The 42,856-nt window shown below is 60.2% G+C and carries 28 protein-coding genes and 2 pseudogenes; 13 read left to right on the plus strand and 17 right to left on the minus strand.

Annotated elements, in window-relative coordinates:
- Nucleotides 1-318 (plus strand): annotated as a pseudogene (locus WMO46_RS14310) (MFS transporter); the annotation flags it as partial.
- A gap of 59 nt (nucleotides 319-377) precedes the next feature.
- Here WMO46_RS14310 and WMO46_RS14315 read toward each other — a convergent pair.
- The 3 genes from WMO46_RS14315 to WMO46_RS14325 all read right to left on the minus strand — a co-directional run bounded on the left by WMO46_RS14315 (nucleotide 378) and on the right by WMO46_RS14325 (nucleotide 5,311).
- Nucleotides 378-2,594 carry a sodium-translocating pyrophosphatase gene (locus tag WMO46_RS14315; RefSeq protein WP_195497193.1) on the minus strand — a complete coding sequence of 739 codons (2,217 nt, stop codon included), beginning with the start codon at nucleotides 2,592-2,594 and terminating at the stop codon, nucleotides 378-380.
- A gap of 111 nt (nucleotides 2,595-2,705) precedes the next feature.
- Nucleotides 2,706-3,620: an endonuclease/exonuclease/phosphatase family protein gene (locus WMO46_RS14320; protein WP_019150481.1), complete on the minus strand. Its 915-nt coding sequence runs from the start codon at nucleotides 3,618-3,620 to the stop codon at nucleotides 2,706-2,708.
- Nucleotides 3,617-5,311 carry a DUF6377 domain-containing protein gene (locus WMO46_RS14325; protein ID WP_165357786.1) on the minus strand — a complete coding sequence of 565 codons (1,695 nt, stop codon included), beginning with the start codon at nucleotides 5,309-5,311 and terminating at the stop codon, nucleotides 3,617-3,619. Before WMO46_RS14325 ends, WMO46_RS14320 begins: the two co-directional genes overlap by 4 nt.
- A gap of 310 nt (nucleotides 5,312-5,621) precedes the next feature.
- Here WMO46_RS14325 and WMO46_RS14330 point away from each other — a divergent pair, with 310 nt between their 5' ends.
- The 8 genes from WMO46_RS14330 (at nucleotide 5,622) to WMO46_RS14365 (ending at nucleotide 20,825) form a co-directional block, all read left to right on the plus strand.
- On the plus strand, nucleotides 5,622-6,737 hold the full coding sequence (locus WMO46_RS14330; RefSeq protein ID WP_349094555.1) for a hypothetical protein: 1,116 nt from the start codon (nucleotides 5,622-5,624) through the stop codon (nucleotides 6,735-6,737).
- 21 nt (nucleotides 6,738-6,758) lie between these two features.
- Nucleotides 6,759-8,873 (plus strand): DUF5689 domain-containing protein, encoded by a 2,115-nt coding sequence (locus WMO46_RS14335; protein WP_278817342.1) that lies wholly within the window; start codon nucleotides 6,759-6,761, stop codon nucleotides 8,871-8,873.
- A gap of 13 nt (nucleotides 8,874-8,886) precedes the next feature.
- Nucleotides 8,887-9,840, plus strand: a complete 954-nt coding sequence (locus WMO46_RS14340; protein WP_278966709.1) for an endonuclease/exonuclease/phosphatase family protein — start codon at nucleotides 8,887-8,889, stop codon at nucleotides 9,838-9,840.
- A gap of 13 nt (nucleotides 9,841-9,853) precedes the next feature.
- A complete protein-coding gene (locus tag WMO46_RS14345) occupies nucleotides 9,854-12,958 on the plus strand; it encodes a SusC/RagA family TonB-linked outer membrane protein (RefSeq protein ID WP_349094556.1) in 3,105 nt (1,034 codons plus the stop codon).
- 14 nt (nucleotides 12,959-12,972) lie between these two features.
- Nucleotides 12,973-14,490 (plus strand): RagB/SusD family nutrient uptake outer membrane protein, encoded by a 1,518-nt coding sequence (locus WMO46_RS14350; RefSeq protein ID WP_019150487.1) that lies wholly within the window; start codon nucleotides 12,973-12,975, stop codon nucleotides 14,488-14,490.
- Nucleotides 14,491-14,518: 28 nt separating this feature from the next.
- Nucleotides 14,519-16,945: a BACON domain-containing protein gene (locus tag WMO46_RS14355; RefSeq protein WP_349094557.1), complete on the plus strand. Its 2,427-nt coding sequence runs from the start codon at nucleotides 14,519-14,521 to the stop codon at nucleotides 16,943-16,945.
- 11 nt (nucleotides 16,946-16,956) lie between these two features.
- A complete protein-coding gene (locus tag WMO46_RS14360) occupies nucleotides 16,957-19,167 on the plus strand; it encodes a hypothetical protein (RefSeq protein WP_026076464.1) in 2,211 nt (736 codons plus the stop codon).
- A gap of 71 nt (nucleotides 19,168-19,238) precedes the next feature.
- A complete protein-coding gene (locus tag WMO46_RS14365) occupies nucleotides 19,239-20,825 on the plus strand; it encodes a beta-N-acetylhexosaminidase (RefSeq protein WP_349094558.1) in 1,587 nt (528 codons plus the stop codon).
- 63 nt (nucleotides 20,826-20,888) lie between these two features.
- On the opposite strand, the gene WMO46_RS14370 is transcribed toward WMO46_RS14365, so the two are convergent.
- The 13 genes from WMO46_RS14370 to WMO46_RS14430 form a co-directional block, all read right to left on the minus strand.
- On the minus strand, nucleotides 20,889-22,985 hold the full coding sequence (locus tag WMO46_RS14370) for a beta-glucosidase family protein (protein ID WP_349094559.1): 2,097 nt from the start codon (nucleotides 22,983-22,985) through the stop codon (nucleotides 20,889-20,891).
- 73 nt (nucleotides 22,986-23,058) lie between these two features.
- Nucleotides 23,059-25,281: a DUF5689 domain-containing protein gene (locus tag WMO46_RS14375; RefSeq protein WP_349094560.1), complete on the minus strand. Its 2,223-nt coding sequence runs from the start codon at nucleotides 25,279-25,281 to the stop codon at nucleotides 23,059-23,061.
- Nucleotides 25,282-25,287: 6 nt separating this feature from the next.
- Nucleotides 25,288-26,163 (minus strand): endonuclease/exonuclease/phosphatase family protein, encoded by an 876-nt coding sequence (locus tag WMO46_RS14380; protein ID WP_349094561.1) that lies wholly within the window; start codon nucleotides 26,161-26,163, stop codon nucleotides 25,288-25,290.
- A 24-nt stretch (nucleotides 26,164-26,187) separates the two neighbouring features.
- Nucleotides 26,188-27,942: a RagB/SusD family nutrient uptake outer membrane protein gene (locus tag WMO46_RS14385; protein ID WP_349094562.1), complete on the minus strand. Its 1,755-nt coding sequence runs from the start codon at nucleotides 27,940-27,942 to the stop codon at nucleotides 26,188-26,190.
- A gap of 13 nt (nucleotides 27,943-27,955) precedes the next feature.
- Nucleotides 27,956-31,459 (minus strand): SusC/RagA family TonB-linked outer membrane protein, encoded by a 3,504-nt coding sequence (locus WMO46_RS14390; RefSeq protein ID WP_349094563.1) that lies wholly within the window; start codon nucleotides 31,457-31,459, stop codon nucleotides 27,956-27,958.
- Between the two features lie 221 nt (nucleotides 31,460-31,680).
- A complete protein-coding gene (locus WMO46_RS14395; protein ID WP_349094564.1) occupies nucleotides 31,681-32,664 on the minus strand; it encodes a FecR family protein in 984 nt (327 codons plus the stop codon).
- Nucleotides 32,665-32,733: 69 nt separating this feature from the next.
- Nucleotides 32,734-33,285, minus strand: a complete 552-nt coding sequence (locus tag WMO46_RS14400) for an RNA polymerase sigma-70 factor (RefSeq protein ID WP_026076466.1) — start codon at nucleotides 33,283-33,285, stop codon at nucleotides 32,734-32,736.
- A gap of 148 nt (nucleotides 33,286-33,433) precedes the next feature.
- The gene (gene nqrF, locus WMO46_RS14405; RefSeq protein ID WP_026076467.1) at nucleotides 33,434-34,696 is read right to left on the minus strand and encodes an NADH:ubiquinone reductase (Na(+)-transporting) subunit F; all 1,263 of its coding nucleotides are present in this window, start codon (nucleotides 34,694-34,696) and stop codon (nucleotides 33,434-33,436) included.
- A 23-nt stretch (nucleotides 34,697-34,719) separates the two neighbouring features.
- Complete coding sequence (nqrE, locus tag WMO46_RS14410; RefSeq protein WP_026076468.1) at nucleotides 34,720-35,328, minus strand: NADH:ubiquinone reductase (Na(+)-transporting) subunit E; 609 nt, start codon at nucleotides 35,326-35,328, stop codon at nucleotides 34,720-34,722.
- Nucleotides 35,329-35,339: 11 nt separating this feature from the next.
- On the minus strand, nucleotides 35,340-35,987 hold the full coding sequence (locus tag WMO46_RS14415) for an NADH:ubiquinone reductase (Na(+)-transporting) subunit D (RefSeq protein WP_019150500.1): 648 nt from the start codon (nucleotides 35,985-35,987) through the stop codon (nucleotides 35,340-35,342).
- A gap of 1 nt (nucleotide 35,988) precedes the next feature.
- The gene (nqrC, locus tag WMO46_RS14420) at nucleotides 35,989-36,840 is read right to left on the minus strand and encodes an NADH:ubiquinone reductase (Na(+)-transporting) subunit C (RefSeq protein ID WP_195497180.1); all 852 of its coding nucleotides are present in this window, start codon (nucleotides 36,838-36,840) and stop codon (nucleotides 35,989-35,991) included.
- Between the two features lie 12 nt (nucleotides 36,841-36,852).
- The gene (nqrB, locus tag WMO46_RS14425) at nucleotides 36,853-37,962 is read right to left on the minus strand and encodes an NADH:ubiquinone reductase (Na(+)-transporting) subunit B (protein ID WP_349094568.1); all 1,110 of its coding nucleotides are present in this window, start codon (nucleotides 37,960-37,962) and stop codon (nucleotides 36,853-36,855) included.
- A gap of 20 nt (nucleotides 37,963-37,982) precedes the next feature.
- Nucleotides 37,983-39,338 (minus strand): Na(+)-translocating NADH-quinone reductase subunit A, encoded by a 1,356-nt coding sequence (locus WMO46_RS14430; protein ID WP_129652024.1) that lies wholly within the window; start codon nucleotides 39,336-39,338, stop codon nucleotides 37,983-37,985.
- A gap of 318 nt (nucleotides 39,339-39,656) precedes the next feature.
- Here WMO46_RS14430 and WMO46_RS14435 point away from each other — a divergent pair, with 318 nt between their 5' ends.
- The 4 genes from WMO46_RS14435 (at nucleotide 39,657) to WMO46_RS14450 (ending at nucleotide 42,506) form a co-directional block, all read left to right on the plus strand.
- A complete protein-coding gene (locus WMO46_RS14435) occupies nucleotides 39,657-40,247 on the plus strand; it encodes a TatD family hydrolase (protein WP_349094565.1) in 591 nt (196 codons plus the stop codon).
- On the plus strand, nucleotides 40,240-40,965 hold the full coding sequence (locus WMO46_RS14440) for a tRNA threonylcarbamoyladenosine dehydratase (RefSeq protein ID WP_349094566.1): 726 nt from the start codon (nucleotides 40,240-40,242) through the stop codon (nucleotides 40,963-40,965). Before WMO46_RS14435 ends, WMO46_RS14440 begins: the two co-directional genes overlap by 8 nt.
- 85 nt (nucleotides 40,966-41,050) lie before the next feature.
- Nucleotides 41,051-41,989 (plus strand): NAD(P)-dependent oxidoreductase, encoded by a 939-nt coding sequence (locus tag WMO46_RS14445; RefSeq protein WP_349094567.1) that lies wholly within the window; start codon nucleotides 41,051-41,053, stop codon nucleotides 41,987-41,989.
- A 1-nt stretch (nucleotide 41,990) separates the two neighbouring features.
- A complete protein-coding gene (locus tag WMO46_RS14450; RefSeq protein WP_019150507.1) occupies nucleotides 41,991-42,506 on the plus strand; it encodes a prolyl-tRNA synthetase associated domain-containing protein in 516 nt (171 codons plus the stop codon).
- Nucleotides 42,507-42,525: 19 nt separating this feature from the next.
- Here the strand turns inward: WMO46_RS14450 and WMO46_RS14455 are convergent.
- Nucleotides 42,526-42,856 (minus strand): annotated as a pseudogene (locus WMO46_RS14455) (hypothetical protein); the annotation flags it as partial.

The following is a 42,856-nucleotide window of genomic DNA, read 5'->3' on the forward strand; positions in this document are numbered from 1 at the left end:
TGGGTGAATGTCCTCTCGATGGTCCTGTTCGGAATAGCCATCGGAGTGCTGATCTGTTTCCTCGGAGGACTCATGGCTGTGGACATCGTGCCGAGAAAGGCGACGGGGGCCGCGCTGGGAGTGGTGGGGATAGCATCCTACTGTGCTGCGGGAATTCAGGATGTCGCGTCGGGATGGCTCATAGATGCGAACATTACCGTAACGGCAGATGGCGCCAAACACTACGACTTCGAACCTGTGGCCGTATTCTGGATTACAGCGTCAATAATATCATTCATACTACCGCTGATGAACCGAAAGAAACCGACCGAAGCATAACGAAAATACCGGGAGCGCAGTTGTGAAACTGCGCTCCCGGTATTTTTTATGCCGAACCGTCAGAACAAGTGATAAGCGACCGTCAGCCCCGCCATCACGATCGAAACCATCGACATCAGCTTGATGAGGATATTGAGCGACGGCCCCGACGTATCCTTGAAAGGATCGCCCACGGTGTCGCCTACGACCGTAGCCTTGTGGCTGTCGGAACCCTTGCCACCGTAGTGGCCCTCCTCGACCATCTTCTTGGCGTTGTCCCAGGCGCCGCCGGCGTTGGCCATGAAGACCGCCAGCACGAATCCCGAACTCAAACCGCCCACGAGCAGTCCCATGACGCCCGCCACGCCGAAGATCAGACCGACGGCGACCGGAACGACGATGGCCAGCAGGCTCGGGAACAACATCTCGCGCTGCGCTCCGCGGGTCGAAATCTCGACGCAGCGGGCGTAGTCGGGAGTTCCCTCGCCCGTGAGGATGCCCTTGATCTCCCGGAACTGGCGGCGCACCTCCTCCACCATACTCTGAGCCGCACGGCCTACGGCGTTCATCGTCAGGCCGCAGAAGAGGAACGACATCATCGCGCCGATAAACACGCCGACCAGCACCGTGGGATTCATCAGCGAAACGCGGTAGTACTCCATGAAATCGAGGATCGAGGCGTCCTGAATGAAGCGCATCGACCCGTCGGACATTTCGAGCATCGTCACGCCGTTGTGCATCAGTCCGATGCGAATCTCCTCGACATACGAGGCCAGCAGCGCGAGGGCCGTCAGGGCCGCCGAACCAATGGCGAAGCCTTTGCCCGTGGCGGCCGTGGTGTTACCCAAAGCATCGAGGGCGTCGGTGCGCCTGCGGACCTCGGGGCCGAGACCGCTCATCTCGGCGTTGCCGCCCGCATTGTCGGCGATGGGGCCGTAGGCGTCGGTGGCGAGGGTGATACCCAGTGTCGAAAGCATGCCCACGGCGGCGATACCGATGCCGTAAAGCCCCAGCGACATATTCTGCGGAGCCATCATGTTCTGCACGTCGAAGCCGATGGCGCAGAGATAGGCCAGAACGATCGCTACACCGATGGTTATGACGGGAACGGCCGTGGAGATCATGCCCGAACCGATCCCGGCGATGATGACCGTGGCAGGTCCCGTCTGGGCACTTCCGGCGATCTTCTGCGTCGGTTTGTAGGAGTGCGAAGTGAAATACTCCGTGGCCTGCCCGATGATGATGCCTGCCACGAGGCCCGTGATGACCGAGAAGGACAACCCCACCCAGTTCCCAATGCCCAGCAGGTAGAGGATGCCGAATGTGGCGAGGGCGATCAGCAGCGAACTGAAATTCACCCCCACGCCCAGCGAGTGCAGCAGTTCGCGCATCGTGGCCCCCTCCTTCGTGCGCACGAGGAAGATGCCGATGATCGAGAGCAGGATGCCCACCGCGGCGATCAGCATCGGGGCCAGCACGGCTTTCATCTGCAAGGCTTCGGAGCCGGCCGACGCAAAGGCCGCAGCGCCCAGCGCCGCCGTGGCCAGCACCGAGCCGCAATAGCTCTCGTAAAGGTCGGCGCCCATGCCGGCCACGTCGCCCACATTGTCGCCCACGTTGTCGGCGATGGTCGCGGGGTTGCGCGGATCATCCTCGGGGATGCCCGCCTCGACCTTGCCCACCAGATCGGCGCCCACATCGGCCGCCTTGGTGTAGATGCCACCGCCGACACGTGCGAACAGGGCCTGCGTCGAGGCGCCCATGCCGAAAGTCAGCATCGTCGTCGTGATGACCACGAGTTTCTGCGGCCCTGCGGCATCGACAAACCAGGTCAGAATCACGTACCAGAACGAGATGTCCAGCAGTCCGAGGCCCACGACCACCAAACCCATCACCGCGCCGCTGCGGAAAGCGACTTTCAGACCGCGGTCCAGCGACTGCCGCGCGGCATTGGCCGTGCGAGCCGAAGCGTAGGTGGCGGTTTTCATACCGAAGTAGCCGGCCAGTCCCGAGAAGAATCCGCCCGTGATGAAGGCGAAGGGCACCCAGCCGTTCTGCACCCCGGCTCCGTAGGCCAGGTAAGCGAAGAAGAGCGCCAGCACGACGAAGACGATGCCGACGACCTTGTACTGCTGACGCAGATAGGCCATGGCGCCCTTGCGCACGTGCCCGGCGATTTCACGCATGCGCTCCGTACCCTCGTCCTCGCGCTTCATCAGGCTGTAAAACAGCCAGGCGAAGGCCAGGGCGACGACGGATGCGGCAGGTACGATCCAGAAAATCGAAGGAATGTTCATATCGCAAAGTAGTTTGATTGGTTGGTTCCGTTTCAGTCGCAGTCAGAAACAAATATATAAAAATATCCCGACCGTAACAACGCCCGGGATACAAAAGTGCCGGAACAGGCATCATTTCGTCTTTTTCGGGGTACGGAACTCCACGACGATCGGACGGTGGTCCGAAGCCTTGTCGGTAAAAGCGTCGTGAACGGTTTCGACCCGTTTCACGCCGTCCCAGATCCCGTCCGTGCAATAGATAAAATCAATGCGGGCCTTTCCGCCCGTGGTCGAGGGCACGAACTCCCCGGAAAACCAATCGCCGACGATGTCGTGGGAATAGGCGCTGCGCACGAGATCGTGCACATCATAGTTGCGCGTGCCGTGAAACGGTTTGTCGAGCGGCGAATGCGAATTGAAATCGCCCATCATCAGCCAGTGTTTCTCACCGGCGAATTTCGGATTGAGGATCGTGGCATCGAGAATCCGGCGCATCTCCTCCACGCGGAAAGCCTCGCCGCCGTTGTCCTTGCGGGTCTTGTCGCCCATCGAATAGCGCTGCGGCCAAAGGTGCAGCACGACATAATTGACGCCGTTGATCTTCACGTGCAGGGCGCCGTGGGAAAGCCCCTCGCCGATGCGCTGCACCACCTCGATCGGGTATTTCGAGGTGAAGGCCACGGGATAGTTGTCCTGATAGGGGCCTATCGCGGTATAGGGATGCCCCCAGCGTTCGGCCAGCAGGTGCAGGCTGTCGGGCAGGTAGCGCGGCATCTGCTCCTTGCTGACGGTCTTTTTATGCTCGTTCCAATGCGTCGCGCCTTCGCAGATGGCGAAAACATCGGGGTCCTGCGTCCGGACCCACGCGACGAAGCGGTCGTAACGGTTATACTGGTCGTACCACATGCCGTCGGCGATGTTGTAGTCCATCAGGCGCACCGTCTGCGCCTTTTTCTTTCCGGGCCGGGCGCCCTGCACGGCCGGGGCGGCCGCAAAAACGCCCGCCAGCAACAGCAGGGCTGCGAATCTCAGATTGCGTGTCATCATATTGCAGGATTTTGAGTTGAATGGTCGGAATTTCCGTTGATGCCGATCAGCAGCACCCGTTGTTCCAGATCGCCGACCTCCGGACGCACGTGGCGCTGGACGAAGGAGCGGTAATTATAGACCGTGCGGATCGAACAATGCAGCAAGGCGGCGATGGTCGCCGTGTCGGCAATGCCCAGACGGATCAGCGCATAGATACGCAGAACGGTGGTGAGCTCCCCGTCGCGGCGCCCCTCCGTGCAGGCTTCGGCGTCCAGCAAAGCGTTCATCTCGTCGATGAAGGAGGGGAAAAGCCCCAGAAAGGTCTTGTCGAAAAGAGCGTAGAACTCCTTCAGTTCGTCGTTGCGGATATTGCTGCGGGCATACTCGCGGCGAAGCTCCGCGATCCGGTCGTCGCGCAACATTTTATTGACATGCTGATAGGTGGCCGAGAGCTTGTTGATGTATTCCGAGATGGTTTGCAGGAATCCGCCGATATAGACCTCCTTGATCCGGTTGGCATCGGCGATGCGGATGTTCTGGCAGCTCAGCCGGCCGTTCGTTTCGCGCAGGCTCCGGGCCAGTTCGTTCAGCTTGTCGTTCGACTCGCGGAGAGTCTGCTGCACGGCGAAAAGCCGCCGGTTCTGGGACAGCACGTACAGCCCCGCGGCAGCGGCGGATACGAAGAACAGCAGCACGACGCATATCAGCACGATATACATCGTGTGCAACCGGGCGTTGCGCTCGCTGTACGCCGACTCTATCTGCGGAAGGATGGCCATGTCACGCCATGAACGGCTCGGAGAGTTGAAAAAGCGCGTATCGTTGATCGCCACACGGATATAGTTCATGGCCCGCTCGACATCCCCCCGATCGAGAAGTTTTTCGGAAACGGCGCACAACGAGCCGTGATCGCGCACCGCCGACTGAATATCGGCCAGGGCCGAACACACGAACCACGCCAATTCACGATCGGGACGGCCCGCCCTTCGTTCGAGCTGCGCCTTGTGGTTGGCCGCCTTCGCGTACTCGTGCGAATCGGACGGCAGGGAGATCAGCAGACTGTCGCACAGAGCCGTCGCCTCGGGCCAGTCTTCCCGAAGAATCGCATCCATATAACCGTAGTAAAGCCGCGTGAAGGTGTCCTCGCCGATCTCCGCCGCACGCCGTGCGTAATAATGTTCGCGCAGGCGGAAGACATCGCGCCGCACCCCGGGCTCGGTCAGGTAGCAGAGTTCCCGGTTCTTGCGGTGCTGGGCCACATAATACGACTGCAAGGCCCGGCGGCTGACGCTCACCGTATCGGAAATGGCGTTCAGTATCTCCTCGGCCTCGTAAAAACGGCCTCCCAGACTGTAACACAGCGCGATCGAGGAACGGGCGCGCATGGTCAGATCGTTATCGCCGATCCGTTCGGCCAGTTCAAGGCCCCGCCGGAAGTAGAGCAGCGAGGAGTCGCTCTGATAGGAACTGTAAATGTCGGCGAGCTGTTCGGTCAGGTCGAAACACGTGCGCAGCGGAAGTTCTTCGCGGCTCAGTTCGTTTTTGAGCGAGTCGATACGGGCTTCGCGCCGGGCGGCATACTCCCCGCTATGGGCGATCGCCCGGTCGAGCCAGCGGAACAACTCCTGCAATCCGGCTTCGTCGTTACCGAAAACCGGAAACGCCGATAAGGCGGAGAGCAAGATTGCAGCGAATGGGATTATTTTCATTTCAGGTTTCGGTTTAGCACAAAACTAATACTTAAATAATATAAAAACAAATTACAAATCCGTACCATATGTTACAAAAGCATTAAAAAGCAAAACAATACAGTTTCCCGATTTACATAATGCACCGCGGTGCAAAACAGCAATCGTCTGACATCGAATACATTAACATTTACAATCATTTACAATTTCCGATCGGGGGCTTTCCGCGAATTTAGAAAGGCGTATCTTTGTAATGAAAAATTTCCGACATCTGCCCTAAAATTACAAAAAAAATTCAGAATCGATTCAGAACAATTAACCTTAAAACACTATGAGAACAATTCTACCCCGGAAAATCCCCAAAAGGAGCGTCACATCGCCGATCGCGGTCCTGCTGCTGACCGCCGCGATCCCGCTGGGCACCGCCTGCGACGATGACAAGGACTACTCCCGCAGGGAATACATCGAATGGTCGAACACTCCGGAATTCGACAGGAAACCCGACATCCTCCATTTTTCCGTCAACGGTTCGCCGGAGAACGGCTGCAATGCAATCTACGTCAGGACGAACGTACCCTTCACCGCGACCGTGGAGTTCGAAGAGGACGAAGACAACGGGGAAGCGGCGGCCCCCGCCTGGCTCGAACTGGTGAAGATCGAACACGACTACCTGCCGGGCATCTCCCGCCTGCTCTGCAAGGCGGCCCCGCATCCCGGCACCTATAAGGAAAGAAAAGGCTGCATCTCGCTGCACACCGAGGTCGAATACCTGAACGATTTCATTCCGATCGTACAGGGATTCCCGGCCCGCGTCGAAGGCGATTTCGACTGGCTGAAATACGGCTCGGCCAACCCGCTGGAAACCCGCGGCGAAACGGCGATCTCCGGCTGGACCGCCGAACAGAAAGACAAAGGCTGGGAATCGACCCCCGCCGAAGAGGAGGGCACGGCCCACTGTTACGGCAAAAACGGCTACGTCAGGCTGGGCGACGACCTCGGACACGGGGCTAACCTGCTGTCGCCCTACAAGCCGGAAATCCGGTCGGACACGGCGGTTCTGGTCCGGTTCAACGCCATAGCCTATGCGGCGGCCGACGGCACGAAAGACGCCAACGAACTGACCGTAACGGTCAAGGGCGGCGGGCAGTTCCTCGACGGTGCGACTTCGAAAAAACTCGTTCTGAATCATTTCGATCCCTCGGACGAAGAGCTGCCGGAGAGCATGTGGGAGAATTCCCGGCAGAAGTTCATCGTCGTCTCGCACCCCAAAAACACGTTCACGAGCAACACCCGCATCGAACTCATGGCCGGCGACTACGTCATGGAGTCGGGCAACACCCGCATCTTTATCGACGATTTCTACATTTTCAGGCTCCGGTGGTACGACTACGACGACCTTTTCGGGGGCCTGCCCTGGGAGCAGCAAAAGAACGAATCGGGGAAATAAAACCTAACCGCAACAGATACCATGAAAAACTTTTTTACCAAGCGTTTCAGTCCGATATGCGCCCTCGCGGTCTCCGTACTACTGCTCGGAGGGGGGGGGTGCAGCGACGATGATACCGAGCCGGTCGTAGGCTCGAAAGGCGGCAGCAGGACACTCTACGTCGCCAGCGACGCCGGCTCGCGCACCGTCCGGGTCAAAGCCAACAGCGCGTGGCAGGTGCGGCTTACGCCCGACACCCGACTCTGGGTCTCGATCGACGGAGCCGACAGCGGCGAAATGGACGGGGCGTTCACCGTCAGCTACAAAACCAACAACACGCTTCCGCGCAAAGGAACCGTCCTGATCGCCTCCGGCACGCAGCAGGCGATCGACACGGTGTACCTGATGCAGTACGGCACAGCCCCGCTCCTGCAATTCTCGGACGGGGACAGGCAGTTCTCGTCGGTGGGAACCATCGACTCCATTGCGATAGACACCAACATTCCCATTTCCAAATTCTCGAAAATCGCCCGTCAGGTCACATACGGAGAATCGGACACGGAGTGGATCGACAGCATCCGATACGCCGGGGATTACAAAAGTCTCCTGTTCAGAATCGCCGACAACACGGCGTTCGAGAGCCGTGAAGCCCGGATTCAGTTGCAGTTCGAGGACGACTGGGGCGGACAGCACCTGGCCTGCTGCACGATCCGGCAGGGCATTCCGGGCGGCACGAGCGACACCCGCGAGGTGACGTTCGCCGACCTGCGCAGTCTGATCGCGGAGGCCGAAGGCGAGATCACGATCGACGGCGACATCGCCGTGAGCGGCACGGTCGTAAGCGACCACACCTCGCCCAACATGGCCGGAAGTCCGATGCCGAAGGCCGCGACCAAACCCGACATGACCCTCAACGACCGCACGGCCTATCTGCAAAACGCCGACGCCTCGCTGGGTATCGCCCTCGTCACGACCGATGCCGGCCAAAACAACCTGAGCCGCTACGACAAACTCAAACTCTGGTGCAAAGGGCTGACGCTGACCAAGCGGAGCGACCCCGAGCGATACACGCTCCAAGGCGTGACGCAGGACCACATCATCACCAAATCGGCGGGAACAGCCGAAGAGGTGCCCGTCAAACGCCGTTTCATCGACCAGCTGACCGACGCCGACATCTACACCTTCGTGACGCTCAAACGCTGTCAGATGGCCGTCCGCACCCAGCGCTTCATGCCCGTGCACATCAACTACGTCAACAACTACAACATGTACTACCCTTCGGTCGTACTCGACCGTCACGGCGACATGATCCACCTGATGACCAACCACGGATGCGACTACCGGTTCCAGGAGATGCCCGACGGCGAAGGGACGATCTCCGGCATCATCGTGCACGAACCCTGCACCTTCTTCGTCAAGGACGGCGACATCGGCCGTTATCAGATCCGCAACGTAACGCGGCAGGACATCGCACTGGAGGAGTCGGACGCCAATGCCTTTTCGGCTATCGCGGTGGAGTGGTGCCCCGACGGCAAGGACGCCCGCACCTATGCGTACCCCCAGTACCCGCATCCGGCGAACGAGGAGGGCAAAGCCCATTGCTGGCCCGCCTCGACCGGTTCCGGACTCTCGTTCCTGAGCCATTACGGGTGGCTGGCGATCGGTTCCGCCTACCGCGCGAACTCGGCGAAGGAGGGAGAAACGCTCAACAGCGCCTCATGGGGCCATAAATTGCTGTGGGACACGGCGAACGGAACGGGATATTCGCTGTTGTTCGAATTCTCGACCCAGAACATCGAGTCGTCGCAGTGCTCCTTCGCCTTCACCTGCCGTTACCATTCGGCACAGGGCGGACTGCGCTACTGGACGGCGGAGTACTCGACCGACGGCGACACTTGGAAGCGACTCGACGATTTCACGGTGCCCGACGCCGGCAACTGGAGCAACATGCAGTTGGAACAGCTATCCGGCGACAAGAGCATCTGTCTGAACGTGCCCGCGGAGATACTGGGCCGGAGCGTGGCATGGATACGCCTGCGCCCCGTCAGCGACAAAATCGGCACCGCGACGACCTACGACAGCGCAACCATCGCGGCGAACGGCCAGGTGGCAAACGCCTTCACCGTCTCCTATGCCGCACTCCGTTACAACAAATAAACCCGCGAACGATATGAAAACATACGACATGACACACCACCTGCGCCGGCTGGTGTTCGGAGGTCTGCTGCTGGCTGCTGCCGCCCTGCTGCCGGGCTGCGAGGACGATCCCGCCGTTCCGGACGAGGAGATCTCAACCGACCCCGGAACGAGCGCAGAACCCGAAACCCTGCGGTTCATCAGCTACAATATTCTCGAAGGCATGAAGCTCGACAAACAACAGAATTTCGACAACTTCGCAGCCTGGGTGAGGGAGAAGGACCCCGACTTCATGGCCCTCTGCGAGTGCAACAACTTCACCGAGGAGTCGCTCACGGCCCTCGCCAACCGCTACGGGCATACCTATGCCATACTCTGCAAGGAGACGGGCTACCCGGTGGGACTGACCTCGAAATACCCCATCGAGCTGCGCAGCCGCATGCTCGAAGAGGTACCTCTCTGGCACGGGGCGCTGCACCTGCGCATCAAGGACATCAACGTCGTGGTGCTGCACCTCTATCCGTTCGGAACCTATCCCAACGGCCAGGGCGCGGCAGGCTCGGGCGACGCATACCGCGACACGGAGATCAACTGCATCCTCGACAACACCATCCGCCGCTATCCGGCGGAACCGTTGTGGCTGATGTCGGGCGACTTCAACTCCTACTCGCCCAAGGATGCCGACGCGATGCCCGCGAACACCTATTACGAAACCCATTCGACGGTGCTCCGAAGCGGATACGCCGATGCCCTGCGCGACCGCCACAGCCAGTTCTTCCGCTCCGTACCCACGGTTTACGGCGGATGGCCGGACGGCAACGGGCGGCGCATCGACTACATCTATGCCTCGCAGGCCGTGATGCGCGAAATAACCTGCTCGGAGATCATCTACGACGAGTTCACCGACATGCACTCGGATCACTATCCGGTCATGATCGAGTTCCGCCACTATCCCTCCGGGGAACAGACACCACAGGAGTCGCATTAAACAAACAATCCGCATGAAACAATATATCATCATTCTGATCCTGCTGGTTTCGGGAGCACTGACGGCGACACCCACCCTCGCGCAGAAAGCCGGGACCAAACACACCGTAACGGGCAAGGTTACGGACCAGAGCGGCGAACCGCTGATCGGCGCCACCGTGTTGGTGACGGGCACGACGATCGGCGCCAGCACCAACGCCGCAGGCGAATATACGATCCAGGTTCCCGAAGGGGCTTCGCTGACGTTCCAGTACATCGGCTACGAACCCAAAACCGAAAAGGTCGGTTCGCGCACGAAGATCGACGTGAAACTCGAACAAAGCAAGCAGACCATCGACGAAGTGGTCGTGATCGGCTACGGTGCGGTGAAGAAGACCGACCTGACAGGCTCGGTGGCCAACGTCAAGATGAGCGACATCAAGGACGTTCCGGTGGTATCGGTCGATCAGGCGTTGCAGGGCCGTATCGCAGGCGCCGACATCATGGCCACGACCGGAGAACCCGGAGCCACGACCTCGATCCGCATCCGCGGAACGCGTTCGATTTCGGCATCGAACGAGCCGCTGATCATCGTTGACGGCATCATCGACGCCATCCACGACCTGAACGACATCAACTCGGCGGACATCGAGTCGATCTCGGTGCTCAAAGACGCTTCATCGACGGCCATCTACGGCGCACGCGGCTCGAACGGCGTCATCGTCATCACGACCAAGAAGGGCCGCGGCATCGACGGACGCCCCAGCATCACCTTCAAAACCGACCTGGGATTCTCGCAGCTCCCGCGCCGGCTCGACATCATGGACGCCACGGAGTTCGCCCGCTACCGCAACGACTACGCCTACCACTTCGCAGGCGCCGACAGCGGCGAGAAGCTCGAACCCGACTCGCCGATGTCGAAATATCCCTACCCCGATCCCGAAGCCAAAGGCCGGGGCACGAACTGGATCGACGAGATCACACGCACGGCGCTCTATCAGAACTACGACCTCTCCCTCTCGGGAGCCAGCCGAAAGGGCTCCTACTACGCCTCGATCGGCTACAACGAAACACAGGGCATCATCGACAACAGCGGGCTGAAACGCTATTCGGCACGCTTCAAGATCGACCACGAGTTCGCCAAATGGTTCAAGGCCGGACTGAATCTGAGCTACACCTACCGCGACCAGGACGAGAACCTGGCCACGATCGGCGGAACCAACTGGTGGAACGCGGCCGTCTTCCTCAGCCCGTTCCTCAACCCCTCGTCGAGCATGAACGACCTGTGGTACTCGGGCCAGAAATTCAACAACCCGCGCATCATGCTCGACCACTGCCTCAAGAACGCACGGCGCATATCGCTCACCAACAACGGATTCGTGGAATTCACCCCCGTCGAGGGGCTGAAGCTGCGCAGCCAGTTCACCTACTACTCCTACCAGCGCCACGGGCGTTACTACGAACCGGGCTACCTGCCCGCCAAGAAGGAGAACGAAGGCGGCTACGCTTCGCGCGACGAATACGACGACACGAGTTTCCTGAACGAAAACACGGTCTACTACGAAATCCGTCCCCGGAGCGGCCACAACTTCGATGTCCTGGCCGGCTACACCGCGCAGGTCAAATACGACAACAACCTGAGCATCACGGGCCGCGGCTATACGCTCGACGAACTGACCTGGAACAACATGGCCGCCGTTCCCGACAAGCAGAACACCTCGATCAGCACCAGCCACAACGACTGGACCAAGATGTCGGTGCTCGGACGCCTGAACTACAACTACAAGGAGCGCTACTACGTCACGTTCACGGCCCGCTACGACGGCGCCTCGAACTTCGCGGCCAACAAGAAATGGGGTTTCTTCCCCTCGGCGGCCGTACGGTGGAACATCGCCAACGAAAAGTTCCTGCAAAAGGCCGCATGGATCGACGAACTGGCCCTGCGCGCCAGCCTCGGACGCACCGGAAACGACGCCATCTCGGCCTACCGTTCGCTGGCCGCCGTGGGCAACTCGACGAGCGGCTATCTGCTGGGCGGCACGCAGCAGCTGGCTGTCTACCCGTCGCGCCTCGCATCGCCCGACCTGACGTGGGAGACCTCCGACCAATACACGCTCGGCGCCGACGTATCGCTCTTCGGGGGACGGCTCAACGTGACGGCCGACGCCTATCTGATCAAGACCCGCGACCTGCTGCTGACCGTGCAGGTGGCCTCGCAGACGGGTTACACCAACTATTTCGCCAACGCCGGACGCACCACCAACAAAGGCTGGGAACTTACGTTCGAAAGCCGCAACGTCGTCCGTCCGAAATTCCAGTGGTCAACGTCGCTGACACTCTCACGCAACAAGCAGATGGTGGACGACATCGCCTCGGAAGATTTCGTAACGGCCTACTCGTCGCCCTCGTCGTCGGGAACGACCTACATGATGTACGGTTACAGGAAGGGCTACACGCTCAACGCCCTCTGGGGATTCCGTTACGGCGGCGTATGGCACAACGAAGCGGAGGTGGAGCGCAACAAGATCACCAAAGCCTACGCTTCGGCCAGTGGGACCACGTTCAAACCCGGATACGCCCGGTATCAGGACATCAACCACGACGGCGTGCTGAACAACGACGACCTGGTCTACCTCGGATCGGCCGACCCGGACCTCTACGGCGGCATTCAGAACACGTTCAACATCCATAACTTCACGCTGGGCGTCTATTTCAACTACTCGATCGGCGGCAAGATCTACAACGTCGCGGAGCTCTGGATGGGCAACGGATCGCCCTACACCAACCAGTACCGCTACATGCAGAACGCCTGGCATCCGGTGCGCAACCCGGATTCGAATATCCCGATGGCCGGCAGCTACGACGCGCTTCCCAGCGACCGCATGGTGCACGACGCCTCGTACCTGCGACTGAAAAACATCTCAGCGAGCTACACCTTCGATCTGCGCAAGGCGACCAAAAACCGGCTGAAAGACATCCGGATAAGCGTCAGCGGCGAAAACCTCTATCTGTGGAAAAAGTACAACGGATTCGACCCCGATGTCTCAACGTCGAGCTCTAACTCGGCCCTGCGCCGAGTCGATATCGGAGCCTATCCCAAACCCCGGACCATCATTTTCAGCCTCCAGATCAGATACTAATACCGTCAAAGAAGATGAGAACACACCGTTTCCTGAAAAAATACCTGCTGGCTGCGACGGCAACCGCCGCCCTGCTGTTCAGCGCGTGCGACCTGGACGAACACCCCACGTCGTTCGTAGGTCCCAAGGACTACTACAAGACCCGGGCGCAGTGTCTGGCGGGACTGAACGCCTGCTACATCCCGATCAACAGCATCTACGACTACTGCTTCCTGATCATGACCGAAGGCGTCACCGACCTGATGTACATCACCTCGGGAACCAAGGACGCCCAGCTCGACATATCGCCCGCAAAACCGCTCAACGGCGCGAAGATATGGACCCAGTGCTATAAGGGCGTGATGTACTGCAATTCGACCATCGCCGCCATCGAGCGCTCGCCCCTGAGCGACATCGAGGAGGCGTCGGAAGCCGACAGGCAGCCGCTGCTGGCGGAAGGCATGGTGCTCCGCTCGTTCTACTACTGGCTGCTGACCTGCGTATTCGGCGACGTTCCCTTCTACACCAAAGAGGTAGCGGACAACAGCGTGATGATGGAGATCGCCCGCCTGGGCCGCATGCCGGCGAAGGATACCCGCGACTACCTGATCGACGAATTGAAGCGCTACGTGCCCTTCATGGACCAGGTGCGTTCGTCGGAGGTGGCGGACAACCGCATGGGCGCCGCGATGGGCTGGATGATGATCGCCAAGCTCGCGCAATGGAACCACCGCTGGGACGACGCCCTCGAAGCGCTCGGCGAACTGGAAAAGATCTACGGCGACCTGCAACAATATCCGCTCGAAGACATCATGTTCCGCAACAAGAACACCCCCGAGTCGATTTTCGAGGTGCAGCGCACCTACACCGCAGGCGGACTGGCCGTCACCACCAACGTGGCAGCCATCTGCACGCCGAGCCACAACGGCAAAGGCATTTACGACGGCGTGGAGATTCCCGAAATGGGTACGGGAATGACCACCTGGACCTCGATGCGTCCCAACAGCTATTTCTGCGACGGACTCCAGACCAAAAAGGGCAATGATAAACGCAAGACGCTGAACATGGCCTGGGAATACGACGGCAAACCGTTCAGCAACGTGGGAACCCGCCCGTGGCTGGGTCCGAAATTCTGGTGCCCGGGCATGCAGAACACCGCGGACTTCAACAACCAGAAAATCTTCCGCTACGCCGACGCCGTTCTGATGATGTCCGAATGCTACGCCGAGCAGGAGAACATCGACGAGTCGATCCGCTACCTGAACATGGTCAAGGAGCGCGCCGGACTCGCACCCTACACCTTCAAGAACATAGAGTCGCTGATGGAGGAGATCCAGAAGGAGCGGGGCCGCGAACTGCTGGGCGAGTTCCAGCGCAAGTTCGACCTCGTGCGCTGGGGAATCTGGTATCAGATGACCTACGACTACACCAATTACAGCACGCTGAAAGAGAACATGCTTCCCTGCCACGAATACTATCCGATCCCCGACAAGGAGGTCGTCTATTCGGGCGGCGCGCTCGACAACAAAGCCTACAACGAATACGGCATGTAGCTTCCGGAACGAATAAAACACGACAACGATGAAAAACAGCCTTACAGACAGCATCAACAAAACGTGGCGCACGGGCATCCTGCCCCTCGTCACGGCACTGCTCCTGCTGACCGGATGCGAGATGGATTCGGACATGGACCTCCCGCTGAACGTGGACTCCAACGCATATACGCTGACGGCGGAAGCCGGCTCCACCCAGGTACGGATCTACTCCACCGGAGAGTGGTCGGTCCGTCTGTCGGAAGATGTGGACTGGGCCACGATCAACCGCCTGAACGGCTCGGGCAACACCCCCGTCCTGTTCAAATACTCGGCCAACTACGGCGTGCCGCGCGCCGTGGAGATCATCTTCACCCGCGGCGGACGGGAACAGACGATCCGCATGACGCAGGAGGGGAAAGACCCGGTCCTGACGCTCGACGAGAGCCGCATCGAGCTGTTCAGCAATCCGTGGAACCTCCGCATCGGGCTGGAGAACAACCTCAAGGAGAATTACAGACAGATCCGGGATTCGATCGCCTATTCGGTCATTCCCGACGAGGACGACGACGAAACGCCCGAGCCCGACCAGGAGTGGATCGAGAATCTGGAGATCGGCACCGATGCCGTCACGTTCAGCACATTGGAGAACACCTCGCCGCGCAAGCGTCAGGCCGCGATCACGCTGACCTACACCGATGCCAGAGAGAAGAAACACACCGTCACGCTGACCGTCACGCAATCGACCGAAAAGGCGTATATGACCTTTTCGCCCGACCGCGTCAAGACCACACGCAAAGCCTCGACCGTCAAAAGCGAGGTGAAGCACAATCTGGGAAGCCTGATCGCCGGCGTGGTCTGCACCGCCAGCTACGAGGGAGCGTCGGCCGACTGGATCGAGAACATCGCACTCGAAGACAAAGTGCTGTCATTCGACGTGAAGGAGAACGATTCGGGAGGTCCGCGCAGCGCTTCCATCAGTTTCTCGCTTCCCGACGAATCGCTGGGAAATCTCGTCCCGGCCGAACCGTTCGTCGTAGAGCAGACCTACGAAGCCGACTACCGCACGCTGATTCAGGGCGAAAGCGGACAGGTGACGATCAACGACCCCGGAGCCTTCTTCGAGGGCATCGTGATCAGCGACAAGGACAACGCCAACGTGGAAACCACCCCCAACTCGGCGCCCAACGCCACCGACTACACGGTAAACGCCAAGACGGCTTACGTACAGATGCTCGACGGCAGCTACGGCTACCGCCTGCAATTCAACTCGGCGGCGGACAACACGCTGGCACGCTATTCGACCGTGAAGATCGCTCTCGACGGCCTGACACTCACCAAGGAGGCCGATCCCGAACGCTATACGCTCAGCGGACTTACGGCCACCGACATCGTCGGGCAGACGCCCGGCACGGCGAGCGACCTCGTCCGCAAGGAGAAGCCGATCGGCCAGCTTACCGACGAAGATATCTATACCTACGTTTCGCTCAAAGAGGTCGAGTTCGCTTTGCCCGACGGCAGCTACACGAACGTCAACGAAGGCTATTTCGGAACGGCGAACCACACCAGCTGCGTACCCCGCACGCTCTACGACAAGGACGGCAATACGATCTCGATGCTGATCAACAACAAGACCCCGTGGCGGCGCGACGGAAGCGGCATGCCCAAAGGCAAAGGCACGCTGAGCGGCGTCATCGTCCACGACCTGCAACCCCGCTACGGCTATACGAACGAGGGATACATCGGCCGTTATTCGGTCCGCGTGCTCGAAAAGGAGGAGATCGGACTCGCCGCATCGGAGGCTTCCTCCAACCGCAAAACGCTCGTGGAGTGGAACTGGAACGACGCCGAAATCAAGACCAACGCCGACGGCACGATCGCCCCGGACCTGGGCAGCGGTTCGCTCTGGTGCACCGACCCCGCAGCCACTCACGCGCTGGACAACGAGTACAACGGACTCACGACGGGCGCCGGACTGAACAGCAAGAACGCCCTGAAATTCGAAAACACCTACTGGTGGAACTTCGACGAAAACACGGGATATGCCGTGGCGCTGAAATTCTCGACCGCAGGCGCAGGAGAGAAACTCTCGCTCAACTTCACCAACTCGCAGGGCAACGCAGGAGCCACGAGCATCCACGGCCCGGTATACTGGCAGGTGGAGTATTCGACCGACGGCACGAACTTCACCGTACTGCCCGAATCGGGCTTCTGCGCCCGTCCGTTCGTCTTCTGGTCGGCGACTATGACCTATTGCGCGACGCCGGGCTATGCCGACCGCGTATTCATCCTGCCGGACGCCCTGCGCAACCAGCCGGAAGTCACGCTGCTGATCAAGGCCCGGACCGCACAGTGCATCGCCTCGAACACCGCCACGGTGGCCGAGGGCGACACGGGCGCGATAACCTCCGACATGCCGGCAAACAAACGTTCGCCGATGCGTTTCGGAACCATAGCCGTAAAGAGTAACAAATAAATCCGAACACGATGGAACAGATAAAATCACTGTACCGAATAGTGCTGCTCCCGCTGCTGGGAGGAGCGATGCTCGCAGCCTGCGAAAAGGACAACGGCGAAGAGACCCGCGTCTCCGAATTCGGGCCCGTACAAAAGGAGTACGTCACCGATTGGAAGAGCGGCACGGGTTCCGTATCCGTGCTCTCCAACCAACCCTACGACATCGCGCTGATCGACCCTGACAACGGATGGCTCGAAATCGACACCGAAGGCCGCGGAACGCATTTCACCGGCGACGACAAGTTCGGCATCCGCTTCGACACCAACGACGGATTCCCGCGCATGGAGGGCATCCGGCTCTGGACCCGCGACCGGGCCGATACCGTCTACATCAAACAGGAGGGCTTCACCAACCCGGAACTGAACTTCTCGACCCGGAGCATCACGGTCCTCGGCGACGGAGGACAGGCAACCGCCCAACTCACCACGAACCTCGAACTGGAAGACCTGCAACAGCAGATCGTCTACACGAGCGACGACGAAGGCGGCTGGATACGGGACCTCGACATCAGCAACGGATTCCTGATCCTCCAAACCGACCCCAACTCCGATCCCGAGGCGCTGCGCAATGCGCGTATCACCCTCAGCTACCGCGACGGCTGGAACCGGACCACCTCTTCGACGGTCTACATCACGCAGGCCAACGCCAAGAATGAATTCGGCCGCGAAATCTCGTTCGGCGAGGTGCGCGACATGCCGGGCGTCGTGAACCGCGACATCTTTATCGAAGGCCGCATCATCAGCGACATCGGCAACGGCAACAACGGCGAGAACCCGATGAAAACCCAAACGTCGATCGACTATACGGAGACCTATCGCACGGCCTACATCCAGAGCCTCGACGGATCGCAGGGCTTCATGATAAAGACCGTGACCGAAGACGACAACATCTTCGAGCGTTACAGCAAGGTCCGCATCCTGCTCAAAGGCTCCACGGTAAAGCAGGAGGTAGACCCCGACCGTTACATCCTCGAAAACATCACCTCGGCGATGGTCATGTCCTCGGTCTCGGGATCGGCCTCCGACATCCCGCAGAAACAAAAATATTACGACGAGCTGACCGATCAGGACATCTATACCTGGGTGACGCTGCTCGACTGCGAGCTTCCCGTGCGCAAAGGCAGTCTGACCCCGATCAACGAAGGCTACGCCCGCAGCACCGGAGCCAACCGCGAAACGAAATACCCGATGCTGGTGCGCGACAGGAAGGGCAGCAGTTTCTACATGCTGACCAACACCACCTGCAAATACCGCCGCGACGGGCAGATGCTGCCCTACGGTTCGGGAAATATCTCGGGAGTCGTGGTGCACGAAACCCATGACCGTTTCGTCTGGAACGGCGAGCAGGGCGCCGGCGACATCGGACGCTACCAGATCCGCCACCTCACCCGCGAAGACATAGCCCTGGAAAAGGATTTCTCGAACAGTTTCTCGGCCCTGCTGACCGAATACCGTTACGGAAAACTCGAAAGCAAGATTTTCCGGCCCACGACCGGCGACAACGGCTATCTGACCTTTACGCATCCCGACGAGACTTCGGGCAACGCCGGCTGGGGGACAAGCGATCCGAGTTACCTCGGGCCCGTCGGCAACGACTATAACCTCGACAAAGAAGGGCCCACCGCCGGTGCCCATACCGGCAATGTCAACGGAAACGGCGTCATCGAAAACGGGGTGCAGATGTGCACGAGCGCGGGCACCAATACCGACGGCAAAGGCAACGTGTCGAGCGAGGATTTCTCGGCCTGGACCAACAAATGCCAATGGTGGAACACCGAAACCGACCGCAGCGAAGCCTGGCTGCTCCACGTCTCGACCGAAGGCGTCACGACCGACGTGCTCTCGATGCAGATAGCCATACAGAACCGCACAATCGGAGGCCCCCGCTACATCAAGGTGGATTGGTCGGAGCACGGCGACAACAACCGCGACGACTGGAACCGGATCACCGAATTCCAGGTTCCCGACATCGTGAACTGGTCGCTGACCCAGTTCTGGCAATGCGCCGGCTACAAATACATCGACATTCCCCTGCCGCTCGAAATGCTCGGCAAGAACGACATATGCATCCGATTCTCGGCCGCAAACAAGAAAGCCGGATCAGTCGAGGAATTTGATGCGGAAACCATCGGTACGGGAGAGATCGCATTCTCCTACATCGGCATTCGCTACAACAAATAAACGACATGGAAAGCCCCGTCTGCACGGCGTCGCAGACGGGCGCTTTTAACCCCGCAACTCCGAATACAACTGTGAAACACATTTTTCTGGCATTCATCCTCGCGGCCTGGGCTCTGCCGGGCCATGCCTCCTGCAACGACCGCATCGCGGTCGTTCCCCGCCCCGCCTCAGTCACCGAATCGAAAGGATCGTTCCGCATGACCGGACGAACACCCGTCGTTCTGACGGATGAACGGCTGCGCGGTCCCGCCGAGATTTTCGCCCGCGCCGTCGGAACCCTTACGGGAACCGCACCGGCCGTCACGACCCGAACAGCGAAAAACGCCGTAACGCTGCGGCTGGCACCCGGATTCGACACCGAAGAGTATCTGCTGGAAGTCACGAAAAAAGGCGTCGCAGTCACGGCATCGACCCCGCAGGCGGTACTGCACGGGCTCCGGAGCCTTCAGCAGCTGATCGGCGACGGAGAGATCCCGGCCTGCATCATCCGCGACAAACCCGTGTTCGCCTACCGCGGAGCCATGCTCGACGTATGCCGCCACTTTTTCCCGGTGGAGGACATCAAGACCTACATCGACATCCTCTCCCTGCACAAGATCAATAAATTCCACTGGCATCTGACCGACGACCAGGGATGGCGCATCGAGATCCGGAAATATCCCCGGCTGACGGAGATCGGCTCCAAACGCAGCGAAACCCTCGTCGGACGCTACGACAAAAACCGGAAAGGCGTGTACGACGGCAAGCCTTACGGCGGCTTCTACACGCAGGACGACATCCGCGAAATCGTGCGCTACGCCGCCGAGCGTCATATCGAAGTGATTCCCGAGATCGAAATGCCCGGACACGGACTGGCGGCGCTGACCTCCTATCCGTGGCTCGGATGCACGGGAGGTCCCTACTCCGTATGGACCCACTGGGGAATCAGCGACGACGTTTACTGCGCCGGCAAGGAGACGACATTCGAATTCGTCGAGGAGGTGCTTTCGGAAGTGCTCGACCTCTTTCCCTCGAAACTGATCCACATCGGCGGCGACGAGTGTCCCAAAAGCCGCTGGGAAGCGTGTCCGCACTGCCAGCGGCGCATCCGCGAGGAGGGGCTCAAAGACGAATACGAACTGCAAAGCTACTTCATCCGCCGGATCGAACGGTGGATGCACACCCGCGGCCGCGAGATCATCGGCTGGGACGAGATTCTCCAGGGCGGCGTCTCGAAAACGGCGATCATCATGTCATGGAACGGCAAGGAACCGGGCATCAAAGCCGCACGGCAGGGAAATCCGGTCATCATGGTTCCCAAATGGCACTGCTATTTCGATTACAGCCAAACGTCCGATCCCGACCGCTACGAACCGCTGGGCAATCCCCGTTACGTCCCGGTGCGGCAGGTCTACCGCCTCGAACCCTGCGACCAGCTCGCGCTGCCCGACCAGAAGCGGATCATGGGCGTGCAATGCAATCTCTGGACGGAGTACATCGGCGATATCGGACATGCACAGCACATGGTGCTGCCGCGCATGGCGGCTCTCTCGGAGATCGGCTGGGCCTGCGACCGCAAGGACTACAACGACTTCGTGAGACGGGTTCCCGCGCTGGTCCGCATCTACGAAGCGGAAGGCTACCGCTATGCCCCCTATCTGTTCGAAGGCATCGAATAACGGCCGCCGCATATAGAAGAACACCCCGCAGGTTTCAGAACCTGCGGGGTGTTTTTCAATGGATCACTCCACAGTCACGGGCAGCTCCACCGCAATGTCCGCCGATGAAGTTCCCAGCGAAAGCACATACTCTCCGGGATCGACGCGCCAGCCGTGCGTCCGGTCGTCCCAATAGGCCAGGGCGCTGCGATCGAGCTCGAATTCGATCTCCCCGCTACTGCCCGGAGCCAGCTCCACCCGGCGGAAGGCTTTCAATTCCTTCTTCGGCCTCACGACCGAGGGATTCCGCTGCGAGACATAGAGCTGCACGACCTCGGCTCCGGCACGGGAGCCCGTGTTGGTCAGAACGGCACGAACGGTCAGCGGACCCTTCGCCGGAAACCGCTTCGCAGCACGGGGCTTCGACAGCGAAAAAGTCGTATAGGAAAGCCCGAACCCGAACGGATAAAGCGGCGCGATCCCCTTGGCTTCATACCAGCGGTACCCCACCAGTACACCTTCCGCGTAGTCAACGTCGTAGATCCGGATCAGCTTTTCGTTATAGGCCCGCGGCGCCTTGTTGTAGAACTCCGCACCGGCCGGCATCGTCCCCTTGGCCGGAGAGTCCGCGAACTCCCTTTCGATGGTGACCGGAAGTTTCCCCGAAGGGTTGATCCGGCCCGAAAGTATTCCCGCCAGAGCCGTCATGCCGTTCTGACCGGGATACCAACCGTAAATCACCGCCGCAGCCCGGTCGTTCCAGCCGCTCATGCGGATTCCCGACCCCGAGTTGACCAGCACGACCGTGTTCGGATTCGCTTCGACGCACATGCGGATGAACGCCTCCTCTTCCTTCGGCAGGGCGAACGGACGCTCGAACGACTCCACGTCGATCGTTCCCGCCGAAAGCAGGACGACATCCGCTGCCGCGAGCTGCTCCCGCGTGGGACGCTCCACGACCTGCACGGCGTCGCCGAATTCCGCCCGAAGGGCCTCCTCAAGCGAAACATTGTCGTATCCCAGCACTTCGGCCGACGAAGAGGTGCTGCCCCCGGTGCGGGGTATCTCCCGGATAAAGCGCCCGGTGAGCAGAATCCGGCGGCCGGCGGCCAACGGCAGAATCCCGTCGTTACGCAACAGCACGGTGCCTTTCGCCGCGACTTCGCAGGCCGTTTCGGCATGCGCCGGGAAGCGGTCGAGCAGGTCGGGACGGTATTTCACCCGGTCGTAGAGCCCGAAAGCGACGGCGGTGGCGACGTTGGGCCGGATCATCCGTTCCAGATCCTTTTCCGAAATGCGCCCCTGGCGAAGCAGTTCCCGCACCTCCTGAACGAATTCGCGGCGGCCGGGCATCTCCGCATTCTGGCCGCTCCTGACGACCTTTTCCGTGTCGTACACGGAGCCCCAGTCGCTCATCACGCACCCCCGGAATCCGAGTTCGCCGCGCAGCAGCTCCCCGATGACGCGGCTGTTCTGACCGGCCCACTCGCCGTCGAGCTGGTTATAGGAGGTCATCACGTAGGCCGCACCGGCCTCGATGCCGGCGCGGAACGGCGGCATGTAGATCTCGTGCAACGCCCGTTCGCCGATCAATGAATTGGACCGGCGGCGGTAAAACTCCGTTTCGTTGCCGATGAAGTGTTTCAGGCAGGCGGCAGTCCCCGTCTGTTGCATTCCCCGCACGTAGGCCGCAGCCATGACGGAAGTCAGCAGCGGGTCTTCGCCGAAATATTCGAAATTGCGGCCGCATTGGGAGTTGCGGGCGATGTTCAGCCCCGGGCCCAGCAGCACTTCGATACCGCCCGCACGGCACTCCTCCCCCACGGCCTCCGCATAACGGAAGGCCAGATCGGGATCGAACGACGAGGCGAGCATGATCGGACAGGGAAAGGCTGTCGATCGTTCCAGCTGGCGGACCATCGTGGAATCGGGCAGGTTGTTGCGCAGATGGACGCCCTGCGTGGCGTCGGAGAGATAGAGATAGGGAATCCCCTTCTCCGGAACGCCGTAGAAGAAAAACGAGGAGTAGCCGCGCGCAAAACGGATCTTTTCGTCGAGGCTGAGCCGGGCGATCAGGGAATCGGCCCGCCGATAGGCTTCATCCCAGGCGACGGGCTGCCGGGCGAAGAGTCCGGCGGCCGTACAGCAGGCCGCCAGGGACAACATGATTTTCCGTATCATAAATATCAGTCTGTTTTCAAAAAGAGAGAGGTCGGAAAACACTCCGGCCCTCTCTCCCGGTTTCGTATGTTCTCTATTTCGTCACACAGATATTGTCGATGAACCAGCGGGAGAACTCGCCCGAAGCGGGTTCGCTCGTGAACCGCACGGCCGTGGAGGCCGTCGCACCGTCGATCGTCAGCGTGAAGCGTTTGAACTTGGTATAGTACAGCCCGCTCACGACCTTCTTCGACGCCCCGTCGATCGTTCCGCCGCCGATCACCTCGACGACCACCGATTTCAAATCGCCTTTCAGGTCCTTCGCACCGCTGTTCGCGTGCACCGAAGTGTTCTTATAGGCCATAGCGTCGAACGACAGCGTGAGGGTTCCCGAAGCCCCGAAAGCGGGCGTCAGCAGCGATCCTACGTTGTTCGTGTAGGAACCCTGGGCGACGGTCTGCGTCTCCACGAAGCCGATCTGGGCATATCCCGGACGCTGGCGGACATGCGTGCCCGAAAGGCCGTTCTTCGCCGCGGCGTCCCACACCGAAATGTCGCTGCCGCAGAAGTTGAGCATCGCGGCCAGTTTGTCGCCGTGGCGGTAATCGAGCCCCGTCGTCAGGTTGTCGAACGGTTCGAAATAGAGCGCTCCCGCGGGTTTTTCGGTGCTGAAGGCAGGAACCTTCTCCACGACGGCGCACGAATGGAGGCGGATTTCGCCGCCGTTGGCCACCGTTCCGGCGTTCACCGTGACCTGATTGAACGGCGTCACCCGGATGTAGAGCGTTCCGCGGCGTTCGAGCGGGATTTGCGGTGCGATGTCGATCGTCCAGTAGAAGAAGTTCTTGCCGCTGCCGACCGCCTTGCCCTGCGGAATCACGAAATGGGGCTCGTCGGCCGGAGCCGGCGTATACCAGACGGCATTGTCGTTCGAATAGGAAAGCGTCCAGTTGGCCGGAGCCGTTCCCGAGGCGCTCCAACCGAACGAGAAGCGGAACGGACCGTCGATCGTCTCGTCGAGCGGGAAGGTGAAGAGCGCATAGTCCTTATCCTTGCCGCCGGTCCACGACTTCATCGGCAGGTTGTGGTGGCCGCTGTTCTCGTTCCAGTAGCGGAAGCCCAGGTTATTGCCCGAGGAGCTCAGCTTGGCCGTGATGTTGGCGCCCGTGCCGTCCATCGCCGTCGCCGAAACGCCGTCGATCGACCCCGTGCCGTTCGAACCGGAATAATAGATATACTTGCCGTCGCCGTTGGCCGCCGTGCGGGTCATGACCGACAGCACGTAGGGAAGCGTGATGCCGCCGTCGAAGCGGGGCGCGTTCATCGCCGCGAAATCCGCCGCCGTGCAAGGCATCACGACGCTGTTCCCGTCGTACACGCCCGCAATGCCGCACAGCCGGCCGCTGCCGACCGGCACGGCGTCGATGCCGAACGTGCTGTTCTGCCGCGCATAGAGCGTGAAACGCTCGTCGTCGGCCGTCTGTACGGTGACGTTGTCGCTCAGCACCTTGCTCAGATCGCTGACCACCACCTGTACGTCGAGCGACACGTACATCGACTCGTAATCGCCCGACGCGAGCTGGGCATAGGTCACCGGCAGCGCCTCGGGCGTCACCTGCGTGGTTTCAGAACGCACCACCCGGTCGTCCGAAACGGGCTTCAGCTCCATCACGCCGGTCTCGGCGTTCACACCCACCACGGCGCCTTTCAGGTCGATCTCCAACTCTTCGCCCGGATTGCGGTAAAGCGTTTCGTCGGTGCGCAGCGTGATGCCGCAGCGGGGTTTCAGGTCGCTTTGCAGCGCAAGGCAGTTATCGAAGTAGTTGTTGTCCTGAACGCTCGACACGACGATGCCGCGGAGTTTCACCTCCTGCGTCACGGTGTAGTCGCCGTCGGCGGCCAGCGCCCGCAGGTCGGAAACGCTCAGATAGCCGTCGGACGTAGCGGAAGCCTGCACGAAATTCAGCTCCTCGGCCACCGCAGCATTGCGCCTGGCCGCGACGCGCAGCGTGAGCGAACGGCTCGCGGAAGTCGCATTTTCACCGATCGTCACCGCCACCGTCGCCGTGCCCGTCGCTTCGGAGCGCGAGAGCTGCGCCCACGACGTGTCGTCGCCCGTGACGGATATCTGCCAGTCGCAGTTGGCCCTGACCTCGAACGAGAGCGTCGTGCCGAATGACGGGGCGAGGATCGCATGGGTATCCAGCGTGATCGACTGCATCGGCAGCGCCACGTCGTCCTTGCACGCCCCGGCCGAAAGCAGCAGCGCGAGGGCCGCCGCCGTCCGGAAAAAGCTGTTTGAAAGTCTGTTTTCCATAATCGCTTACTTTTTGAGGTCCACCAGTACGGGAAGGTGGTCGGAAACCTTCATCACATTGATCTCCTCGTACGAGGGCACGGCCGTGCGCAGCACCTCGTACGACGGCGAATTGCCCGTATAGACGAGCACGAAGTCGATGCGCGACGGCGAAGAGCTGTTCACGAAGGTGTTGGCCGACGTGCTGATAACCTTCCACGACTTGGTAGCGGCCAGCGGAATGTTTTTCATATTGAGGTCGCCCGCCAGATAAATCGGTTTGGCATAGGCGGCGTAATTGGCAGTTATGTACTCGCCGATGATCTCCAACGACCGCTCGCGGTTGGCCGCCTCCTTATGGCAGAAATGCGTGGCGATGAAGATATAGTCGTCAAACTCCGCGAGGAAGAACTTCCGCGCCTCGGTTCCCGGCAGATCGCCGGCATAGGTGGTCTTGGGCACCGTCTTGCAGAGAATGCCGATACCGTAGTCGCCGCCGCGGTAATCGATCGTCTTGCAGTAGTAAGGCCGCATTCCGGTACGGTCGGCCAGTTCCTGCAACTGGTCGGTGGGATGCCACGTGGTGTTCTTGTCCAATTCCTGCAAGGCGATCACGTCGGGGTCCATCAGCGAGATGACCTTGGCCGTGTTGTTGTAGTTCGCACGGTCGGTCCCGGCGTTCTGGGTCCACCCCTCGCAGCGGTGGGTGTTGTAGGTCGCCAGCCGGACCGAGTTGGGCAGGCGGTCGTAGCCCTGCCCGTCGTAGGGGTTTTCGGGCTCGTCGGAGGTCATGTCCCCGAAATCGAAATCGGAGTTGTCGCCCGACAGGTCGGAGCACGCCGCTGCGGAGAGGACCAGGCAGCAGCCGAATAAAGCAGACAGTATGAATCTGGTGATTTTCATGGTGGTTCGTTTTTAGGTTTCCGTTTAGAAATTCAGTCCGTCTTTCCAGCCGGGATTCTGGGTGATGGCGCCCTGCGTCAGCACCCGGTCGTCGGTCGGAACGGGATAGAGATAGTCGCGTTCTTCGTCCCAGGTCCGGACATAGTCGGTATGGATGACGATGTTGCCGCGGTCGCCCTCGCTGAGAAAAATCTCCTTGTTCAGTTCGTAAACCGTCGCCGCCGAGGTCGCGGGCTTCGACCCCGACCAGATGCACACGTCGTCCACGCCGTCGCCGTTCAGATCGTAGCTTCCCGTACCGGGGAAATAGAGTCCCTTGAAGGGCTTTTCGAAACGCTTGCCCTCCTTCCAGCGCATGATGTCCCAATAGCGGAGGTTCTCCATCAGCAGTTCGACGGTGCGTTCGCGGCGTATTTCGAGGATCACCCCCTTGTTGTCGCCCGTCACGTTGGCGTAGCCCGTCTCCGCAGAAGCCAGGTAGGGATCGGGATGGGCGTTGGCCTCCGCGAGCGAGAGGTCCGCGACCCCGGCCCGCTCGCGCAGCGGATTGATCGACAGCTCAATGTCGGCCTGGGTCAGCGTTCCCAGCTCGGCTTTCGCCTCGGCATAGTTGAGAAGCACCTCGGCGGCGCGGAACAGCGGCAGGTCGTTCGTCGAAGCGTTGTACGAATCGTACTTGGCCGACTGCAAGTATTTCACCAGCTGGTAGCCGGTCATCGTCGCAGCGAGGTTCGGGGCCGATTCGGCCGTGTCGTCCACACGCTTGTAACCGGGCGTGCGGACCGTCTGGGCGAAGCGGCCGTCGCGGTTCCGGCTCTCGTCGGGCAGCTGCATCGTCTCCCAGCCGGGCTGCGAGGTGAAGGGCGTGCCGTCCTTCATCAGGTACATATTGGCAATGTTCTTCAACAGCCCCGGACGCCCCATCGTGATGCTGGTGAGATAACCGTTCACGTCGTGTTTCAGACCGATGGAGGTGTTGTACGCCCGGGCGAGGACGATTTCCGTGTCGAGCGCCTTGAGCGACGAGAAAAGATTCAGGTAAGGCGTGCTTCCGGTCGTGTAGATCCCGTAACCGCTCTCGTCGATGAAGCGTTTCGAAGCCGTCGCGCAAGCCGTAAGATAGGACTCGTAACCGTCCGATCCGTGATACTTGCGGAAAGTCCCCTCGAACAGGCAGGCCCGGCTCTTGAGCGCCAGCGCGGTCCAGCGGGTCACGCGGTAGACCGATTTTTCGGCAGGCAGGTGCAGGATGGCAAAGTCGAGGTCCTCGACCACCTTCTGCATCACCAGCTCCCGCGGATCGCGGCCCTTTTCGAAGAGCAGCGGATCGCTGGCGTCGATCGGACGGTCCACCCAGGGCACGTCGCCGTAATATTTCACCTTCTCGAAGTAGAACCAGGCCCGGAAGAAACGCGCCAGACCTTCGTATTCGAGCCGCACGCGCTCGTCCGGACAGTTGGACGAGTGTTGCAGGAAAAAGTTGATGTCGCGCAGTTTCTCCCACTTCCAGGTGCTCGCCGTAGCGGGAACGGTGCGGTTGCCCAGCACCTCGCTCGTAAGCGTGGTCTTGGCGATGATGTCGGCCGTTTCGCCGTAGATCGACCCGGCGGAGGGGAACATCGTATAGAAATCGTTGGTGTAGAGCTGGCACTCTTCCTCCGTGCGGAAGAAGCTCTCGGGAGTGAGCCGGTCCTTCGGGAAACGGTCGAGCGCATCCTCGCAACCGCAGAAGCCGCACGCCGCAACACCGGAAAAGATATAAAGAATGATTTTTTTCATAACGGCAGTCGCATTAGAAGGTTAAGTTCAGACCCACGGAGTAGGTTTTGCACCAGGGATAGACGTTCGACTTCTTGTCCGAGTCGGCGGCCGCCTGCTCGGGATCGAGGAAATCGCTCTCCAGCGCCGACCACGTGACGAGGTTCTCGCCGCTGAAATAGATGCGGCACTCCTTGATGCCGACCTTCGAAGTCAGCCGTCTGGGAATCGTGTATCCGATCGTGAGGTTTTTCAGACGGCAGTAGGCCAGATTCTGCAAGTAGCGGTCGTTGGTGTAGTAGGCCGTGCCCTGCGTCGAATTGAGCGACGTATAGGCGCGGGCGCGCGGGAAATAGGCGTCGGGATTCTCCTCGCTCCACACCCGGCTCATGAAATTCTTCGGGATGAAAGTCGCGTAGGGACGGCAGTAAGGGCCCCAGAAACGCAGGTTGTCCGCTCCGGGATACCAGTCCAGCCGGCCGATGCCCTGCACGAACACCGACACGTCGAATCCGTACCACGAGAAGTTCAGCGTCGCCCCGTACTGGTAACGCGGCGACGAGTTGCCGATCACGCGGCGGTCGCCCGGGTCCTCCAGCGTGCCTTTGCCGCCGTTGACGATGTTGTCGCCGTTCAGGTCGAGGTATTTGATGTCGCCCGCACGAACGCCCTTGCCGTAGGCTCCCGTCGCCGAATAATAGCCCGCGGCGACGGTCGAAAGGTCGATTCTCGAAGCGTATTCGGCAGCCTCCTCGTCGGTGCGGAACAGCCCATCGACCTTATAGCCCCAGATCTCGCCGTATTTCTTGCCCACATAGGGATCGCCGATCAGCCCCGAAGGGTTGTCGCACTTGGTGTACTTGGCCGTATAGTCCGAGAACGATCCCGTAATGCCGTAGCTGAAAGCGCTTCCCGCCAGTTCGAACGAGTCGCGCCAGCCGAGCACCAGTTCGTAACCCTTCGTGCGGAGGTTGTTCGAGTTGACCTGCGGTTCGTCGGCTCCGTAGATCGACGGCAGCGACTTGCCCTTGCCCAGAATGCCTTTCGTATCGCGGATGTAGAAATCGGCCGTCAGCGACAGGCGGTTGCGGAACATGTTGAGATCGAGTCCGAGATTTTTCGACACGACCTTCTCCCAGGTCTGGTTGCCCGACACGGGATCGCTCACCGTGGCATGCTGTCCGAGCGTCGTTCCGTCGAACGAATAGTCGCTCATCGAACCTTTGGTCGTGACGGTCTGGATGAAATCGTAGTAGCCGATCTGCTGGTTGCCCAGCGAACCGTAGGAAAGACGGATTTTCAGATTGTCCACCGCCTTGCGCAACGGCTCGAAGACAGGCTCCTCGCTGATGCGGTAGGCCGCAGAGAACGAGGGGAAGAAGCCGTAACGCTTGCCGCGCGGGAAGCGCGAGGTGCCGTCGTAGCGGCCGTTGACCTCGAAGAGGTACTTGCCCCTGTAATCGTAGGCCGCCCGGTAGAAGAGGCCCATGATGGCGTATTCGTTGCGGCCGCCGTTGAGCGTGAAGTTGGTGGTGCCCTTGGCCAGGTTGAAGTCCGAGAGTTCCTCCGACAGCAGGCCGTCGTTGGCCGCCGTGAGGTCGCGGTAATACTTGGCCTCGTAGTTATAACCGGCGATCAGCGTCAGGTTGTGCTTCTCGGCGAAGGTCCGGTTGTAGGTTCCGTAAACGTCGGCCACATAATAGTTCTGATCCCAGACGACCTCCTTGTATTTGTTGGGGAAGCTGCCTTCGGGTTCGGTCATCACCTCGCCCGGATACTGCGAATACTGGACATTGACGCTGCGGTAGTCGTTGTGCAGATAACCCTGCGTGTAGCTGAAATCGGCCTTGACGTTGAAATCCCGGTGCAGTTTGAACGTGGCTTCGAACGTCGTGGTGATCTCCTGGGTCTTCTTGTTGCCGAAGCTCTTGCCCTTCTGCATCATGGCGTTGTAGCCGTCCATCACGTAGTGGGTCGAAGACTGCGTCATCGAAGTATGCGACACGGCCGTTCCGTCGGGATTCACCGGCACGAACGACGCCAGCGCATGCAGCGTGGGCTTGCGGAAATTGTTGTACTCGTCCTCGTATCCGTAATACCTGTAATTCGACTGGAAGAATTTGGTGTTGCTGGCGATGGTCAGCCACGGCTTGATCTCGGCCTGCAATTTCACGCGGAAATTGTAGGACTTGAACATGTCGGGGTCGAGCCGGTTGACGCCCTTCTGCTGGTAGTAGCGTCCGCTGACCATGTAGGACAGCGACTTGGAACCGCCCTTGATGTTGATGTTGTGGTCCCACGTCGGGCGGCTGTCGTCGTAGAGATAGTTATACCAGTCGAAATTGGCCAGATAGACATACTGCTGGCGGCCGTTGCGGTTGTCGGTGACGACCCACGGACGCGCCGGGTTTTCGGTCTTGTCGTTGCGCCGCTCCCAGAGCGCCTTGTAATCGGCCTCGGTGTAGGAGGTGTAGGGCGTGTTCTGGGTCGCCATCATGAAGAAGTCGGCGATCTTGGCCGAATAGTAGCCGCGGGTTTCGTAATCGGTCGAGGTCGTAGGGCTGGACACGGAGAAATAACCGTTGTACGACACCTCGGCCTTTTCGTTATACTGCCCGCTCTTGGTCGTGATCAGAATGACGCCGAACGCGCCGCGGGCACCGTAGATCGCGGCCGAGGAGGCGTCTTTCAGCACCGTGATCGACTCGATGTCGTTCGAGTTGATACGGTCGGGATAGGTCTCCACGCCGTCGATCAGAATCAGCGGGCTGCCTCCGTTGGGCGAGGTCGTGCCGCGGATGTTGTACGACGCGCCGGCTCCGGGCTGCCCCGAGGAAAGGGTCACATTGAGGTTGGGGATCACGCCCTGCAAGGCGCGCCCCACGTTCGACACGGGACGGTCTTTCAGCTCTTTCTGCGACACCGTGGCGACGGCTCCAGTCAGGTTGGCTTTCTTCTGCACGCCGTAACCGACCACCACCACTTCGTCGATGCTCTGCTGGGCGGAAGTCAGGACCACGTCGAAAAAGGTCCGGGCGCCGACCGCCGCCTTATAGGTATCGAACCCGATGAACGACACTTCGAGCGCGGCCTTGTCCGAAAGGCTGAACGAGTCGAAAGCGAAAGCGCCGTTCGACCCGGAGGAGGTGCCCCGGACCGCGTCGCCGTCTTTGAGCAGGACGGTGGCCCCGACGACGGGATTACCGGAAGCGTCAGCGACCTTGCCCGAAATTTTGCGGGGGGGGGAAACTTGCACACCGCGGCGCGGCGTCAGGATCACTTTGTTCCGCTCGACGTTCACGAAAACGTCGGGAATACATTTCAACACGATCCGTTCGATGGGCCAGGACTCCGCATCGACGGAAACGACGCGCGTCAGGTCGATGTCGGCGTTGTTATACGCAAAGGAGTACTGCCCCTGCGCCTCGATCTGCCGCAGCAGTTCGGCGACAGTGACATTTTTCAGATGGATCGTCACGGGCGGATTGGCGGCGGAAACGCCCCCGACGGACACAAACAGAAAAATGAATAAGGACATGATTTTTACAGACAGCCGCCGCTTGTACGGGACGCTGCCATCGGATTGTCCAAAAAATTTCATAATTTTGCAACGATTTAAGATTCATCATTCGTAGTATGACTACGATAAGGTCTAATTTTAAGTCGTGGGGCGGGTGGTAGGAACATCCGTCCCAATTTTTTCAAGGTCGTCAGATCGTCATAGGCAAATGGTTTTCAGGGTTCGAGTTCAGGATTGCATCATTCCGGGGCGAGAAAAACCGTTTCGCCGCGGATGTCGTAGCGTATCGGAGCGATCCGCGAGATCAGGCGCATCGCCTCCTCCAACGATTCGTATTCGATATGGAAAGAGAGTTTCGCCGAAAGGTCGATGTCCCCTTCGGAATGGAAATGCACGCCGTACCAGCGTTCCAGATTGACCAGGATGGCCGAGAGCGATTTGTTGGTGAAGACCAGCCGGCGGGCCGTCCAACTGCAATAATCGCCGGCGGAGACCTCGGAAACCGCAATCCGGCCGGTCTGCGTATCGAACAAGACCCGTTCGTCGGGCCGCAGCAGAACCGGACTCTTCCGGTCCGGGGTCAGGACACGGACGCTGCCCGACCGAAGGACCGTTTCGGCATAGCGGGTTCCGGTCCGGTGCCGGGCGTCGAACTCCGTGCCGAGCACCTCGACCTGCATGACCTCCATATCGACGACGAACGGATGAGAGGCATCGTGCCGGACCTGGAAAAAGGCTTCGCCGTCGAGCCGGACGCGACGGGCTTCAGCATCGAATGTTTCGGGATAGCTCAGGCGGCTGTCGCCGTTGAGCCAGACCCGCGTTCCGTCGGGAAGCGTGAACTCGCCCTTGCTGCCTTGGGCCGTGACCAGGCACACCGAAGGGGTGCGTTCGTACCGCGAACGCAGGAACAGGTATTCCCCGCAGACGACGAGCGCCAGCAGGGCCGCTGCGGCCGCAAACCGCCGCAGGGATATGAACCGGCTCTTCTTTCCGGCCCGGTCCAGCATGTCGATCCGTCGGTGTATGTCAGTGAGTTTATGGCGGTAATCGCTTTCCGCAGGCCGGGCGAGCAACTCCGTCCATGCCTGAAAAAGCGCCGCATCCTTCGTTTCACGGTCTGCCGGGGCGGTCATCCACCGCCGGAAACGGCGCTGGATCTCCTCCGGCATATCGCCGTGCAGGAAATCGCGGACGAGTCTGTTGATTTTGTCGGTCTTCATCGTTTGGGGTGCTGTTCATAATATAGAACGGCGAAAGACCGGAGAACCCCCAGCGGCAAAGAACGATTTTCAGAAAAAGATCGTGATCGAGGCGAGCAGGCGCCGCAGTTGGCCGAGTGCGGCGGTCATGTGGTTTTCCACGGTCTTGACGCTGATCCGGAGCTGTTCGGCGATCTCCCGGTTCGAAAGGCCCTCGTAACGGCTCATCCGGAAGATACGCCGCCGCTGATCGGGCATCTTGTCCACGGCGATGGAGATCAGCAGCGCCAGATCGTTCGTCTCCACCTGACTGTCGAGCGTATCGTCGTGGAAATAGCGGACGGAGGACAACTGGGCCGATTCGTATTTCTCATGCACCAGCGAACGGCTGTAAATGTCGAAAATGGCGTTTTTCGTCATCGTAAAGAGATAATTGGAAAAACGGGTCATCTGTGCGATCTCCTCTTTGCGTTCCCAGACTTTCAGCATGATGGACTGCATGACATCCTCCGCCTCCGTCCGGCTCTTCAACATCCAGAACGCCATCTCCTCGACTTTCGGAGCATAGTGCAGATAGAGCGCATCGAACGCCTCCCGGTCCCCGTGCGCCAGCCGATCCAATATTTCCCGCTCCTGCTCCACTCAGAAAATGTTTTTACAAAAATACGAAATTATTTGACTTATATGCAAGCGGGAAGGATAAACTGAGAGGAGGGAAGCCGCCGAATAAATCCGGAACTCCCCTCCTCTTCGTTCATACGCCTGCGGCGTTGACGGATCGCGGCTCCCGCTACGACCCGAAGTTGTCGTAAAGAATGTTCTCAGGCGGCACGCCGAGGTTGTCGAGCATCTTCACCACCGAAGAGATCATCATCGGGGGTCCGCACATGAGGTAGATGCAATCCTCGGGGGCCTGGTGGTTCTTCAGGTAGTTTTCATACAGCACGTTGTGCACGAAGCCCGGCGTGTAAGCCACCCCAGCGGCATCCGCCTCGGGATCGGGACGGTCCAGCGCCAGGTTGAACTTGAAGTTGGGGAAGTCCTTTTCGATCTGATGGAACTCGTCAAGGTAGGGAACCTCCTTCAGGGCACGCGCGCCGTACCAGAACGACACCGGTTTGGCGGTCTTTTCGGTCTTGAACAGGTGCATCAGGTGGCTGCGCATCGGGGCCATGCCCGCGCCGCCGCCGATGAAGATCAGCTCCTGCGTATCGGGCAGGTTGTCCGGCAGGAAGAACTCGCCGTAAGGGCCCGAGATCGTGATCTTGTCACCCGGCTTGCGCGAGAAGACATACGACGAGCAGATGCCCGGGTTGACTTTCATAAAGCCGCCCGTAGCCTTGTCGAACGGCGGCGTGGCGATACGAATGTTGAGCATGATGATATTGCCCTCGGCCGGGTGGTTGGCCATCGAGTAGGCGCGGAACGTCGGCTCGGGATTGGTAGCGACGAGGTCCCACATCTTGAACTTGTCCCAGTCGGCGCGGTACTTCTCCTCCACGTCCATGTCCGAGAATTTGATGGCGTCGTACTTCGGGATGTCGATCTGGATGTAACCGCCGCTGCGGAATTTGAGGTTCTCGCCCTCGGGCAGCTTCACGACGAACTCTTTGAGGAAGGTCGAGATATTGCGGTTCGAGACCACCGTGCACTCCCACTTCTTGACGCCCAGAACGGCTTCGGGCACCTTGATTTTGAGGTTCTCCTTCACCTTCACCTGACAGCCCAGACGCCAGTGGTCCTTGGCCATCTTGCGCGTGATGAAGCCCGTCTCGGTGGGCAGGATGTCGCCGCCGCCTTCGAGCACCTGGCATTTGCACATGCCGCACGAACCGCCGCCGCCGCAGGCCGAAGGCAGGAACACCTTGTTGTTGGCCAGCGTTGCGAGCAGCGTCGAGCCGCTCTCGGTCTTGATGACCTTTTCGCCGTTGTTGATGTCGATCGTCACGTCGCCCGAGGAGGTCAGTTTCGCCTTCGCATAGAGAAGCAGTGCGACCAGCACGAGCGTGATCACCAGAAAGGCTGCGATCGCTATTAAAATCGTTGTAGTCATTTTTCAGAATCTCTTTTTAACGGTTAGAACTGAATGCCCGAGAAGATCATGAAACCGATACCCATCAGGCCGGTGATGATGAAGGCGATGCCGGGGCCTTTCAGCGCCGCGGGGATGTGCGAATAGGTCGTCTTCTCGCGGATGGCGGCCATCATCACGATCGCCAGCCACCAGCCCAGTCCCGAACCCAGTCCGTAGACGATCGTCTGCCACAACGACGTAAGCTCCGCAGCATCGACCTTCTGCTGCATGAAGAGCGAACCGCCCATGATGGCGCAGTTCACGGCAATCAGCGGCAGGAAGATGCCCAGCTGGCTGTAAAGCGTCGGCGAGAACTTCTCGACGGCCATCTCCACCAGCTGCACGAAGGCCGCGATGGTGGCGATGAAGACGATGAAGGTCAGGAAACTCAGGTCCACGCCAGCGACGAGCGCGTCGGCTTTGAGCACGTATTCATACAAAAGGTAGTTCAGCGGCACGGTCATCACCATCACGAACGTAACGGCGGCGCCGAGCCCGAGGGCCGTCTTCACGCTCTTCGATACGGCGATGTAGGAGCACATGCCGAAGAAGAAGGCGAAGACCATGTTGTCGATGAAGATCGACCGGATGAAGATATTCAATGATTCCATACGTTATCCTCCTATTTTTCCTGTAAGTCCTTGTTGCGCGAACGGTGCACCCAGATGATGCAGCCCACGATGATCAGCGCCATCGGCGGGAAGAGCATCAGTCCGCAGTTCGAATAGAAACCGCCTTCGGCCATGTACCAGCTCTCGGGAATGATGCGGAAGCCCAGCAGGCTGCCCGAGCCGAACAGTTCGCGGAAGAAGGCCACGATCACCAGAATCAGACCGTAGCCCAAACCGTTGCCGATACCGTCGAGGAACGACGCCCAGGGCTTGTTGGCCAGCGCGAAAGCCTCGACGCGGCCCATGACGATACAGTTGGTGATGATCAGTCCGACGTAGACCGACAGCTGCTTCGAGACTTCGTAAACGAATGCTTTGAGCACCTGATCGACGAGGATCACCAGCGCGGCGATGACGACGAGCTGGACGATGATGCGGATGCGCGAGGGAACGCCGTTGCGCAGCAGCGACATCACGAGGTTCGAGAATCCCGTAACGACCGTCACGGAGAGCGCCATAACGATAGCGGGTTTGAGCTGCACGGTGACGGCCAGCGCCGAGCAGATACCGAGGATCTGCACGATGACCGGATTGTTCGCCGAGAACGGACCCGTCAGGTATTTGAGGTTCTTGGCCGAAAACAAAGGCTCTTTTTCCATCTTACTCATTGTTTTCTACATTTTCTTCGTTAGACACTTCTGCCGCGGGGGCCGCTCCGGCCGCACGCTTGGCTTCCAACAGGGGCAGGTAGTTTTCCAGACTGTTGTAAAGCATCTCCGTCACGCCGTCGGAAGTCTTCGTACCGCCCGAGATGGCGTCCACCTCGTGCGCGGGGTCCTTGGCGCCGCCCTTGCGGAGCTTCACCGAGACGAACTCGTCGCCTTCGAAGATCGTCTTGCCGACGAAACGGGCCTGATACTTCGGCGTAGCGATCTCGGCGCCGAGGCCCGGAGTCTCGCCCTTGTGGGCCATGATGATACCGGCCACGGTGTTCATATCCTTCTCCAGGGCGACGTATCCCCAAACCGGACCCCAGAGGCCCATGCCCGTCACGGGAATGACCACGCGGCCGTCCTTGGCCTCGAAGATCGGGAACTTGCCCTTCTTGAAAGTGTCCGGCAGGTCGTTGAGCAGCGCGAAGACCTCTTCGCCCTCGATCCGCTTGCCCTCCTTGTCCACGACGTAGGCGTCGATATACTCGTCGTAGGACTTGTCCAGTGCCGAGAGCGACGCGAGGATGTTCTGCTTCTTCTCGTTCAGGTCGTTGGCATCCTGACGGGGTTTGAGGGCGAGGGCGGCCACGGCCAGCAATACGGCCACGACGACCACCATCACCGTCGAGTACATAATAATATAGGCATTGCCGTTCTTGTCGCTGAACAGCCCCTTTTTCTCCTGCTTCAGTTCGGTGAATTCCGAGGCGGGAACTCCGCAGACAGGGCAGTTAGCGGGCGCGGCGTCACCTTCGTGGATGTAGCCGCAGACATTGCATTTGAATTTTTTCGTTGCCATAACTTATCTCCCCTATTTTGCGAGTTTGACACGTTTCTTGCGGCGGGCGACGTTGGCCTCGACCACGTAGTAATCGACCAGCGGAGCCAGCGCGTTCATAAAGAGGATCGAAAGCATCATGCCCTCGGGATAGGCCGGGTTGACCACGCGGATCAGCACGGCCAGCGCACCGGTCATCAGACCCACGATGTACTTGCCGGTATTGGTCTGCGACGAGGTCACGGGGTCCGTGGCCATGAAGACCGCGCCGAAGGCGAAGCCGCCGACGATCAGATGCCACCAGGCGGGATATTCCGTCATGCCGAGCGCCTGGAACAGATAGCCCATCGCCAGTCCGCCGGCGAACACCGAAACCATCGTGCGCCACGAGGCGATGCCCGTGAAGAGCAGGATGGCGGCGCCGATGAGGATGGCCAGCGTCGAGGTCTCGCCGAACGATCCGGGGATGAATCCCAGGAAGGCGTCCAGCGGCGAGAAAGCCATCGTGCCGGTCGTGCCGAGCTGTTCGAGGGCCGTGGCACCGGTGATGCCGTCAACATGCGCGCCCATCATCGTCCAGTCGGAATACCACACCGTTTCGCCCGACATCGAGGGGGTGTAGGCGAAGAACGCGAAGGCACGGGCCAGCAGTGCGGGGTTGAAGACGTTCATGCCCGTACCGCCGAAGACCTCCTTGCCGAAGACCACGGCGAAAGCCGTCGAAAGCCCGACCATCCAGAGCGGGGTCGATACGGGGAAGATCATCGGGATCAGGAGGCCCGAAACGAGGAATCCCTCGTTGACCTCGTGGCCGCGCGCCTGCGCGAATCCGAACTCGATGCCCAGACCCACGATATACGAAACGCAGACCATCGGCAGCACGCGGACCAGTCCGTAGAAGAAAGCCTGGAAGCCTTCCAGCCCGACCTGAACGCCCGTGTTGTAGCAACCGAAGAGGAATGCCGGCATCAGCGCCACGACGACCATAATCATCGTGCGTTTCATGTCGTTGCAGTCGCGGATGTGCGCGCCTTTCCGGGTCGTGGTGTTGGGTACGAAGAGGAACGTTTCGAACGCGTCGAACGTCGATTCCAGAAAGCCCAGCTTCCCGCCTTTCGAGAACGTGGGCTTGATATTGTCCATGAATTTACGAAGTCCCATCTTTAAGCCTCCCTGATCATTAAGTTAATACCGTCGCGGATGATCTGCTGGATCTCGATCTTCGAGGGATCGACGAACTCGCACAGCGCGAAATCCTCCTCCGTGACCTCGTAGATGCCGAGATTCTCCATCTTGTCGATGTCGCCCGCAAGGCACGCCTTCAGGAGATACATCGGATAGATGTCCATCGGCAGATACTGCTCGTAGAGCCCCGTCACGACGAACGGACGCTCGCCGCCGTTCATGTTGGTGTCGAGGTCGTAAGCCTTTTTCGGGCAGAGCCACGAGAAATAGGCGCGCGAGACGGAGAACTTCCTGAAGCGGGGCATCGCCCAGCCCAGCAGTTCGTACTTGTCGCCCTCGGGGATGGCCGTCAGCTGGTTGGCATAGAAGCCCATGAATCCGTCCGGCGAGGTCTTGGTGCCCGTGAGCACGTTGCCCGAGATGAAACGGATGCTGTCGCCCTCCTTCTGCGGCTTCACATTGCCCTTGACCACGGAATCGACCTTCGCGCCGCCCACGATGCGGACGTACTGCGGCTTCTCGATCTCCGAGCCGGTCACGGCGATGATCTTCGTCATATCGACGCGGCCTTCGTTGAACAGGCGGCCGATGATGGCCAGATCCTGCACGTTGACCGTCCACACCACCTCGCCCTTGTTCACGGGGTCGATGTGGTGGATCTGCACGCCGACGTTGCCGACGGGATGCTTGCCGGCGAAGGTGTGCATCTCGGCACCTCGGAGCGACGGCATCTGCCCTTCGGCCTTGGCGCGCACCGAGAGGTGCACCTTGCCGGCCGTGAGTTTCCGCATCACGTCGATACCCGTCTGAAGGTTCTTCTGCTCGGCTTTCAGGACGTAGTTGTAGTCCGGGGCCAGAGGCGCCGAGTCGAACGCGGAGACGAAGACCGCTTTCGGCGTGTCGTTGGGATCGGCGATGATGCCGTAGGGCCGCTGCACGATCATCGGCCAGAGACCCGACCGGAGCAGCAGTTCGACGATCTGCTCGCGCGAAGCCGATTTCAAGTCGGGCTTTGCGAACTCCTCGTACTCCTGCGTGGCATCGGGGGTCACCGTCACGCTGAGAATCTTGCGCTTCTCACCGCGGTTGACGGCGGCCACCGTGCCGCTGACGGGCGACGTGAAGAGGATGCGCTCGTTGGCCTTGTTGAAGAACAACGGCGTACCGGCTTTCACCTTATCGCCCTCCTTAACCAGCAGCTTGGGAGTCACGCCCTCGAAATCGAGGGGCGAGAGGGCATACTCCGAAGCCAGCGGCGCTTCCGCGAGCGACTCCTGGGGTTTGCCCACCAGATTGATGTCTAAACCCTTGCGTAGTGTAATGATTTTCGACATGGTTAAAATTTTGATATGGTTATGAGTTTGGAATTAGTATTCCGCATAGCGTTGTTAGTGGGCTAACAATTAATCGCGTGCGAAAGTACAAAATTTTTTCCTGAAAACACCCATGCGCAAACCAATATTTCTTAAATATATTAAGATTTACGGGTCCCGCTTTCGGGCCCAAAACAACAGACTTTCGATTGATTGCATTTCGAAATGATTTCGGAATCCCCCGGAAGCACCCCGGCGAGATTCCGGGACGACCGGAACGTTAAAAAATTGGCCCCGAATTGGCAATGCTCCCGTTAAATTCCTAAATTTGCCGTCGCCATGCTTCCCTACGTCAACATACACACCCACCGCCCGACGGGGTCGGGAATCGAACTCCGCACGGAGGGCGTACATCCGTGGGATGCAGACATGCAGCTCGTTGCAACGCTCGGCGAGCGGCTCTCCGACGCGCAGGCCGTGGGCGAGACGGGGCTCGACTTCGTGCACGGCCCCTCGCGCGAGGTGCAGACCGAGACACTGCGCGCCCAGCTGCGGCTGGCCCGCGAGCGAGGACTCCCGGTGGTGCTCCACTGCGTGAGGGCCTTCGAACCGCTGATGCGCGAACTGGCGGCGTGCGAACCCCGGGCCGTGATCTTCCACGGATTCATCGGATCGCCCGAGCAGGCGCGGCGAGCCCTGACGAAAGGTTATTTCCTCTCGTTCGGCGAACGCGCCTTCGCATCGCCCAAAACGCTTGCGGCGCTGCGCGAAACGCCCCTTTCGCAGCTCTTTCTGGAGACCGACGACAGCCCCGTGCCGATCGAAGAGATCTACGCCCGGGCGGCCGAAGCGAGGAGCGTTCCGACGGAGGTGTTGCAACGGACTACGCTGGCTAATTACGAACGAATATTCGAAACTCGGCATGGATAACTGGCTGGAAAGAACCGAATTGCTGTTGGGCGCAGAGAAACTCGCGCTCCTGAAAAACGCCCACGTGCTCGTGATCGGGCTGGGCGGCGTGGGGGCCTACGCCGCGGAGATGATCGCCCGGGCGGGCGTGGGACGCATGACCGTGGCCGACGCCGACACGGTGAACGCGACGAACATCAACCGCCAGCTGGTGGCGCTGCACTCCACCGTCGGCCGTCCGAAATCCGAGGTGCTGGCCGAACGCCTGCGCGACATCAACCCCGAAATCGCACTCACGGTGGTCAATAAATATATCAAGGACGAGGAGACCTACACGCTGCTCGACGCTGCGCGCTACGACTACGTGGTGGACGCCATCGACACCCTCTCGCCCAAACTGGCGCTGATCGCCGCCGCATTGGAACGGGGACTGCCGCTGGTGAGCTCGATGGGCGCCGGAGCCAAGACCGACCCAACGCGACTGGAAATCGCCGACATTTCGAAAACCCACCACTGCCCGCTGGCCCACATGCTCCGCAAGCGGCTCCACAAAATCGGCATCCGCCGGGGCTTCCGGGCCGTCTTCTCGCCCGAGCCGATGCGCGAAGGGGCGATGATCCTCTGCGAGGAGCAGAACAAGAAGTCGAACGTCGGGACCATCTCCTACATCCCGGCGCTGTTCGGCATCGGATGCGCCTCGGTTGTCGTCAGGGATTTAATCGGAGAACTGGAGGGCTAAAAGCCCTCTTTCAGGGGCAGCGGACCGAATCCGCATTCGGAAACCAGGTCCGCGCTGCCAACGAAAACTTACAAAAACAAAGGATATGCAACCGAACATCGTATTTCTGGACGAATACAGCCTCGGAGGCGCCGACCTCGGGTCCATCCGTGCGCTGGGCAATTACACGGGCTACGAGACGACGGCCCGCGAAGAGGTCGTCGAACGCTGCCGCGAAGCCGACGTGGCGATCACCAACAAAGTGGTTTTCCGCCGCGAAACCCTGCGGCAGCTGCCCCGCCTGCGGCTGATCTGCGCGGCGGCGACGGGCATGAACCACATCGACCTCGACGCGGCGGCCGAACAGGGCATTGCGGTCCGGAACGCCGTGGGATATTCGACCCACGCCGTGACGGAAACCACCATCGGTGCGGCCATCGGACTGCTGCGGCAGGTAGTCTATTACGACCGTTACGTCAAGAGCGCCTACGCCGGATCGTCCCGGCAATACCACTTCGGCCGCACGACCCACCAGCTCCACGGATCGAAATGGGGCATCGTCGGACTGGGCAACATCGGCCGCAGCGTGGCCCGCGTCGCCGAAGCGCTGGGATGCGAGGTCGCCTATACCTCCACTTCGGGCGTCGTGCGCGAGGAGCCCTACCCCGCCCTGCCGCTCGACGAACTGCTCCGGCGCTCCGACGTGGTGTCGATCCACGCCCCGCTGACCGACCGCACGCGCGGACTGATCGGCGCCCGGGAACTGTCGCTGATGAAGCCCTCGGCCATCCTCGTCAACGTCGCCCGCGGCGGCATCGTGGACGAAGCGGCGCTGGCCGCGGCCCTCGACGCCGGGAAACTGGCCGGAGCGGGCCTCGACGTTTTCGCGCACGAACCCCTCGAACCGGGCAACCCGCTGCTCGCGGTCCGGGAGCCGGACCGCCTGCTGCTTTCGCCCCACAACGCCTGGTCGCCCGTCGAGGCGGTCGAAGTGCTGGTGGAGTGCATTGCACGGAATATCAAAGAGTTCTACAAAATAGACTGACATGGACGCACAACCCCTCACGGCCGACGAACGGCGCCGGCGGGTGTTCGACTTCCTCGACGCCCGCGGCATCCGCTACGAGTGGTACGAGCACCCCGAGGCCCCGACCTGCGAAATCGCCCTGCAATACTGCCGCGGCGACGGAGCCAGACACTGCAAGAACCTCTTTTTCCGCAACCACAAGGGCGACCGCCATTATCTCGTGTGCTTCGACGCCGAACAGCGGCTGGCGATCCGCGACCTCGAACAGCGGCTGCATCAAGGCAAACTGTCGTTCGCGTCGCCCGAGCGGATGGAACGCTGGCTGGGGCTGTGCCCCGGATCGGTGTCGGCATTCGGGCTGATCAACGACCCGGCGCACCACGTCCACGTCTTTTTCGACATCCGGATGCGCGACTGGCCCCGCTACGCCTTCCACCCCAACGACAACCGCGCGACGGTGCTGATCGAACACGACGAATTCATGCGCTACCTCGCCGCCGTCGGCAACTCCTACGAGTTCATCGAACTCTACTGACCCGGGCCCTCCCCGAGCCTCACGAATGCAGGCAGTCGATCGCCTTCAGCCGCTCGTAGTCTTCGCGCAGCTCGGCGATGATCCGTCGGTTGCAGCGGGCGATCTGTGCGCCCAGCGCATTCATCTCTTCGGGGCTGAATCCGTACTGCACAGCCGTTTCGGGCGTCGCTTCGAGCGGCTCGTTTCCCAATATAGCCTGACGGCAGATGCAGGCCAGCAAGTGCGGAAACTCCCCGGTGAAAATCTCCACGCTCAACTCGTCGCGGCCGACGGCCTCGAAACGGTCCTCGCCGTTGTAGAGATTGTCTGTCAGCTCCCGATCCGAGACTATTTCATCCCATTCGTCGCGG

Source organism: Alistipes intestinihominis (genome assembly GCF_040095975.1).
GTDB lineage: Bacteria > Bacteroidota > Bacteroidia > Bacteroidales > Rikenellaceae > Alistipes > Alistipes senegalensis.

What these genes read in the sequence shown, in the direction of transcription:
- WMO46_RS14315 (WP_195497193.1), bottom strand. Translation starts at nt 2,594, where the DNA reads ATGAACATTCCTTCGATTTTCTGGATCGTACCTGCCGCATCCGTCGTC.
- WMO46_RS14320 (WP_019150481.1), bottom strand. Translation starts at nt 3,620, where the DNA reads ATGATGACACGCAATCTGAGATTCGCAGCCCTGCTGTTGCTGGCGGGC.
- WMO46_RS14325 (WP_165357786.1), bottom strand. Translation starts at nt 5,311, where the DNA reads ATGAAAATAATCCCATTCGCTGCAATCTTGCTCTCCGCCTTATCGGCG.
- WMO46_RS14330 (WP_349094555.1), top strand. Translation starts at nt 5,622, where the DNA reads ATGAGAACAATTCTACCCCGGAAAATCCCCAAAAGGAGCGTCACATCG.
- WMO46_RS14335 (WP_278817342.1), top strand. Translation starts at nt 6,759, where the DNA reads ATGAAAAACTTTTTTACCAAGCGTTTCAGTCCGATATGCGCCCTCGCG.
- WMO46_RS14340 (WP_278966709.1), top strand. Translation starts at nt 8,887, where the DNA reads ATGAAAACATACGACATGACACACCACCTGCGCCGGCTGGTGTTCGGA.
- WMO46_RS14345 (WP_349094556.1), top strand. Translation starts at nt 9,854, where the DNA reads ATGAAACAATATATCATCATTCTGATCCTGCTGGTTTCGGGAGCACTG.
- WMO46_RS14350 (WP_019150487.1), top strand. Translation starts at nt 12,973, where the DNA reads ATGAGAACACACCGTTTCCTGAAAAAATACCTGCTGGCTGCGACGGCA.
- WMO46_RS14355 (WP_349094557.1), top strand. Translation starts at nt 14,519, where the DNA reads ATGAAAAACAGCCTTACAGACAGCATCAACAAAACGTGGCGCACGGGC.
- WMO46_RS14360 (WP_026076464.1), top strand. Translation starts at nt 16,957, where the DNA reads ATGGAACAGATAAAATCACTGTACCGAATAGTGCTGCTCCCGCTGCTG.
- WMO46_RS14370 (WP_349094559.1), bottom strand. Translation starts at nt 22,985, where the DNA reads ATGATACGGAAAATCATGTTGTCCCTGGCGGCCTGCTGTACGGCCGCC.
- WMO46_RS14375 (WP_349094560.1), bottom strand. Translation starts at nt 25,281, where the DNA reads ATGGAAAACAGACTTTCAAACAGCTTTTTCCGGACGGCGGCGGCCCTC.
- WMO46_RS14380 (WP_349094561.1), bottom strand. Translation starts at nt 26,163, where the DNA reads ATGAAAATCACCAGATTCATACTGTCTGCTTTATTCGGCTGCTGCCTG.
- WMO46_RS14385 (WP_349094562.1), bottom strand. Translation starts at nt 27,942, where the DNA reads ATGAAAAAAATCATTCTTTATATCTTTTCCGGTGTTGCGGCGTGCGGC.
- WMO46_RS14390 (WP_349094563.1), bottom strand. Translation starts at nt 31,459, where the DNA reads ATGTCCTTATTCATTTTTCTGTTTGTGTCCGTCGGGGGCGTTTCCGCC.
- WMO46_RS14395 (WP_349094564.1), bottom strand. Translation starts at nt 32,664, where the DNA reads ATGAAGACCGACAAAATCAACAGACTCGTCCGCGATTTCCTGCACGGC.
- nqrF (WP_026076467.1), bottom strand. Translation starts at nt 34,696, where the DNA reads ATGACTACAACGATTTTAATAGCGATCGCAGCCTTTCTGGTGATCACG.
- nqrE (WP_026076468.1), bottom strand. Translation starts at nt 35,328, where the DNA reads ATGGAATCATTGAATATCTTCATCCGGTCGATCTTCATCGACAACATG.
- WMO46_RS14415 (WP_019150500.1), bottom strand. Translation starts at nt 35,987, where the DNA reads ATGGAAAAAGAGCCTTTGTTTTCGGCCAAGAACCTCAAATACCTGACG.
- nqrC (WP_195497180.1), bottom strand. Translation starts at nt 36,840, where the DNA reads ATGGCAACGAAAAAATTCAAATGCAATGTCTGCGGCTACATCCACGAA.
- nqrB (WP_349094568.1), bottom strand. Translation starts at nt 37,962, where the DNA reads ATGGACAATATCAAGCCCACGTTCTCGAAAGGCGGGAAGCTGGGCTTT.
- WMO46_RS14430 (WP_129652024.1), bottom strand. Translation starts at nt 39,338, where the DNA reads ATGTCGAAAATCATTACACTACGCAAGGGTTTAGACATCAATCTGGTG.
- WMO46_RS14435 (WP_349094565.1), top strand. Translation starts at nt 39,657, where the DNA reads ATGCTTCCCTACGTCAACATACACACCCACCGCCCGACGGGGTCGGGA.
- WMO46_RS14440 (WP_349094566.1), top strand. Translation starts at nt 40,240, where the DNA reads ATGGATAACTGGCTGGAAAGAACCGAATTGCTGTTGGGCGCAGAGAAA.
- WMO46_RS14445 (WP_349094567.1), top strand. Translation starts at nt 41,051, where the DNA reads ATGCAACCGAACATCGTATTTCTGGACGAATACAGCCTCGGAGGCGCC.
- WMO46_RS14450 (WP_019150507.1), top strand. Translation starts at nt 41,991, where the DNA reads ATGGACGCACAACCCCTCACGGCCGACGAACGGCGCCGGCGGGTGTTC.